This is a genomic window from Nocardia sp. CC227C, assembly GCF_030767025.1.
Lineage (GTDB): Bacteria > Actinomycetota > Actinomycetes > Mycobacteriales > Mycobacteriaceae > Nocardia.
Map to the genome: position 1 here is coordinate 1 of NZ_JASITE010000018.1, position 57,671 is coordinate 57,671.

Annotated in this window: 51 protein-coding genes and 2 pseudogenes (1 of these 53 running past the window's edge); 34 read left to right on the forward strand and 19 right to left on the reverse strand. The window is 69.9% G+C overall.

The window, feature by feature from the left end:
* On the reverse strand, positions 1-2,462 hold a 2,462-nt coding region (locus QMO76_RS29130; RefSeq protein WP_306364558.1), incomplete at its 3' end, for an ATP-binding protein.
* A 319-nt stretch (positions 2,463-2,781) separates the two neighbouring features.
* On the opposite strand from QMO76_RS29130, the gene QMO76_RS29135 reads away from it, so the two are divergent.
* The 6 genes from QMO76_RS29135 to QMO76_RS29160 all read left to right on the forward strand — a co-directional run bounded on the left by QMO76_RS29135 (position 2,782) and on the right by QMO76_RS29160 (position 9,164).
* A complete protein-coding gene (locus QMO76_RS29135) occupies positions 2,782-4,878 on the forward strand; it encodes an AMP-binding protein (protein ID WP_306364559.1) in 2,097 nt (698 codons plus the stop codon).
* Between the two features lie 73 nt (positions 4,879-4,951).
* Positions 4,952-5,347, forward strand: coding sequence for a hemophore-related protein (locus QMO76_RS29140; RefSeq protein WP_306364560.1), 396 nt, complete (start codon positions 4,952-4,954; stop codon positions 5,345-5,347).
* A 25-nt stretch (positions 5,348-5,372) separates the two neighbouring features.
* Positions 5,373-6,080, forward strand: a complete 708-nt coding sequence (locus QMO76_RS29145) for a response regulator transcription factor (protein WP_306364561.1) — start codon at positions 5,373-5,375, stop codon at positions 6,078-6,080.
* A gap of 149 nt (positions 6,081-6,229) precedes the next feature.
* Positions 6,230-7,531, forward strand: a complete 1,302-nt coding sequence (locus tag QMO76_RS29150) for a sensor histidine kinase KdpD (protein WP_306364670.1) — start codon at positions 6,230-6,232, stop codon at positions 7,529-7,531.
* Between the two features lie 30 nt (positions 7,532-7,561).
* Complete coding sequence (locus QMO76_RS29155) at positions 7,562-8,770, forward strand: YhgE/Pip domain-containing protein (RefSeq protein ID WP_306364562.1); 1,209 nt, start codon at positions 7,562-7,564, stop codon at positions 8,768-8,770.
* Positions 8,771-8,867: 97 nt separating this feature from the next.
* Positions 8,868-9,164, forward strand: a complete 297-nt coding sequence (locus tag QMO76_RS29160; protein ID WP_029930944.1) for a hypothetical protein — start codon at positions 8,868-8,870, stop codon at positions 9,162-9,164.
* Between the two features lie 145 nt (positions 9,165-9,309).
* Here the strand turns inward: QMO76_RS29160 and QMO76_RS29165 are convergent, their stop codons facing one another.
* Positions 9,310-9,672, reverse strand: a complete 363-nt coding sequence (locus tag QMO76_RS29165) for an FKBP-type peptidyl-prolyl cis-trans isomerase (RefSeq protein ID WP_306364563.1) — start codon at positions 9,670-9,672, stop codon at positions 9,310-9,312.
* A 111-nt stretch (positions 9,673-9,783) separates the two neighbouring features.
* Here QMO76_RS29165 and QMO76_RS29170 point away from each other — a divergent pair, with 111 nt between their 5' ends.
* Entirely contained in the window at positions 9,784-10,587 is an 804-nt protein-coding gene (locus QMO76_RS29170) for an RNA methyltransferase (RefSeq protein ID WP_306364564.1), read from the forward strand.
* The gene (locus QMO76_RS29175) at positions 10,584-10,880 is read left to right on the forward strand and encodes a DUF2537 domain-containing protein (RefSeq protein ID WP_306364565.1); all 297 of its coding nucleotides are present in this window, start codon (positions 10,584-10,586) and stop codon (positions 10,878-10,880) included. Before QMO76_RS29170 ends, QMO76_RS29175 begins: the two co-directional genes overlap by 4 nt.
* A gap of 66 nt (positions 10,881-10,946) precedes the next feature.
* Here QMO76_RS29175 and QMO76_RS29180 read toward each other — a convergent pair whose 3' ends face one another.
* The 3 genes from QMO76_RS29180 to serC form a co-directional block, all read right to left on the reverse strand.
* Positions 10,947-11,723 (reverse strand): hypothetical protein, encoded by a 777-nt coding sequence (locus QMO76_RS29180; protein WP_306364566.1) that lies wholly within the window; start codon positions 11,721-11,723, stop codon positions 10,947-10,949.
* A gap of 610 nt (positions 11,724-12,333) precedes the next feature.
* On the reverse strand, positions 12,334-13,404 hold the full coding sequence (gene sepH / locus QMO76_RS29185) for a septation protein SepH (RefSeq protein ID WP_306364567.1): 1,071 nt from the start codon (positions 13,402-13,404) through the stop codon (positions 12,334-12,336).
* 250 nt (positions 13,405-13,654) lie between these two features.
* Positions 13,655-14,776, reverse strand: a complete 1,122-nt coding sequence (gene serC / locus QMO76_RS29190; protein WP_306364568.1) for a phosphoserine transaminase — start codon at positions 14,774-14,776, stop codon at positions 13,655-13,657.
* Between the two features lie 134 nt (positions 14,777-14,910).
* Here serC and QMO76_RS29195 point away from each other — a divergent pair, with 134 nt between their 5' ends.
* A complete protein-coding gene (locus QMO76_RS29195; RefSeq protein WP_306364569.1) occupies positions 14,911-15,609 on the forward strand; it encodes a hypothetical protein in 699 nt (232 codons plus the stop codon).
* Positions 15,610-15,688: 79 nt separating this feature from the next.
* Here QMO76_RS29195 and QMO76_RS29200 read toward each other — a convergent pair whose 3' ends face one another.
* Positions 15,689-16,033: a DoxX family protein gene (locus QMO76_RS29200; RefSeq protein ID WP_306364570.1), complete on the reverse strand. Its 345-nt coding sequence runs from the start codon at positions 16,031-16,033 to the stop codon at positions 15,689-15,691.
* 124 nt (positions 16,034-16,157) lie between these two features.
* Positions 16,158-16,238 (reverse strand): annotated as a pseudogene (locus QMO76_RS35445) (DUF1272 domain-containing protein); the annotation flags it as partial.
* A gap of 230 nt (positions 16,239-16,468) precedes the next feature.
* On the opposite strand from QMO76_RS35445, the gene QMO76_RS29205 reads away from it, so the two are divergent.
* Positions 16,469-17,218: an RDD family protein gene (locus QMO76_RS29205; RefSeq protein ID WP_306364571.1), complete on the forward strand. Its 750-nt coding sequence runs from the start codon at positions 16,469-16,471 to the stop codon at positions 17,216-17,218.
* Positions 17,219-17,335: 117 nt separating this feature from the next.
* Here QMO76_RS29205 and QMO76_RS29210 read toward each other — a convergent pair whose 3' ends face one another.
* The gene (locus QMO76_RS29210) at positions 17,336-18,478 is read right to left on the reverse strand and encodes a citrate synthase 2 (RefSeq protein WP_306364572.1); all 1,143 of its coding nucleotides are present in this window, start codon (positions 18,476-18,478) and stop codon (positions 17,336-17,338) included.
* A gap of 100 nt (positions 18,479-18,578) precedes the next feature.
* On the opposite strand from QMO76_RS29210, the gene pdxH reads away from it, so the two are divergent.
* The 5 genes from pdxH to QMO76_RS29235 all read left to right on the forward strand — a co-directional run bounded on the left by pdxH (position 18,579) and on the right by QMO76_RS29235 (position 24,326).
* A complete protein-coding gene (gene pdxH / locus QMO76_RS29215) occupies positions 18,579-19,304 on the forward strand; it encodes a pyridoxamine 5'-phosphate oxidase (RefSeq protein WP_306364573.1) in 726 nt (241 codons plus the stop codon).
* A gap of 108 nt (positions 19,305-19,412) precedes the next feature.
* Positions 19,413-20,699 (forward strand): MFS transporter, encoded by a 1,287-nt coding sequence (locus QMO76_RS29220; RefSeq protein WP_306364574.1) that lies wholly within the window; start codon positions 19,413-19,415, stop codon positions 20,697-20,699.
* A 198-nt stretch (positions 20,700-20,897) separates the two neighbouring features.
* Positions 20,898-22,211 carry a citrate synthase gene (locus QMO76_RS29225; protein ID WP_282781200.1) on the forward strand — a complete coding sequence of 438 codons (1,314 nt, stop codon included), beginning with the start codon at positions 20,898-20,900 and terminating at the stop codon, positions 22,209-22,211.
* 349 nt (positions 22,212-22,560) lie between these two features.
* Positions 22,561-23,769: a GNAT family N-acetyltransferase gene (locus tag QMO76_RS29230; RefSeq protein ID WP_306364575.1), complete on the forward strand. Its 1,209-nt coding sequence runs from the start codon at positions 22,561-22,563 to the stop codon at positions 23,767-23,769.
* 143 nt (positions 23,770-23,912) lie between these two features.
* Positions 23,913-24,326, forward strand: a complete 414-nt coding sequence (locus tag QMO76_RS29235) for a YccF domain-containing protein (RefSeq protein ID WP_306364576.1) — start codon at positions 23,913-23,915, stop codon at positions 24,324-24,326.
* Between the two features lie 6 nt (positions 24,327-24,332).
* Here the strand turns inward: QMO76_RS29235 and QMO76_RS29240 are convergent, their stop codons facing one another.
* Entirely contained in the window at positions 24,333-24,770 is a 438-nt protein-coding gene (locus QMO76_RS29240; RefSeq protein WP_306364577.1) for a MarR family winged helix-turn-helix transcriptional regulator, read from the reverse strand.
* Positions 24,771-25,488: 718 nt separating this feature from the next.
* Here QMO76_RS29240 and QMO76_RS29245 point away from each other — a divergent pair.
* Positions 25,489-25,728 carry a DUF2530 domain-containing protein gene (locus QMO76_RS29245; RefSeq protein WP_306364578.1) on the forward strand — a complete coding sequence of 80 codons (240 nt, stop codon included), beginning with the start codon at positions 25,489-25,491 and terminating at the stop codon, positions 25,726-25,728.
* Between the two features lie 360 nt (positions 25,729-26,088).
* On the opposite strand, the gene QMO76_RS29250 is transcribed toward QMO76_RS29245, so the two are convergent.
* Entirely contained in the window at positions 26,089-28,128 is a 2,040-nt protein-coding gene (locus QMO76_RS29250; protein WP_306364579.1) for a neutral/alkaline ceramidase, read from the reverse strand.
* Between the two features lie 128 nt (positions 28,129-28,256).
* Between QMO76_RS29250 and QMO76_RS29255 the strand changes: the two genes are divergently transcribed.
* A complete protein-coding gene (locus QMO76_RS29255; protein WP_306364580.1) occupies positions 28,257-28,871 on the forward strand; it encodes a TetR/AcrR family transcriptional regulator in 615 nt (204 codons plus the stop codon).
* Between the two features lie 93 nt (positions 28,872-28,964).
* Here QMO76_RS29255 and QMO76_RS29260 read toward each other — a convergent pair whose 3' ends face one another.
* Positions 28,965-32,033, reverse strand: coding sequence for a sacsin N-terminal ATP-binding-like domain-containing protein (locus tag QMO76_RS29260; protein WP_306364581.1), 3,069 nt, complete (start codon positions 32,031-32,033; stop codon positions 28,965-28,967).
* Positions 32,034-32,984: 951 nt separating this feature from the next.
* Positions 32,985-33,692: pseudogene (locus QMO76_RS29265) on the reverse strand (DUF3027 domain-containing protein); the annotation flags it as partial.
* Between the two features lie 47 nt (positions 33,693-33,739).
* On the opposite strand from QMO76_RS29265, the gene QMO76_RS29270 reads away from it, so the two are divergent.
* The 3 genes from QMO76_RS29270 (at position 33,740) to QMO76_RS29280 (ending at position 37,059) form a co-directional block, all read left to right on the forward strand.
* Positions 33,740-34,555 (forward strand): glutaminyl-peptide cyclotransferase, encoded by an 816-nt coding sequence (locus tag QMO76_RS29270; RefSeq protein ID WP_306364582.1) that lies wholly within the window; start codon positions 33,740-33,742, stop codon positions 34,553-34,555.
* Between the two features lie 88 nt (positions 34,556-34,643).
* Complete coding sequence (locus QMO76_RS29275) at positions 34,644-36,467, forward strand: MFS transporter (RefSeq protein WP_306364583.1); 1,824 nt, start codon at positions 34,644-34,646, stop codon at positions 36,465-36,467.
* A gap of 16 nt (positions 36,468-36,483) precedes the next feature.
* Positions 36,484-37,059 (forward strand): DUF2771 domain-containing protein, encoded by a 576-nt coding sequence (locus tag QMO76_RS29280; RefSeq protein WP_306364584.1) that lies wholly within the window; start codon positions 36,484-36,486, stop codon positions 37,057-37,059.
* Positions 37,060-37,135: 76 nt separating this feature from the next.
* On the opposite strand, the gene QMO76_RS29285 is transcribed toward QMO76_RS29280, so the two are convergent.
* Positions 37,136-37,555, reverse strand: coding sequence for a cold-shock protein (locus QMO76_RS29285; protein WP_029930919.1), 420 nt, complete (start codon positions 37,553-37,555; stop codon positions 37,136-37,138).
* A gap of 179 nt (positions 37,556-37,734) precedes the next feature.
* On the opposite strand from QMO76_RS29285, the gene QMO76_RS29290 reads away from it, so the two are divergent.
* From QMO76_RS29290 to QMO76_RS29305, 4 genes are all read left to right on the forward strand, one after another.
* The gene (locus tag QMO76_RS29290; RefSeq protein WP_306364585.1) at positions 37,735-37,965 is read left to right on the forward strand and encodes a hypothetical protein; all 231 of its coding nucleotides are present in this window, start codon (positions 37,735-37,737) and stop codon (positions 37,963-37,965) included.
* Between the two features lie 422 nt (positions 37,966-38,387).
* Positions 38,388-39,011, forward strand: coding sequence for a transglycosylase family protein (locus QMO76_RS29295; protein WP_306364586.1), 624 nt, complete (start codon positions 38,388-38,390; stop codon positions 39,009-39,011).
* A 206-nt stretch (positions 39,012-39,217) separates the two neighbouring features.
* A complete protein-coding gene (locus tag QMO76_RS29300; RefSeq protein ID WP_306364587.1) occupies positions 39,218-39,406 on the forward strand; it encodes a hypothetical protein in 189 nt (62 codons plus the stop codon).
* A 564-nt stretch (positions 39,407-39,970) separates the two neighbouring features.
* Positions 39,971-42,244 carry a helicase-associated domain-containing protein gene (locus QMO76_RS29305; protein WP_306364671.1) on the forward strand — a complete coding sequence of 758 codons (2,274 nt, stop codon included), beginning with the start codon at positions 39,971-39,973 and terminating at the stop codon, positions 42,242-42,244.
* An 86-nt stretch (positions 42,245-42,330) separates the two neighbouring features.
* Here the strand turns inward: QMO76_RS29305 and QMO76_RS29310 are convergent, their stop codons facing one another.
* Positions 42,331-42,810: a hypothetical protein gene (locus tag QMO76_RS29310; protein ID WP_306364588.1), complete on the reverse strand. Its 480-nt coding sequence runs from the start codon at positions 42,808-42,810 to the stop codon at positions 42,331-42,333.
* A 358-nt stretch (positions 42,811-43,168) separates the two neighbouring features.
* Positions 43,169-44,773: a cellulase family glycosylhydrolase gene (locus QMO76_RS29315; RefSeq protein WP_306364589.1), complete on the reverse strand. Its 1,605-nt coding sequence runs from the start codon at positions 44,771-44,773 to the stop codon at positions 43,169-43,171.
* Between the two features lie 245 nt (positions 44,774-45,018).
* Between QMO76_RS29315 and QMO76_RS29320 the strand changes: the two genes are divergently transcribed.
* From QMO76_RS29320 to QMO76_RS29340, 5 genes are all read left to right on the forward strand, one after another.
* Positions 45,019-46,677: a DNA repair helicase XPB gene (locus tag QMO76_RS29320; protein ID WP_306364590.1), complete on the forward strand. Its 1,659-nt coding sequence runs from the start codon at positions 45,019-45,021 to the stop codon at positions 46,675-46,677.
* Between the two features lie 43 nt (positions 46,678-46,720).
* Complete coding sequence (locus QMO76_RS29325) at positions 46,721-47,395, forward strand: DUF3239 domain-containing protein (protein WP_306364591.1); 675 nt, start codon at positions 46,721-46,723, stop codon at positions 47,393-47,395.
* A gap of 44 nt (positions 47,396-47,439) precedes the next feature.
* Complete coding sequence (locus tag QMO76_RS29330) at positions 47,440-48,078, forward strand: LysE family translocator (RefSeq protein WP_306364592.1); 639 nt, start codon at positions 47,440-47,442, stop codon at positions 48,076-48,078.
* Positions 48,079-48,134: 56 nt separating this feature from the next.
* Positions 48,135-49,541: a M1 family metallopeptidase gene (locus tag QMO76_RS29335; RefSeq protein ID WP_306364593.1), complete on the forward strand. Its 1,407-nt coding sequence runs from the start codon at positions 48,135-48,137 to the stop codon at positions 49,539-49,541.
* Between the two features lie 67 nt (positions 49,542-49,608).
* A complete protein-coding gene (locus tag QMO76_RS29340; RefSeq protein WP_306364594.1) occupies positions 49,609-50,253 on the forward strand; it encodes a LysE family translocator in 645 nt (214 codons plus the stop codon).
* Between the two features lie 26 nt (positions 50,254-50,279).
* Here the strand turns inward: QMO76_RS29340 and QMO76_RS29345 are convergent, their stop codons facing one another.
* The gene (locus tag QMO76_RS29345) at positions 50,280-51,455 is read right to left on the reverse strand and encodes a pyridoxal phosphate-dependent aminotransferase (RefSeq protein WP_306364595.1); all 1,176 of its coding nucleotides are present in this window, start codon (positions 51,453-51,455) and stop codon (positions 50,280-50,282) included.
* A gap of 174 nt (positions 51,456-51,629) precedes the next feature.
* Between QMO76_RS29345 and QMO76_RS29350 the strand changes: the two genes are divergently transcribed.
* Positions 51,630-51,896 carry a hypothetical protein gene (locus QMO76_RS29350; RefSeq protein WP_306364596.1) on the forward strand — a complete coding sequence of 89 codons (267 nt, stop codon included), beginning with the start codon at positions 51,630-51,632 and terminating at the stop codon, positions 51,894-51,896.
* A gap of 114 nt (positions 51,897-52,010) precedes the next feature.
* Here QMO76_RS29350 and sigJ read toward each other — a convergent pair whose 3' ends face one another.
* On the reverse strand, positions 52,011-52,937 hold the full coding sequence (gene sigJ, locus QMO76_RS29355; protein WP_306364597.1) for an RNA polymerase sigma factor SigJ: 927 nt from the start codon (positions 52,935-52,937) through the stop codon (positions 52,011-52,013).
* A gap of 28 nt (positions 52,938-52,965) precedes the next feature.
* Here sigJ and QMO76_RS29360 point away from each other — a divergent pair, with 28 nt between their 5' ends.
* The 4 genes from QMO76_RS29360 (at position 52,966) to QMO76_RS29375 (ending at position 55,549) form a co-directional block, all read left to right on the forward strand.
* A complete protein-coding gene (locus QMO76_RS29360) occupies positions 52,966-53,553 on the forward strand; it encodes a GNAT family N-acetyltransferase (RefSeq protein WP_306364598.1) in 588 nt (195 codons plus the stop codon).
* Between the two features lie 75 nt (positions 53,554-53,628).
* Entirely contained in the window at positions 53,629-54,555 is a 927-nt protein-coding gene (locus tag QMO76_RS29365; protein ID WP_306364599.1) for a hypothetical protein, read from the forward strand.
* The gene (locus QMO76_RS29370; protein ID WP_306364600.1) at positions 54,555-54,962 is read left to right on the forward strand and encodes a VapC toxin family PIN domain ribonuclease; all 408 of its coding nucleotides are present in this window, start codon (positions 54,555-54,557) and stop codon (positions 54,960-54,962) included. The genes QMO76_RS29365 and QMO76_RS29370 overlap by 1 nt, the downstream gene beginning before the upstream one ends.
* A 53-nt stretch (positions 54,963-55,015) precedes the next feature.
* The gene (locus tag QMO76_RS29375) at positions 55,016-55,549 is read left to right on the forward strand and encodes a trans-aconitate 2-methyltransferase (protein WP_306364601.1); all 534 of its coding nucleotides are present in this window, start codon (positions 55,016-55,018) and stop codon (positions 55,547-55,549) included.
* Positions 55,550-55,626: 77 nt separating this feature from the next.
* On the opposite strand, the gene QMO76_RS29380 is transcribed toward QMO76_RS29375, so the two are convergent.
* Together QMO76_RS29380 and QMO76_RS29385 are read right to left on the reverse strand one after the other, a co-directional pair.
* On the reverse strand, positions 55,627-56,715 hold the full coding sequence (locus QMO76_RS29380; protein WP_306364602.1) for a 3-deoxy-7-phosphoheptulonate synthase: 1,089 nt from the start codon (positions 56,713-56,715) through the stop codon (positions 55,627-55,629).
* Between the two features lie 353 nt (positions 56,716-57,068).
* Positions 57,069-57,671 carry the final stretch of an FAD-binding oxidoreductase gene (locus QMO76_RS29385; RefSeq protein WP_306364603.1) on the reverse strand. The gene runs 726 nt beyond the window's last position, so 603 of the gene's 1,329 nt are visible here — the last part of the coding sequence; its start codon lies beyond the right edge, outside the window; it ends in the stop codon at positions 57,069-57,071.

Here is a 57,671-nt window from a genome sequence, read left to right on the forward strand (position 1 = left end):
GGCGGCGCACCCGGCCCCGGCCGCGGCGGCAGACCGCCGGGCGCACCCGGCGCACCGGCCTGGCGGCGCATCATATTGGCGGCGAGCCCGCCGCCCGGACGCGCCGGACCCTCGCCGGGCTGACGCGGCTGCAGATTGGTATTCGGCTGCCCGGACGGGGGCACCGGATTGTTCGCGCCCGGCTCACGCTGCGGTAGCCCGCCCGGTCCGGGCGGCGCGACGGTGTGGCGGACGGTCGGACCGCTGGTACCCGGCTGCCGCTGCGGCAGCCCACCCGGCCCGGCGGGCGCGGCGCCACCCGGCGCACGCTGCGGCAGTCCCACCGCGGCACCCGCCGACCCCGGCGACCGCTGGGGCAGTCCACCGGACGCACTCGCGGCGGTGGGCGCGGGGGCACCGGCACCCGAACCGGAACCGGCCGGAATCGGCCCGCTCCCGCCCGGATCCACGGTCACCATCACATTGCCGGTGGCGGTGCGGGTGACCGCCCGCATCTGCATGGAGGACGGGGCCGACGGCTGCGGGCCGCCCGGCTGCGGGGCGGGCTGCTGACCACCCGGCTGCGGCGGCACCGAAATCGATCCGCCCGGGGCCAGGATGAGCGCCTTGGGCACATGCACGGTCACGGTCACACCCGGATCGCGCGCGGTGTCGAAGGTGGGCCGCAGCCGCACGGTCAGACCGTGCCGCTCGGCCAGTCGGCCGACCACGAACAGGCCCATGTGGCGGGCGGTGTCGGGACCGACCTCGGCGGTGGTCTCCAGTCGACGGTTGATCTCGGCCATCTCGGCGGGCGGCATACCGATGCCGCGGTCGGCGACCTCGATGAGCAGACCGGTGTCGTGCGCCTGAGCGAAGGTGAACTTCACGTCCGTCTCCGGCGGCGAGGCGCGCAGCGCGTTGTCGAGCAGCTCGGCGAACAGGTGCGCGAGGTCGGAGGCGGCCGGTTCGACCAGTGAACCGCGCGGCGTGGCACCCAGTTTCACGCGCTCGTAGTCCTCCACCTCGGAGATGGCCGCGCGCAGCACGTCGGCGATCTCGACCGGGGCGGACTTGGACCGGCGCTGCTTGGTGCCGGCGAGAATCAGCAGGTTGTCGCCGTTGCGTCGCATACGCGCGGCGAGGTGGTCGAGGCGGAACAGGTTCTCGAGTAGGCGCGGGTCCTTCTCGTCGTACTCCATCGCCTCGATGAGGGTGAGCTGGTGGTCGACCAGCGATTTGGAGCGGCGGGCCAGGGTTTCGAACATGTCGTTGACCTGGGTACGCATGGCGGCCTGGTCGGCGGCCAGGCGCAGCGCCTGCCCGTGGATGTCGTCGACGGCGCGGGCCAGCTGGCCGATCTCCTCGTCGGTGTCCACCGGCATGGGCTCGAGCGGAACGTCTTCCGGGTCCGCGCCGTCGCGCAGCGCGGAGACTTCTTGGGCCAGATCGTGTTCGGCGACGCGCAGCGCGGCCAGACGCAGCCGGCGCAGCGGCACGATCATCGAGCGGGCCATCAGCACGGCCAGGGCGAGCGCGCCGAGGATGGTGGCGATGACGACGACCGCGTAGCGGATGGCGTCGGTGCGCGCGGTGGCGGCCAGGGCGTCCACGCGGGACACGATGGACTTGGTCGATTCGGTCGCGATGGTCTGGTAGTTGTCGACGCTGACGACCAGCGAATCCTTCAGATCCGTCACCGGCAGCTGACCGGCGCTTGCCTCCGGGCCGCCGACGAGTTGCAGCCGGATGTTCACCTGGTTCTGCAGCTCGGAGATGAGCGGATCGCCATCCGGGAACCGGTGCGCGAGCACGGCGAGCAACTGGCGTTCGGTGCTGATGCCGATCTGGATGTCGCGCACGCCATCCTTGGGGTTGTTGCGTAGCGCCTCGGCGAATCCGGCGACCTCGCCGACCAGTACGGCACGGGAGTTCAGCGAGTCGACCAGCTGCAGCTTGGCCTGGTCGACGGACTTGTCGGCGACGGTGGCCACGATGGACTCCACCGTGTTGACGCTGTTGCCGCGGATCCGCTCGATCTGCGCGACCGTGTCGGGAACCGACTCCGAGGGGGCGAGACCCTGTGCCCGAATGGCCTTGGCGGCCACGATCATGTCGTCCAGCGCGGTGCGCGCGTTGGGCATGTCGCTCAGCTTCGGAGCGGCCTTCTCGGCGAACTGGATCGCGGTGTCCAGCTGGGCGAGTTCGGGATCGGTCGTGAACGAGTTCCCGCCGATCTTCACCATCTGACCACCGGCGACCTGCGACGCGGTCGCGCTGAGGCCGGTGATGGCCGGAATCACGCTGACGTGTTCCACCGCCGCGGACAGCCGTGTCGACTCTCGGAACTCCGCCGAGATCCTGGAGGCGCCGAGCACCACCGCGACCAGCAGTGGGACGGCCAGCACAGCCGTCACCTTCCAGCGCAGGTCCCAGTTGCTCAGCGCCCAGCGCTTGCTGCCGGAACTAGCGGCGTCGCGCATCTCCCACTCACTTTCCAAACTGGCCCTGGCCACGCGCTATCAGCGAGCCTCCACGATCGCACGCTGGGCTCGACAGGCAGAGCTGGCCGAGAACTGCGGCTGGCCGAGAAATTGCGTCCATGACGGCCGAAATATGTGACATGCGATTCTAACGGATCAATAACTTCTTGTGTGACCTCTTGGCAACCACCGGTCGCTGACCTGCCTGTTCCAGACAAAATCAAAGGTCGCGGCGTCCGCCCGGACGTCGCGTGAAGTCTGCCACAATCAGGCAGATCTATCGAGGCGGGCATCGACGGGGAGCTAGGGAGTCACGGGGTTGAACGCGAAGCAGGAGTACCGGCCGGCGTACCAGACGAGCCTGGTCGATCCTTCGGAGTTCTGGCTCGCCGCGGCCGAATTCATCAGCTGGGAGGTGCCTCCCAGCCAGATCATGGACCCGACAACCCGCCCGACGGCCCGGTGGTTTCCCGATGCTCGCCTCAACACCTCCTACAACGCACTCGACCGCCATGTGCGCGACATCACATCGGATGATGACCGGTCCAACGGTCACACCGGGGGTCGCGCCGATCAGCCCGCCCTAATATACGACTCCGCTATGACGGGCGCCAGGCTCATCTATACATATAGGGAGCTACTCGACGAAGTCGCCCGATTTGCCGGATCCCTTCTGCGCCTCGGTGTCCGAACCGGCGACCGAGTCGTCATATATATGCCGATGATCCCGGAAGCCGTGGTCGCGATGCTCGCGTGCGCGCGCATCGGCGCGGTCCACTCCGTGGTCTTCGGCGGGTTTGCCGCCCCCGAACTCGCCGCCCGCATCGACGACGCCGAACCTGTGCTCATCATCACGGCATCCGGTGGACTCGAACCCGGCCGCCACATCGAGTACCCGCCCATCGTGCTGCAGGCCCTCGACATCGCCGAGACCACCGCGCCCCGGCTCGTCCTGGTGAAGCAGCGCGACGGCTTCCCCACCATCCGCTTCCCCACCCCGCAGGCCGCCACCGAGAACCTGCCCGATTCCGCCGAAACGGTGGCCGCGCGCTGGCTGGACTGGGAAGACGCCGTCCGCGACGCCGAACCGGCCGAACCGGTATCCCTGGCCGCCACCGATCCGCTCTATATCCTCTACACCTCCGGAACCACCGGGAAGCCCAAGGGCGTGGTGCGCGACAACGGCGGCCACGCGGTGGCGCTGGCCTGGTCCATGCGCAATATCTACGACGTCGCCCCCGGGCAGGTCATGCTGACCACCTCCGATATCGGCTGGGTGGTCGGACACTCCTACATCGTCTACGCGCCGCTGCTGATGGGCGCGACCACCGTGCTGTACGAGGGCAAGCCCACCGGCACACCCGACGCGGGCACCTTCTGGCGGCTGATCGAGGACTACGGCGTCGATGTGATGTTCACCGCGCCGACCGCGCTGCGTGCCATCCGGCGCGCCGATCCGCAGGCGGCGGCCGCCAAACGCCACGACCTGTCCCGGCTGCGCGCGCTGTTCTGCGCCGGGGAGCGGCTCGATCCGGCCACCTACGAGTGGGCGACCACCATTCTGCTGGCCGACCACCCGGACTGCCCCGTCGTGGACCACTGGTGGCAGACCGAGACCGGCTGGCCGATCTGCGCCAATCCGCTGGGACTGCAACAGCTCCCGGTCAAGCCCGGCTCGGCCGCGGTGCCGGTGCCCGGGTACCGGCTGCGGGTGCTGGACTCCAACGGCAACGCGGTGCCCGCCAACACCGAGGGCAATATCGTGATCGGGCTGCCGCTGCCGCCCGGCACACTCACGACACTGTGGCGCGATGACACCCGCTTCGAGCGCAGCTATCTCTCCGCGTATCCCGGCCACTATCTGACCGGCGACTCGGGATACTTCGACGAGGACGGCTACCTGTTCGTGCTCGGCCGCACCGACGACGTGATCAATATGGCCGGGCACCGGCTCTCCGCGGGCGGAATCGAGGCCGCCATCTCGGGACATCCGGCCGTCGCCGAGACCGCGGTGATCGGCATACCCGACGAGCTCAAGGGGCAGCGGCCGATCGGGTACGTGGTGCTCAAACAGGGCGTGGACATCGACCACGAACAGCTGCGCGGTGAGGTGACCGAGCGGGTGCGCGACCGGGTCGGGGCCATCGCCACCCTCCACGACGTGGTCGTGGTGAGCGCGCTGCCCAAGACCCGCTCGGGCAAGATCCTGCGCCGCACCATCCGCCAGATCGCCTCCGGCGAGGAGTACGAGGTGCCGCCCACCATCGAGGACGCGAGCATGCTCGACGTGCTCGAACGGCAGGTCGGCGATGCCGCCGAACTCATGCGCAGCGGTGAACGCACCCCGCCGCTGCCCCTCGACCAGGACGCCGCCGACAGCGGCGACACCCCGGTCGACCCGGCCGTCACCAACTGAACGGGTTTCATCTTCAAGAACTTCTCAGAAACCGTTCATCGGGCCCTCGAGCGATTGGCCTAGCGTCGGGCGCATGTCATCTCTGCACAGCCGTCCGCGCCGCGCCGTCGCCGCCGCGGGAGCCTTCGGCGCTCTCACCGCGGTATCCGTCTGGCTCTACCCCGCGACGGCCGCCGCCGCGCCCGCCGATCTGGTCGCGCCGCTGCTCACCTCCACCTGCACCTTCGACCAGGTCGATGCCGCACTGCACGACAAGGCCCCCGCCCTGGCCCAGTTCCTGGACCAGAATCCCGACACCAAGGCCGAACTGCGGGCCAAGTTCGACCAGCCCATCGAACAGCGCCAGGCCGAGTTCGACGCCTATGTCCGCGCGAATCCGGAGGCCGCCGCCCAGGCCGAGAACGATCCGAGGGCCGGTGGAATCGCCGCCGCCATCCAGGCCGTAGCGGAGTCCTGCCACAACTACTGACCTCGACTGCGCCAAAATGGACACCGTGGCCGAACGCGGAGAGACCCCGACCGTGCTGGTAGTCGACGACGACGAGGATGTGCTCGCCTCCGTCGAACGCGGGCTGCGGCTCTCCGGGTTCCGGGTGGTGATCGCCCGGGACGGCGCCGCGGCCCTGCGCGCCGTGACCGAGGAGTCGCCGGACGCGGTGGTGCTCGATATGAATATGCCGGTCCTGGACGGGGCCGGGGTCGTGACGGCGCTGCGTGCCATGGGCAACGAGGTGCCCATCTGCGTGCTCTCGGCGCGCAGCTCCGTCGACGACCGCATCGCCGGACTCGAATCGGGTGCCGACGACTATCTGGTCAAACCCTTCGTACTGGCCGAGCTGGTGGCGCGGATCCGCGCGCTGCTGCGCCGCAGCAGCGACGCCGCCGCGCCCACCACCCCGGGCGGCATCACCGTCGGACCGCTCGAGGTGGACGTGGCCGGATACCGGGCGCTGCTGCACGGCAAGGAGATCGAACTCACCAAGCGGGAATTCGAGCTGCTGTCCACCCTGGCCCGCAGCGCCGGGGTGGTGCTGAGCCGGGAACGGCTGCTGGAACTGGTGTGGGGCTACGACTTCGCCGCCGACACCAATGTGGTGGACGTCTTCGTCGGCTACCTGCGTCGCAAGCTGGAATCCGACGGAACGCCGCGACTGCTGCACACCATCCGCGGGGTCGGATTCGTGCTGCGGGCACCGAAGTGAACACCCCCCGTTCGGTTCGCGGCGCGTCCCGGTTCCGGACCGACCGGAGCGGAGGAGCGAAGCGAGGGAGCGGAGGGCCAATCAAACACAGACGGTCGTATTCGCTGCGCACCCGCGTCGCCGCCGCGGCGGCGCTCGGCGCGACCGTCATCGTGGCCGCGCTGTCCTGGGTGACCATCTACGCCATCGAGCGCAACAATCTCGCCCAGGCCGACCAGCAGTTGACGCTGGCCTCGCAGATCGTGCTCATCGAGCCCGTGCTGTCGGTGAATGTGCTCGAATTCCTCGGGGCCAACAAGGATCTGGCGATCACCGTCCGCAATCAGCAGGGTCTGGTGGACAGCACCCGGACCGAACTGCCGAAGCTGCCGCTGGGGTCGGAGACCGTCACCGTGGGTGACGTGCCCTACCGGGTGCTCACCACCGATCAGAACCAGCCGCCCGGACGCGTTGTCTCCCTGGGCATTCCGACCACACAGACCGCCGAGGCCACCGCCGAGCAGCGGCGCTGGGTCCTCGTCGCCGCCGTGGTGGCGGTGGTCGCCGCGGCCGCGCTGGGCTGGCTGTTCGGCGGACGCGCGGTACGCCCGATCGCCGATCTGACCCGGCAGGTCGATGAACGCCGCCCCTCCAATTCCGGTGGGCCGCTGCCGGTCGACGGCTCCGGCGTCCGCGAGGCCGAGAAGCTGGCCGACGCCGTCAACACCATGCTGCGGCGGGTGGACCGGGCGCAGGCCGAGACCGCCGCCGCGCTGGAGACGGCGCGCGACTTCGCGGCCGTCTCCGCACACGAACTGCGCACGCCGCTCACCGCCATGCGCACCGACCTCGAGGTGCTGCGCACCCTGGACCTGGACGAGACGCAGCGCGCGGAGATCCTGGCCGATCTGCAGCGCAGCCAGGACCGGGTGGAGGCCACCCTGGCCGCCCTGGAACGGCTGGCCGCCGGCGACCTCACCGATGAACGCGACCACGTGGAAACCGATGTGGGCGATCTCTGCGACACCGCCGCCCACGACGCCATGCGGCACTTCCCCCAGCTGAAGGTGCGCATCGACACCGATGCCGAACTGGTCACCCGGGGGCTGCCCACCGGGCTGCGGCTCGCCCTCGACAATGCCCTCGCCAACTCGGCGCGGCACGGGCGGGCGACCGAGGCGCTGCTGTCGGCGCACCGGGCCCGCAACGGGCACATCATCATTTCCGTGGACGACAATGGGCGCGGAATTCCCGAGGCGGAACGCTATTCGGTATTCGAGCGCTTCTTCCGGGGCAGTCAGGCCAGCAAGGGCGGTTCCGGACTGGGGCTGGCATTGGTCGCGCAGCAGGCGCAATTGCACGGCGGCCGTGCCTATTTCGACGACGGCACGCTGGGCGGCGTACGGTTGGTGCTGGATCTGCCCGATCGCACCGCATCCCTTACCGAACCCTCAGACAATCGCCAGAGCTGAGGACATTTCGTACCCGTACGGTCGCTAAGCGTGTCCGCCAACAGCACCTCGAAGTCGACCGCGTCGCACCGCACCGGAATCCGCGGCCGCAAACGCCTGGTCTTCGCACTGCTCGCCCTCGTCCTGACCGGAGCGCTCGCCGCCGGTGCGGTCGCTTATCTGCGCTGGTCGGATCCGCCCACCGCGGTGGCGCTCGTCAACGAGGACGAGGGTCCCCTCGGCGAGCGCATCGCCACCAGCCTGCGCGAGGGCGGCGCGCAGGAGTGGGAGGTGGTCGACGAGGCCGACACCTCCGAGTACGCGGCGATCGTCACCCTGCCCGCCGACCTGTCCACCTCCGTCGCCTCGCTGGCCACCGCCGACCCGCAGCGGGCGCGGGTGGAGGTGAGCACGAACGATCACGCCGACCCGAACCTGGTGAACGACGCGGTCACCGAGGTGACCCGGCAGATCAGCGCGGCCGGGATGGACACCGTCTTCGCGCTCATGAACTCCGCGCGCGGGCAGGTGTCGCAGGTGGCGTTCACCGCCACCCTGCTGGGTGCGGGCGTGCAGGCGGCGGCCGACGGCGCGGAGCAGTTCCAGGGCGGGGCCGACGAGATGCTTGCTTTCCTGGAGAGCGCGAAATCCGGTGCGGGACAGATCACTTCGGCCATCGCCACGCTCGAGCAGACGGTGTCGGCGGCGACCGCGCAGGCCAACTCCTTCGCCGACACCCTGGACACCACCGGCGTGACGGTCGGCCAGGTGCAGCAGTCGGCGACCACGCTGAGCAGCGGACTCGCGACGGTGCTGCCGCTGCTGCGCGCCCTGCCGTTCGCGGCGGATCCGCAGCTGGCGGACATCATCACCCAGCTCGAGGGGCTGCGGAAGGTCGCCGACGAGGCCAGCGCGCAGCTGACCGGATTCGGACAGCTGACCGGCACCCAGGTCACCCCCGACACGCGAATCGGCCAGCTGCTACGCGACGCCGCCGTGCGCCTCGGCGACGCCAGCGCCCAGCTGGGCCAGGGCGCGCAACTCGCCGAACAGATCCCGCAGCTCGCCGATCAGGGCGCGGCACAGTTGCTCGCGGCCATGCAGGCGCTCACGGGTGGGGTGGACCAGCTCCAGAATGTCACCACCACCCTGGGCAAACAGGCGAATCAGGCGCTGACGACGCTCACGAAGGGCAGCGGCGGACAGCAGTCACAGATTGCTATCAGCCTCGCCGACCCCGTCGAGATCGTTCGCAAATAACAAGATCACAGGGTTTAGAATTAGCCCGATTTGCTCTGGTCGACCGGTTTCACAAGAAGCTCCATCCCACCATCTGGTATTCGGAGAGGAACTGATCGTGAGCAGTATTCTCGTCGCCGCGCACGACCTGTACGGAACCGTTGTGGCACAGCAGTACACGAATCCCACGTCGGAAACCCCTCCGGCCGCCGACAAGCTCATGAAGATGTTCCGCTATTTCACCTGGTTCGCCCAGATGTCCGGAATTGCCGCCATCACCTACGGCGGCGGCCGCTTCGCCTGGGAGAAATGGGGCGGCGGCGGACTCCAGTCCCCGAAGATGGTCGCCAACGCCATGCTCGGCGGTGCGACGGCCACCAGTGCGGGCACCATCATGAACGCGGTCGTCGGCTAGGGCGGGCTCGTCCGCCTCTCCGGGACTTCGGCGGGCGGCAGAGTGCCGTGGCACTCGCCGCACCCGTGCCGGCGGTTCCGGAGCGAACCTATTCTGGACGTGCCCACTGTGCTGATGCGCGGCGGGCACGGCCACGTCCGTCCGCTCAGCTCACGCCGAGCAGGTCGATGATGAAGACGAGGGTCTTGCCGGAGAGCTGGTGCCCGGCGCCGGCGGGACCGTAGGCGAGCTCCGGGGGGATGGTGAGCTGGCGGCGGCCGCCGACCTTCATTCCCGGGATGCCCTCCTGCCAGCCCCGGATGAGGTTGTTCAGCGGGAAGTCGATGGACTCGCCGCGGTTCCAGGACGAATCGAACTCCTCGCCGGTGTCGTACTCGACGCCCACGTAATGCACATCGACCTTGTCGCCGGGCTTCGCCTCGGCGCCGGTGCCCACCTCCAGGTCCTTGATCACCAGCTCGGCGGGGGCGGGGCCTTCCTGGAATTCGACTACCGGCTTGTTGCTCATACGCTGTCCTCTTCGCGATCGGGGATCCTGCGGTCGTGCTTCACCTTATGACGACGTGCGGCGCCGGTCCGGAGCCGGGCCGCGCATGTCGCCAGGGCAGGATGGTTGCCCGTGGCCGAAGTGATCGATATCGACGACCCCGCCGACCCGCGCGTCGCCGACTTCCGCGACCTCAGCAATGCCGACCGCCGACCGGACCTGCCGGGTGGAAAAGGGCTGGTCATCGCGGAGGGCGTGGTGGTCGTGCAGCGCATGCTGACCTCCCGGTTCGCCCCCTTCGCACTGTTGGGCACGGCACGGCGGCACGAGCAGCTGGCCGACGACCTGGCCGGGGTCGACGTGCCGTACTACCGCGCCTCGGCCGAGGTGATGGCGCGGGTGGTGGGGTTCCATCTCAACCGGGGTGTGCTGGCCGCCGCCCGGCGGCCGCCGGAGCTGTCGGCCGAGCGGGTGCTGGCCACCGCGCGCACGGTCGCGGTGCTGGAGGGGGTGAACGATCACGAGAACATCGGATCCATCTTCCGCAATGCCGCCGGTCTCGGCGCGGACGCGGTGCTGTTCGGCGACCGCTGTTCGGACCCGCTGTACCGGCGCTCGGTGCGGGTGTCCATGGGACATGTGCTGCGGGTGCCGTTCGCGCCGCTGCCGGAGCTGCCGGGCGGATTGGAGCCGCTGCGCGCCAACGGCTTCCAGACCATCGCCCTGACCCCCGATCCCGCCGCCCCCGCCCTGGCCGCGGCCATGACCGGAACGAAGGTGGCGCTGCTGCTCGGCGCCGAGGGCCCCGGTCTGACCGAGGACACCATGCGGGCCTGCGACATCCGGGCCCGGATCCCCATGACACCGGGAACCGATTCGCTTAATGTGGCCACCGCGGCCGCCATGGCCTTCTACGAGAGAGTCAGGACACAGTGACCTATCCGCCGGACGGACCCTACGGGTACGGGTACTCCGAGCCGACCCCGTGGGCGGCCGGACTCACCGTCGTGGTCATGGTCGCGCTGCTCACCGCCTGCGGCGTGTACGCCTTCGGCGCGGCACTGGCGCAGGTGCATCCGCTGCTGGCCATCGCGGTGAACCTGGTCGCGGTGGGCGGCGTGCTCCCCACGGCGTGGCGCTGGCGGTTCGCGCCGGTCACGCGGTGGGTGATCGCGGGGCTGGGCGCGGGCGTGCTGCTGGGCTGGATCGCGCTGCTGATCGGCGTGTAGCGGCAGATCGGCGTGCGGGACGGGCCGAGGCATTGTCCGGCCGTGCCCCGGCAGCGGTGTCGCGGTTCAGCTCACTCGGTCGCGGCCGCGCAGCCAGTGGAGGAGTCCGCGTTTGCCGTTGTGGTCGTGGGCTGGTTCGGCGGGGGCTTCGGGCTTGGGGGCCTGTCCCTTCGGGAACAGGGAGAAGCCGCAGACCTCGATCTCCTCCGGCATCAGCGGCATATCCGCGAGGGTGGGGATGTCCTCCGGCGCGACGCCGGGGGCGCTGGTCGCGCCGTTTCGGTAGCGGAAGCCGAGCCATTCGGCATTGGCGGCGTCGGCGAAATCCGGTGGGTCGAAAGGCAGGAACTGCGGGTCGGGCAGTTCTCCGGCGCGCAGTTGGATCGGATGCTCCCCTGCCCAGTACGGGCGCTCCCAGACCCGGGGCAGGCCCTCGTCCTCGAGGATGTTCACCCGGGTGGCGCTGAAGGCGCGGCGGAATTCCCCGCGCTCCCAGTACGCGAACGCACCCCAGCCCATGGCGAGGTCGTAGGAGACGAGAAAGGTGTGCTCGGATGCCAAGGGGCGCACCAGTAGTTCCGGCAGCCGGGTCGGGCGCGCCAGCGCGGCCTGGGTCGAGCACACCACCGTGACGCCGGGATAGCAGCCGATGTAGACGGATTCGGGATCGGGTCCGGCCCAGACCTTCATGGTTCCGGAGGCGGCGGGGACCACGTCGCGATCCGGATTGAGCTGCTTGGCCAGGGCGAAGGCGGCATCGGGATCGGGGCCGGGGTGTGCGCGCAGGACGGCTACCGGATCGGGGGCGTCGACATACCAGAGCGAGGAGACTGTGGACGGCACAGGCGCGACACCTCCCGAGATCTTTACATCCCAAGTGTAGCTATTATCGAGCTACATTAAATGGTCGAATGCCCAGCCAGCGTGTGATCGACTCGGCAATCACTGCCATCATGAAGAAATCTACCCCTGTCAGGCCCGAAATGGCGTGGTTGCGCAAGGACTTTCCGGGCGCGGCGGACACCCGGGCGATCCGATCGCACTCGGCCTTACCGAACGAATCGGTCGGTACGCACCAACACAGTGAATCAGCAGGTAGTCACACCGCTCCGTACTCTCGACGCGCAACACGCCCACCGCACCCCTACTCGCACACGGATATCCGTCCCGCGCCGATAGCTAATTCCCAGCGCATACTGTGATCCGTGCACCGCTTGCCGCGCACACCCGGCCCGGGCGGGCAGGCGGGCAGGCGGGCAGGCGGAAAACAGTAGACCAAACGGCGGCGGGCCGTACGGCAGCGTTCAGCGGGGCGCGACAGCGGCGATTCTCGAGGATTGCGCGCGACCCTGCGACCGCAGAGGTGCCGGGGCGCTGGGCGACAGTGTCCGGCGGGTGGTTCCCGCGCCACGACGGCGCGGGTCCACGGGGGCGAAGGTGTCGCGGCGCGGGCTCAGTGGCCCGAGCTGCGCACGCCTAGGAGCACGTCCTCCCACGACGGCATGGGAGCCTTGCCGCCACGCTTGGCGCGGTTCGGCTTCTGCTTGGGCGCGGGCTGTGCCGCCGGTTCGGCGGGCTTGCTCTCGGCGGGCTTGGTCTCGGCGGCCGGGGCCGAAGGCGTCACCGCGGCCGGGGCCGAAGGCGTCACGGCGGCCGGTTCTTTCGGCGCGGCGGGCGCGGCCGGTGCCGGGGCGGGCGCGGCGGGCACAGCGGGCGCGGTGGGCACAGCGGGTACCGCGGGCGCGGCGGCCGGTACGGTGCCGTCCCCCACGGCCGGCCGCTGCTCGTAGAAACCGTCCAGGCTCTGCTGGTCGGAGACGCGGGTGGTGGCGGGCGCCTCGAACTCCGCGCGTTCGCGCGCCGGCGGGGCCGGGGCGGGTGCGGGCTCGGCGACCGGCTCGTTCTGATCCGGCAGGATGGTGGCCAGACCGCGCAGCGCACGGCCGAAATCCGGATCGATCAGATCGGAGGCCGGATCATCCAGCGGCACCACCGAACCGCCGTGCGCGTCGGGCTGGTAGCGCCAATGCGCGGCGATGACCGAACGCCCCGCCTGCCACTGCAATTGCGCGACCCAGTAGCCCTTCTCGTCCTTCCAGGCATCCCATTCGGCGACCTCGATATTGTGGCCGCGCTCGGCGAACGCCGCCGACACGATCTCGATGAGAGTCTCCACCGACGGCCCGTCATTGCGCACCGGATGCGCCTTCTGCGCCAGCTCGGCGGCCCGCTGCCGCTCCAACAGGACCGGGTAGGCGAAACGCTCCACCCGGCTGGCGGGCATGCCGGACTCCTCGGTGACCTGGTCGACCGAAGCACCCGCTCGGATACGGGCCTGGATATCGCGAGGACGCATCGTGGCTTCCGTTTCGATCTCGATCTGGCCGAATCGGGCAAGGTCTCCGCGCGCCGCGGCACGCAGTTTGTCGTCGGCGGCGAGCCGGTACTTCTGACCGGTTTCGGTATCGATGCACACGATGTGCGTGGAATCGGGCGTCAATCCGATCACTCGAAGTTCACGCACCGTTACCTCCTTATCGCTGCTTCGATCACAGCCAGGCTCGCGACACCGCCCATATACTGGAACAGTAGTGCACTTCTGAGATTAGTGGGTCAAGACACGCAGGCGCGGAAATCTGCTCACAGACTCCCGCGCCCGATTACTGTGAACGATTTTACTGCGTTCGATTGCCCCCCGCTGCGCTCCGGGCAGGTTTCCAGAACCGGGACGCGCCGCGAAACCATGAGATGACGCGTCCCGGAACCGGTGGAGTTCAGAGCTTTTCCACGACCCAGTCGATGGCCCGCGTCAGCTGTGAGACGTCCTCGGGGTCGATGGCCGGGAACATGCCGACGCGCAACTGGTTACGCCCCAGCTTGCGGTACGGCTCGGTGTCGACGATGCCATTGGCCCGCAGAATCTTCGCGACCTGCGCGGCGTCCACCGAATCGGCGAAGTCGATGGTGCCGACGACCTGCGAACGCAGCGCCGGATCCTGGACGAACGGGGTGGCGTACGAGCTCGATTCGGCCCACGAGTACAGGCGCGAGGAGGAATCGGCGGTACGCTTCACGGCCCAATCGAGACCACCGTTGCCGTTGAGCCATTCGAGCTGGTTGGCGAACAGCAGCAGGGTGGCCAGCGCCGGGGTGTTGTAGGTCTGGTCCTTGGTGCTGTTGTCGATGGCGATGGGCAGCGACAGGAAATCCGGGGTCCAGCGACCCGAGTTCTTGATCTCCTCCACCCGCTCGAGCGCCTTCGGGCTCATGAGCGCGACCCACAGGCCGCCGTCGGCGGCGAAGCACTTCTGCGGCGCGAAGTAGTACACGTCGGCATCGGTGATGTTCACCGGCAGACCGCCCGCGCCGGAGGTGGCGTCGATGGCGATCAGGGCGTTCTCCGAGCCCGCGGGGCGCGACACCGGGATGGCAACGCCGGTGGAGGTCTCGTTGTGCGCCCAGCCGATGAGGTCGACCGACGGATCGGAGGTCGGCTCGGGAGCGCTGCCCGGCTCGGACTTGATCACGATCGGATCGCCGATGAAGGGGTTGCCCTTGGCGACGGCGGCGAACTTGGAGGAGAACTCGCCATTGCTCAGGTGCAGCGACTTCTCCCGGATCAGGCCGAAGGCGGCGGCATCCCAGAAGGCGGTGGTGCCGCCGTTGCCGAGCACGACCTCGTAACCCTCGGGCAGGGAGAACAATTCGCGCAGACCGGTGCGCACGCGCGCCACCACGTCCTTCACCGGCTTCTGCCGGTGGGAGGTGCCGAATACCGAGGCTCCGGTGTCCACCAGGGACCGCAGCTGCTCGGGACGGACCTTGGAGGGGCCACAGCCGAACCGACCGTCGGCCGGCTGGAGTTCGTCGGGGATGGTCGGGAACGCAGAGGTCATGGCGACAAGGGTAGAGCGTGGCGAAGGCCGCATCCGCGAGTGGGTGGGCGCTGCAACACCATCGACTCCGACACCGTCGGCAACCGGCGGGTATCGCTGTGGCCCCGAACACACTGCGGTTATGGTTCACGGCTATGAACACGGCCGCACACGACAGCTCGGAGACCGCCGCCCCGGCCGATTCCGGCCGCCCCGGGCGGCGACCGGGCCTGTTCACCCGGCTGTCCTCGCAGTTCGGTTCGGGCGGGCTACCCCGGCGGGATGCGGGCATGTCCGACGCCGCCCGCCGGGAACTGCTGCTGCGCGGCGTCGCCGGTACCGCGACCGTGCTGGGCGTGCGGGCGCGGCGTTCGGGGCCGGAGCACGAATTCTGGATCCGCGTGCAGCTCGCCGATCGGCATCCGTACGAGACGCGGGTGCGGCAGCGGGTCGCCGGGGCGGATCTGGAGTGGATGCAGCCGGGTGACGTGGTGTGCTGCCGGGTCGATCCGGGCGACCGCGACCGGGTGGTCCTGTACGCCCCGCCACCGGAGGAGGCCACCCGCACGAATATCGCCAAGATCCTGAGCGACGGCCGCCGGGCGCGGGCCACCGTCCTGGCCGCCAGCCCGGTCGCCGCGGACTATTCCGGACGCGACGATCCGGTGCTGCGCCTCGATCTGGAGCTGCACGCCTGGGACGAGGCGTCGCCGTGGCCGGTGCGGGTGGTGGCCGCGGTGCCGCTGTCGGCCATCGAACTCGTCGATCTGGGACGGCAGCTGGAGGTCGCCTTCTTCACCGTCGATCGCGGCGAATCGGTGGCGGTCGACTGGACCGCCTCGCGCGCGCTCTGAACGCACCCCGAACACACCGGAACCCGGCCGCTTCGACGTCGTCGCGGCGGCCGGGCCGAGAATTTACGTTCCGTTGAGTTCAGGCGATGCCCAGCCCGAGGGCGACCGCGACGGGCACCAGATACAGCACCGGGAAGACGACGGTGCCGTACGACCCGGCCCGCAGCACGGTCACGATCGCACCCAGGAAGTACAGGATCAGCCCGATGGCCGCCAGTATTCCGATGACCGGCACGAACAGCCCCGCCAGCAGTCCGGCCGCGCCCGCCGCCTTGATCAGCCCCAGCGGCGTCCACCAGGTCCGCGGCACCCCGTAGCGCACCAGCGGGTCCGCCACCCACGAAACGCGCCGTAGCAGTGCGAAGGCCGAGAATCCGACCCACAGCGCGGCGGCGACGGTGACGACGATGTAGCCGGTTTCCATTGGAATACACTCTCCCTCAACAGCTTTCACATCGCTCGCCGGTTTCGCGGCGAGCTGGTTCGTCAGGTCGACGACGCGGGGTCGCGAAGTGTGACACGGACGCGAAAGCCGGGAGCCGACGCCGTCAGCCGCGGCGGCGCGGCCGAACCACCAACTCGCCGCCGCAGTTCGGACAGGTCCGGCTCATGGCCGCGGCGCAGTCCGCGCAGAAGGTGCGATCCTCCTACGCGCATCGCACTGCCCATCTCCGGTCGCGGCGACCCCGCGACAGAGAAACTCGGCCGCTCGCGGCGAATCTCGTCAACTCGACGCGCCGTGCGAGCCGAAGTGCACCAGACTGGAGCGAGCCCGGACCCCGAACGGCCCGCCCGGCACACAGCGGGCACCGGATCGGCTACCGTCCGTGCCGAAATATCCAACCCTGCAAGGAAAAGAATGAGTTACCCGAACAATCCGTACCCTCAGCAGCCCGGCTACGGCCAGCAGCCCTACCCGCAGCCCACTCCGGGCTACCCGCAGCAGCAGCCGTACGGGCAATCGAATCCCGGCTACCAGCAACAGCCGTACGGGCAATCCAACCCCGGCTACCCGCAGCAGCCGTACGGGCAGTCCGCTCCGGGCTACCCGCAGCAGCCCGCCTACGGCGCTCCCCAACCGGGTTACGGCGCACCGCAACCCGGCTACCCGGCACCGGGTGCGCCCGGCGGCTATGCGCCGCACGGCCCACAGGCCCCGCTCGCCGACTGGGGTTCCCGTGCGGGCGCCTACCTCGTCGACGGCCTGATCTTCGGCCTTCCGGCCTCGCTGCTGTACATCATCGCGAGCGTCGCCGGTACCGAGGACATCACCTGTTCCACGACCACCGGTCGGTGCACCGGCGGTGGCATGAGTGGCGTCGGCGTCGTGTTCATGCTGCTGGCCTTCGTGATCGGCTTCGCCGGTCTGCTGTTCCTGGTTTACAAGGAGGGCACCACGGGCCAGACACCCGGCAAGAAGATGCTCGGCATCCGGCTGGTCGGGGAGGCCACCGGCCAGCCGATCGGCTTCGGCATGGCATTCGTGCGAAAGATCTGCCACGCGGCGGATTCCTTCGCCTGCTACATCGGCTGGCTGTGGCCGCTGTGGGACGAGAAGCGCCAGACCTTCGCTGACAAGATCATGAAAACGGTCGTGGTGAAGGGTTGATCCCCTTGCCGATCCGGTAGGCCGGGGGATCCGCCCGGAAACGACCGCGGCTCGCAACCTCTCGGTTGCGAGCCGCTTCCCGTCTTCGGCGAACCGACGGGGTGTGAGACCTGCGTGCTACTTGCGGACCACGTTCTCCCAGCCCGCCACGGTCTCCGGCTTGCGCGGCGCGGGACCGGTGTAGATGGCGGCGGGGCGCACCAGCTTGCCCAGCTTCTTCTGCTCCATGATGTGCGCGCACCAGCCCGCGGTGCGGCCGCAGGTGAACATGGCGGGCATCATGTGCGCGGGCACCTCGGCGAAGTCCAGGATGACCGCGGCCCAGAACTCCACATTGGTCTCGATGGCGCGGTCGGGGCGGCGCTCGCGCAGTTCGGCCAGGGCGGCCTGCTCCAGCGCGGCGGCCACCTCGTAGCGCGGGGCGGCCAGGCGCTGGGCGGTGGCGCGCAGCACGCGGGCGCGCGGGTCCTCGGCGCGGTACACGCGATGCCCGAAGCCCATGAGCTTCTCCTTGCGGTCGAGGATGCCCTTGACCAGAGCCCTGGCGTCGCCGGTCTTCTCGACCTCCTCGATCATGGGCAGCACGCGGGCGGGCGCGCCGCCGTGCAGCGGGCCGGACATGGCCCCGATCGCACCGGACAGCGAGGCCGCGACGTCGGCGCCGGTGGAGGCGATGACCCGGGCGGTGAAGGTGGAGGCGTTCATGCCGTGCTCGGCGGCGGAGACCCAGTAGGCGTCGATGGCCTCGGTGTGCTTGGGGTCCGGGTCGCCCTTCCAGCGGGTCATGAACCGCTCGGTGACCGTGGTGCACTCGTCGATCTTCCGCTGCGGCACCGCGGGCTGGTAGATGCCGCGCGCCGACTGCGCCACATAGGACAGCGCCATCACCGAGGCGCGGGCGAGGTTCTCGCGGGCTTCCTCGTTGTCGATGTCGAGCAGCGGCTGGTAGCCCCAGATGGGAGCCAGCATGGCGAGTCCGGCCTGCACGTCCACTCGCACGTCACCGGTGTGCACGGGCAGCGGGAAGGGTTCGGCGGGCGGCAGGCCGCGGCCGAATTCGCCGTCCACGAGCAGCGCCCAGACGTCGCCGAAGGTGACCCGGTTGGTGACCAGGTCCTCGATGTCGACGCCGCGGTACCGCAGCGCACCCCCGTCCTTGTCGGGCTCGGCGATATCGGTGGTGAACGCCACCACGCCCTCGAGACCGCTCACGAAGTCGGACGGAACTGCTGGACTGGGAACCGCAGCGCTGGCAGTCATGGTGTGACTCTCCTTGCAAACCGGGCCGTCCGATCGATGGGCGGCCTCGCCGATCAGTTAGACCTTAACGCCACCATTACCGCGGAGTAACCTCTGGCCCATGACCGACCTGGAGAAATCCGTCACGTCCGCGCTGGATATCGCGGCCATGCGTGTGGAGTACGGCGTGGACGCCGGGGACAACCATCCGGGCCGGGACACCGATCTGGACGAGAGCTGGCTGGCCGACGGCTGGGAGCCGTTGCTGCGCACCTGGATCGAGGAGGCCACCCATGCCGGGCTGATCGATCCGAACGCCATGGTGCTGGCGACCGTGGAGCTGACGCCGAGCGGCCCCAAGCCCGCGACCCGCACCGTGCTCTGCAAGGGGCTGTCGCCGGAGGGTGTGACCTTCTACACGAATTTCGAGTCGTTCAAGGGGCGGGCGCTGGCCGCGACGCCGTATGCCTCGGCCACCCTGGTGTGGCCCGCCCTGAGCCGGCAGGTGACGGTGCGCGGACCGGTGCACCGGGTGTCGCCGGAGGTCACCGAGATCTACTGGCGGTCGCGCCCGCGCGGGTCGCGATTGGGGGCGTGGGCGTCGGAGCAGTCCCGGTCCATCGGTTCGCGGTCGGAGCTGGACCGGCGGATGGCCGAGACGACCGAGCGATTCGCCGGGGTCGACGACATTCCGGTGCCGCCGTTCTGGGGCGGGTTCCAGATTCGACCGGAGACGGTGGAGTTCTGGCAGGGGCGGCGCAGCCGCATGCACAACCGGATCCGGGTCACGCTGGAGCCGGGAACCACCGATGTCGCGGCCATGAAGGTGGAACGGCTCCAGCCCTGAGCCGCACGGCGGATACCCGTATCCGAGCGGTCTCGAGCGGCGAAATGGTGGGATGAATCACCGGAAATCCGGTGCCGCCGATCAATTCATCCCATTAATCTCCTGTCGGTGCAGCTGCTCGCCGACGTCACCCCGCTGCGGAATCCGGATTTCCGACGACTCTGGACCACCGGCATCGTCACGGTCATCGGCGCGCAGCTGTCCGTCGTGGCGGTACCCAAACAGCTCTACGACATCACCCAGAACTCCTCGTACGTCGGCCTCGCCGGTCTGTTCGGCCTCGTCCCCCTGATCGGTTTCGGCCTGTGGGGCGGCGCACTCGCCGACGCCATGGACCGCCGCAAGCTGCTGCTCATCACCAGCACCGGCACCGGTCTGACCGCCCTGGCGTTCTGGGCGCAGGCCGCCGCCGGGAACACCAACCCGTGGCTGATCCTCGGGCTGTTCGCCGCGCAGCAGGCGTTCTTCGCGGTGAACCAGCCCGCCCGCGCCGCCATCTACCCGCGGCTGCTGCCCAATGAGCAACTGCCCGCGGCGAATTCGCTGTCCATGACGGTCATGCAGTTCGGCGCCATCGCCGGACCGGTGTCGGCGGGCATGCTCATTCCGATCACCGGCCTGGCCATGCTGTATCTCCTGGACGCCATCGCGCTGCTCGCCACCGTCTGGGCGGTGTGGAAGCTCCCGTCCATCCATCCCATCGGCGAGACCCGCCGCGCCGGAATCCGGGAGGTGCTGGACGGTTTCGGCTATCTCGCCACGCAGAAGGTGCTGCTGGCCTCCTTCGCCGTCGATATCGTCGCCATGGTCTTCGGCATGCCGCGCGCGCTGTTCCCGGAGATCGCACAGCACAGCTTCGGCGACTCCCCCTCGGGCGGAACGGCATTGGGCCTGCTCTTCGCGGCCATGTCGGTCGGCGCGGTGCTCGGCGGCGTGTTCTCCGGCTGGCTGACCCGCATCCGCCGCCAGGGGCTGGCGGTGATCTGGCTGATCGTGCTGTGGGGGCTGGCCATGGTCGGCTTCGGAGCCGCGGTGGGCGCGACCGGGCACGGCCTCGGCCTGGCGGCGGGCCTCTGGATCGCCCTGACCTGCCTGGCCCTCGGCGGCGCGGTCGACATGTTCTCCGCCGCCCTGCGCACCACCATGCTCCAGCAGGTCGCCACCGACGAGATGCGCGGACGCCTGCAAGGGGTGTTCATCGTGGTGGTGGCGGGCGGACCCCGTATCGGTGATGTTGCCCATGGTTTCGCGGCGGCCGCGGTGGGTACCGCTGTAGCTGCGGCGGGCGGCGGCCTGCTCGTGGTGATCGGCATGGCGATCTCGGCGATCGCCTTCCCGATCTTCGTGCGCTACCGCGTCACCCGCACACATGCGGAGGTACCGGCCGGAAGCTGATGATCTCGGCCGTCGGATCGGTTCATGCCGATACCACATGACCGCACCGGACCTCACCTCGCGGCGAAGTGACTGTGAGGTAGTCAAGGGTGACCCTCATTAGTCGGGCCTACCGGACAGCGACTAGCGTTGAGGGTAAGCGCACCGTGTGCCGACCGCACCGATGCCGACGGTTACAAGCCTGAGAGGGATCCTTCCGTGCCCGCTGAGAACATCATCAACGTCGACGACGACGCCAAGCCGGTGCTGTCCTACCCCGGTGGCGAGTACCCGATGACCGTCGCCAGTGCGACCGAGGGCAATGACGGGATCGACCTGGGCAAGCTGCTCGCCAGCACCGGGTACACCACCTTCGACCCCGGCTTCATGAACACCGCGTCGACCAAGTCGGCGATCACCTACATCGACGGTGAGGCGGGCATCCTCCGCTACCGCGGCTATCCGATCGAGCAGCTCGCGGGGAAGTCCACCTTCATCGAGGTGAGCTACCTGCTCATCTACGGCGAGCTGCCGACCCGGTCGCAGCTGGACGACTTCACCGACCGCATCCGCCGCCACACCCTGCTGCACGAGGACCTGAAGCGGTTCTTCGACGGCTTCCCGCGCAATGCGCACCCCATGCCGGTGCTCTCCTCCGCGGTCAACGCGCTGTCGGCGTACTACCAGGACTCCCTGGACCCGCGCGATCCCGAGCAGGTCGAGCTGTCCACCATCCGCCTGCTGGCCAAGCTGCCCACCATCGCGGCCTACGCCTACAAGAAGTCGGTCGGCCAGCCGTTCCTGTACCCGGACAACTCGCTGTCGCTGGTCGAGAATTTCCTGCGGATGACCTTCGGCTTCCCGGCCGAGCCGTACGAGGTGGACCCCGAGGTCGCCGCGGCCCTGGACATGCTGCTCATTCTGCACGCGGACCACGAGCAGAACTGCTCCACCTCCACCGTGCGCCTGGTCGGCTCCTCCGACGCGAACCTGTTCACCTCCGTCTCCGGCGGCATCAACGCGCTCTGGGGCCCGCTGCACGGCGGCGCCAACCAGGCGGTGCTGGAGATGCTGGACGACATCAAGGCCCAGGGCGGTGACGTCAAGGAGTTCGTCCGCAAGGTCAAGAACAAGGAAGACGGCGTGAAGCTCATGGGCTTCGGACACCGCGTCTACCGCAATTACGACCCGCGCGCGACCCTGGTCAAGAAGGCCGCCGACTCGATCCTGGCCAAGATCGGCGGCGACGACCAGCTGCTCGACATCGCCAAGGCGCTCGAGGAAGCCGCGCTCACCGACGACTACTTCATCGAGCGCCGCCTGTACCCGAACGTCGACTTCTACACCGGCGTCATCTACCGGGCCATGGGCTTCCCCACCCGCATGTTCACCGTGCTCTTCGCCATGGGCCGCCTGCCCGGCTGGATCGCCCACTGGCGCGAGATGCACAGCGAGCCGCTGAAGATCGGCCGCCCCCGCCAGATCTACACCGGCTACGGCGAACGCGACTACCAGGACATCACCGGTCGCTGACCCCGGCACCCCCGAAACCCGCCCCCGTACTCGGAGGCGGGTTTCGCGCATTCCGCCCCCGGTTCCCGGTCGGCTGGCGGGAGACCACCCCTTCCCGGTTGGCTGGCGGGAGACCCCGCCGATGCGGCAGTAGGAAGACCGCAGCGCTTGCCCCACCGGCAACTGCCTCCCGCGCCCCGTCGGCCGACCCGAACGCAAGCGGATCATTAGCACCCGACTAGCGCGAGCGCCCATGCTCTCTCGTAGAGCGGAGCCGCACCTGCCGCGGCGGGGGCGGCAGGTGGGGCTCCGTTCGCACATCCGGGAAATTCAGGTGCGCACCCCCACGCCCGCGTGCGATCGTCCGGTAATGGCATCGACGAATGGCATCACCATCCGCTCGTCCACCCGCGACGACTGGCCCGCGGTCGTGAACCTGCTGGAGACCGGCTTCGGCCAGCGCTACGACCCGGCCGAGCTCGACATCATCCCCGATCTGTTCACCCCCGAGCGCGCCCTGCTCGCCATGGACGGCGGCCGCATCGTCGGCCACACCGTGGACCGGCGGATGACCGTCACCGTGCCCGGGGAGCGGACCGTGGCGGCCTCCGGCATCTCCGCGGTGGCGGTGGCTCCGACGCACCGGCGGCGCGGCATCCTGCGGGCGCTCTACACCGAGCAGCACGCGCGCACCGAGGCGGAGGGACTGCCGCTCACCATCTTCACCGCGAGTGAGGGCACCATCTACGGCCGGTTCGGCTACGGCACCGCCATCGAGCGCGATTTCGTGAGCATCGATCGGCATCGGGCCGAATTCCGGCCCACCACACCGGATCACGGCGGGGTCGAGATCGCCCCCGTGGACGAGTCGACCCAGGCCCGCATCCGCGACGTGTACGACCGCTGGCGGCGGCTGGTGCCCGGAGCGCAGGAACGCCCCGACGCCGGTTGGCGGCTCTGTTTCGCCGACCCGCCGCGCTACCGCGGCGGCGCGTCGACGCTGTTCGCGCTGCTGCATCCGGACGGCTACGTGCTCTACCGCCGGGAATGGGGTGAGAGGGAGTCGGTCGCGACCGTCTGGGAGTTCCGCGCCGTCACCACCGAGGCGCACGCGGCGCTGTGGCGGGTGCTGCTCGGCCTGGATCTGGTGGACCGGGTGGTGTGCGATCTGGCCGACAACGATCCGCTCCCCTACCTGCTCACCGATCCCCGCCTGGTGCGGGTCACCGGTCGGCGTGATCATCTGTGGGTCCGGATCATGGACGTGCCTGCCGCGCTGACCGCGCGCACCTACCGGAGCGACCTGGATGTGGTTGTGGCCGTGCACGATCCGTTCCGCGATGCGGGCGGCACCTTCGCTCTCCGCGTGCGCGACGGCATTGCCGAATGCGAGCCGACCACCCGCTCCGCCGACCTGGAACTCGGCACCGCGGAACTGTCCAGCCTCTACCTCGGCGGCCACCGCGCCCGAGTGCTGGCCGCCGCCAACCGAATCCAGGTCAAGGACCCGGCCACCCTGCGCGCGTTCGACGAAGCCTTCACCACCGAGCGCGACGCCGAACTCGGCTGGTTCTTCTGAGCCGTACGACGGCCCGCGCATCCTGATCCGGCTCCCCGGCGATCAGCCCGGCCGAGCAGGCGCTGCCCGACGACGAGTACCGCCGATCACACGCCGGTTACGGGCGGTGGCAGTGATTCCGGGGCGCTGGCATGCTGGGGAGGGTGAGCGTGCTCAGACTGCTGTTGAACGTACTGTGGCTGGTGTTGGTCGGGTTCTGGATGGCGGTCGGCTATATCGTCGCCGGGCTGATCTGCTGCGTCCTGATCATCACCATTCCGTGGGGTATCGCGGCGTTCCGGCTCGCCTCGTTCGTGCTGTGGCCGTTCGGGCGGGAGGCCGTGGAGAAGCCGGGGGCGGGCGTGCCGTCCATGCTCGGCAACGTGGTGTGGTTCATCGTCGCGGGCTGGTGGTTGGCGTTGGGCCACATCTTCACCAGCATCGCGCTGGCGGTCACCATCATCGGCATCCCGTTCGCGTGGGCGAATCTGAAGCTCGTTCCGGTCTCGCTGTTCCCGCTGGGGCGCGAAATCGTCTCCAGTGACCAGCCTTTCGGATATCAGCCGGCGCGGGCCTGACCCGCGCTACTCCGATTCGTCGACGATCTGCTTCATGATCGCGACGGCCTCTTCGAGCACCTTCAGCTGATCCGGGGCCAGACCGCTGAGCTGCTCGGTCATCCACGCCTCGCGCGCGCTGGTCTCATCGGCGATCAGCGCCCGCCCGGCGTCCGACAGCGACACGATGATCTGCCGCCCGTCGGTCGGATGCGGATTGCGCTCCACCAGGTCCATTTCGGTGAGCGATGCGATCACCCGGGTCATGGACGGCGGCTGCACCCGCTCCTTGGCGGCCAGCGTGCCGGGGGTCATGGCGCCTTCCCGGTTCAGGGTGGCGAGCGCCGAGAGCTGGGTCAGCGAAATCTGGGCATCGGCTCGCCTACCCCGCAGATGTCGCGTCAAGCGCACCACCGCCAGTGAGAGGTCACCAGCGAGCGCTCGAATATCGGAAGGCGTTGTCACAGAGGCAAACGATACGGGACCGGCCGCATCGGGGGCGGCTGTTCGGCCCCGGACCGCGCACGTTCTCACCGCACGCCGGACTCGGCCACCGCCGCACCGCCCGGCAGCCCACCTACCGATCATGCCTCACGTCAGCAGGCGAACACCCCGACAACGGCCGAAACCCGCCAGCCCAGCCCGCGCCCCCACCCGATCCCGAACCCGCGGCGAACAGACATTCGCCGCAGCCCGCACCACCCCTGTCCCATCCGGGCCACACCGCCGTTCTCGAGGCGAGAAAGTGACAGGTTCCGGGCGCCGCACCCACCCACACTCCGAACGGCGGCGACGGGCCGCACGCTGAGCACGATCGTCCGCGCCGAGTACGGTCCTCCGCGCCGAGCCTGGCTTTCCGGTCCAGCGGACGATAGCCCGGATCGGGCGTCCTCAACGGTCCGGTGGCGTCGTCGAATGTCGTGGGCCGTCCGTGGTGTACGTAGTCGACTTCGTCATGGACGCGCAGCCGAGCCACCTACGTGGGCAGGATGCGTACGTCGACCCGATGTGTGCGTCGGCAGGATGCGTGCCTCGGCAGGAAGCGTACGTCGACGCGATACTCACGTCGTGCGTCGGCAGGATGCGCACGTCGGCGGCATACGCGCGTCGGCGGCATACGCACGTCGGCGGGAAGCGTGCCTCGGCGGGATACGCGTGGGCTGGTGGGCTCTAGGCTGGTGGGGTGACTCGACCCGTACCGGAGATTCCGCCGCGCTTCACCGATCCGCGGCCGGTGCTGGCGATCGGCAGCATCGCCTGGCTGATCGCCACGATCGTGGTGTTCGCCAGTGGTGACCGCTGGCACGAGGCGCGCCCGGTCTGCCTCATGGGGCTGGCGGTGGGGCTGCTGGGGTACACGATCTTCGCCATCCAGCGGCGCGGGGCGCGACGGGGCGACAAGGGGGCGCAGGTCGGGCTCTGAGGCGGGCGGCGCACCCGCCGGTCACCACCCCACAAGCCCCGGCACGACGCCACCCGCCGCATCACGACTTCGACTGGCTCAGCATCGTATTCGCGCCGATCCACCCGGTCAGCGGCCCTGCACCCGGGCAAGTGGGCTGTCCAGGCTCGATCAGCGGGCCGACCGGTGGTGCGGCGCGGCGGCCACGGACGTGCGGAGGCGCGGGGTCACGGCGGCGCGGCGGCCACGGCAGTCACGGCGGCGCGGCGGCCACGGTAGTCACGCGACACAGCGGCCACGGAGGCGCGGCGGTCACGGAGGCGCGCGCGGGTCGGGCTCGCGCACCCGACTCGGCACGGCATAGTCGGCCTGGCGCAGCCGTCAGCCGACGTCGAACTCAGCGCTGAGGCCGGTGAAGGGGCGCAGGGTGCCGTCGGGGGTCAGCTGGTCGGCGAAGTGCTGGAAGCGATAGCGGCCGGGGGTGGCGTCGGTGGGAATGTCCCAGGTGAAGCGGGCTACCGAGATATCCGGGCCGCGGCGGGACCAGTGGAATTTCACCGCCCACTCGCCCTCGTTGGCGACGCGGGTCCACGTGCCGCCGGTGTTGCGCTGCACCTCCAGGAAGGTGCCATTGCGGCGGGGGTTGTGTTTCGGGTGGGCCGAGACGAATTCGACCGCGACCTGCGCACCGCGGGGGTAGGCGGCGGCCGGTTGGAGCAGTGCCGCACCGAAATCCAGGCCGGGCGGGGTGGCGTCGGGGCCGGGAACGGGCACGAAGTTCGGCTGCAAGGCCGAGACGTCGCGCGGCGCGGGACCGCGCGGCACCCGCCCCCTGGCCGCGAAAGCCGTTGCCAGCCGGTGGAATTCCTGCTGGTAGGCGGGCAGGGTGTAACGACCGTAGAGCGTCGAGCCGCCCTCGTACTGCTGTGCGTCGTACTCCTCGGGCGTGGACACGTACTGGTGGTAGGCGTTGGCGTATCCCTGCATGAGGACCTGCTCCAGCGGCACGCCCAGCGCGGCGGCGACGGTGCGGCGGATGCGCAGGCCCGACACGATGGTGAATTCCGCTCCGCCGCAGGCGAGATACAGCTCGCCGATGCGCACGATCTGGATCGGCACCACGCTCGGCACCCACGGCACCGGCGGCAGCAGGCCCAGCGGCGCGACGATCGCCTTCGGGGCCTGCGCGTCGGTGAGCCAGTCCGGCACCGGCATATTCGCACCGCCGAGCGCGTCCACGAACGGATTGCGCACGCCTTCGGGGATCGGCACGCCCGGCAGTCCGGGCCCGTCCTCGATGCTGCCCGCGATGAGCGAGACGCCCGCGCAGGCGGCCGCGGTGTGCCGGGGCTGCCCGTTGGGAGTGAAACGACCGTCCACCGCTATGTCGGACAGGTCGATATAGCAGAGCATGGCGTCCACCGGCCCGCTCATGGCGCGCGCCGTGGCGAGTGCGGCCTTTCCGGCGCGGTATTGGCGCTCGCCGATGATTCGGGTGTTCTCGAACTCGTCCTCGGTGGGACCGGAGGTCGGGCGCAGGTTCAGATTGGGCGACATGTCGCCGGTATTGGTCTGCGGGAAAGCGGCGAGGAAATCGGCTCCGCCGTCGAGGTACCGGACGCCGCGCTCCCCGTGTTCGAACGCGAAGGAGGCGTAACCCTTGTTGTCACCGCTGATGAGCCGATTCGTGTTGCTCATGGAGGTGTTGTGGGTGGCGAACCAGGTGATGACACCGACCTGTCGACCGCCCTTGCGCAGCGACAGCACGGTGACGGCCGGATCGATGGCATTCGGAAAATACCGTTTGTCGGCTTCGGGATTGCGGTCGAAGGCGATTCGCGAGCGATTGACGCTGGCGTCGTGCAATTCCCCGCGCCCGAGTTCGAGGGTGCCGGGTCCGAGGTCGGCGTCCGCGGCCACGACGGCCTCCACGATGCCGTTCACCTCGGTGTCGTACACCTGCCGCTGGAAGCCGAGGATCGAGAGGTTGTAGGCGTAGTCGTGGCTGGCGCCGCCGCAGACCGCGTGCGAGTGCGTGGCGGTGAGCAGCACGTTCTGCTCGGTGTAGCGATCTCCGAAGCGACGGGCGAGTTCGTCGAGGACGCCGCGGTGCACGGACTGGAAGATCATCGCATTGTCGGCGACCACGTACACGATCCGCTGGTCGCCGCTGCCGATGATGTAGGCGCGGGCCCTGGGCCGCAGGTGGATTCCGGCGGTGGTCTGTTCCAGCTGGGAGTAACCCATCATGCCGCATTCGGCCGCCGGGCCCGTGATGTCGGAAATGCCCACGCCGATCAGGAAGTCGCCGCCGGGAGCCGCGTGCGCCGACCCGCCCGGCAGCGTGATCGCGGCGGCGGCCGTCAGCGCGGCGGACCCCGCCGCCGCACCGGCCAGAACAGTCCTGCGCGACACCACCATTCGGCGACTCCCTTCGTACCAACTCGCAGCGAACCACAGAACTGGACACACGTCCAGTGGAGACTTTCCCGACGCGCGAATTGACTGCGCGGCTCTTGAAGGCTTAACTCCCTGGAGTGTCCTCCCGATTGAGCGTCGAAGAACGACGGGCCCACCTTATCGAGGCGGCCATCGGCCTTGCCGAAAAAAAGGGCGTGGCAGGAGTTACCACGCGCGATGTGGCTCAGGCAGCCGGTGTTTCGCTCGGTGTGGTGCATTACTGTTTCGAAAACAAGGACGCGCTCATGACCGAGTTGGTCAAAGCGCTCTCGATGGAATTGCGCGATTCCGTCGATGCCAACGAAACGGTATGGCAGGACGTCGGAAGTGGAAAAGAATCACTTCAAAAATTGGTACGCGACGGCCTGGAACTCATGTGGCAGAACGTGGAAGCCACCCCGGAACGGCAACTACTCACCTACGAGACCACCACCTACGCCCTCCGCGAAAGCGAGCAGACACCGGCGAAACTCGCCATCGCCCGCGAACAGTACGCGTTCAACGACTCCACGGTCGCCGACATCATCGAACACGCCCGTGAGGCGACGGACACCCGCTGGTCCGTTCCCGTCGGCGTCATCAGCCGCTTCATGCTCGCCGCCATCGACGGCATCGTGCTGCGCTGGCTGGTGGACAACGACAGCGCGGCGGTGCGCGAGCAGATGGACCTGCTGGCGCGGATGGTGGCGCAGTTCAGCGAGTAGCCCGACGCCGGGCGAGGGCCGCCGATACCGCGCGGCCCTCGCCCACGCTCGTACAGCCGCCGATTCGTACCCGTTACGCTCGGTTGCCGGACTTCACCAGTGCGCCGGACGCGGCTGCGACACGACGTGGGTGTCCGCACCGTCACGCCACCACGGCACCGTGACGGTCGCCTCGTACGCGCCGGACAACCGCACCCGCAATTCGTCATGGACGACGAGATCGCCTGCGGGAGCGGGCAGTCCGCTCTGCATGCGCCACAGCACGCCGAGCGGTTCGGCCGACCAGGAGGTGCGTCGGCCGGTGCCCTCGACGCGCGCGGTGACGGCCTGCGAGGCCAGCGGCAGGTCCAGCAGCGCGGCCAGGTGTGGGGCCGAGTCGATACCGCCGACCACGAGCCGCTCCGGCGGGAGCGCCAGGCCGTACCAGGGCGCGTCCAGAACCAGGGCGTCGGCGGCGTCGACGACCGCGCCGGAGAGAGCGCGCACTCGCTCGGGGAGAACCAGGTCGTCCAGGTCGAGGCGGCCCGCGGCGGTGGCCTCGGCCAGTCGCTCGTGGGTTCGTGAAATCGCCTCCGCGGTCGGGTTTCTGGACGGGTCCGCGAGAGCGGCGAGGAGTTCGGCGGCCAGATCCGGGGTGATGATCTGCGGGTCGGCGAGCACGGCGCGCAGGGCATCGGTGTCGGCGTCGATGGACAGCACCGGGAGCAGACCCGCGAAGACCGGATCGGCCGGATGGCGGAACAGGCCCAGTGCGGTGCCGTCGACGCATGCGTGCCGCCGCAGCCACCACGCCGTGTAACCGTCGCGGTCGGCGAGCAGCGGCCGCGTGGCGGGGTCGGCGAGCAGCAGCCGCAGGGCTCGCGGCCACTGCTCCGGGTCGACCAGATCCAGGTCGCGGACGGCGAGCAGTTCCGGCGGGTCCTCGGCGAGGCTCTCCCACCAGGTTTCCTCGTCGTCGAGATGATGGTCGGGGCCGGTCGGATCCGATTCCGCCACCACGGTGAAACCCCAGCCCACGCCGACCGCGCGCAGGGCGGTCGGGCCGTAACGGCGCACCAGGTCGTCGGCCACGGTGCCGAACGGCGAATCCTCGACCAGGACGCCCGCCAACGGGGCGTCCGGGAGCAGCAGTTCGTCGGCGGGGACGAGATCGCCGGTGGCGTCCGGTATTTCGAGCAGACCCAGCCAGGTGGGCAGCAGTCCGGGGACCGGGGCGGCGGGCTCGCCGCGAGCCGGATCCGTTGCCCCGGAGCTGGTTTCCACGGCGCGCGCACCGGGATTCGCGTGCGCGGCCAGGCTCAGCACCGCCTCCACCGTGTCCGGGTCGGCGGGATCGTGCTCCAACTGGGCGTGCAGCGCCGGATCGTGCAACAGCTCTTCGGGGCCCGCCGGACGCGCGCCCAGCCGCCCGAGCAGCGGATGGGCCGCCTCCGGATGCACCAGACGCGCCCAGTGCACCGGCACCGCCGCCTCCAGGTGATCGTCGAGCACCACGGTGCGCGGCCCGGTCACCATCCGGCCGTCCGCCAGCGGCACCGCCAGCGCCCCCAGTTCCTCCACCGCCAGCGGATCGGTGACGAACGGCTCCAGCGCCTCGTACAGCGAATACCACCACTGCGGAGGACGTTCCACACTCCCCGACAGCTCCGCGATGCGCGCCAATCCGATCCGGTGCACATCCAGCACCGACAGCGCGTCGGCGGTCGACCGCCCCGACAACTCCGGAACCACCAGCGGACCAACGATTTCCGCCAGCAGCCGCGCCAATTCCGCGCTCACCCCGATGAATACGCTCGCCCGCCGAGGCCGCTCGACCGCGACCGCCCGCTCCTCGCCCGCGAATACGGCGGCGGAATCGACGGTATCCACCACGCCGGAACCGAGTGGACCGGAGTTGGAAGCGGCGGAACGCGTATCGGCGATCTCCGTCGCGGCCTGCTCCACGACGCTGCGGTCCGCCGCGTGGGGGTCCGCCGTGTGGGGGTACGCCGCATCCAGGGCGGGGTGGGTATCCGGCTCGGGGTGGAGGACCGGAAGCCAGGCATGCTCGCCCAGCTCCGCGACCAGCGCCTCGCGCAGCAGGCCGTCGGCCTCGCTGCGGGCGAAGCCGGGGGTCGGAACCAGGAGCAAGCGGTCGCGGGGCGGAAGTGCGCGCGCGAAATCGGCGTAGCCGGAGGCCAAGTCGGTGAGACGGACGCCGGGGAGCAGGCGGCGGCGGTCCGGCTGCATGGGGATGTCGGCGATGAGCAGGGCCGGGAGGGACAGTTCCTCGTCCGAACGGGTCGGGGCGCGCAGGACGTCGGGGGTGGCCGCGACCGGACGCCCGTCCCGCAGCGGCAGCAGCCAGCGGGCGCGGGCGGTGCGGAACTGCCACCAGCGGTGGATCTCCCCGTGCGGACCGGTGATCCGAACCTCTTGCAGGCCAGGGCTATCGGCATCACCGTCATGACCGAGGTGCGCGGCGGCGGTGGGGTGCGGGAGATCGATCACCGTGCCGGTGATCTCGTCGTCCGCGATTCGGATGCTGTGCAGGGCGGGCAATTCGAGCAGCAGGTCGATGGCTTCGGCGCGCATGCTCGCCAGCAGCGCGGGCACATCCACGTCGGCGCGCGGGTCGAGGATGATCTCGCTGTCGAATCCCGGTGCGGGGTCGTGCCCGGTCGGCCAGGCCAGGCGCAAGGCGGGCGGCTCGAACGGGTGCTCGGTGTCGGGGATGCGAATACCGCTCTCGCGCAATGCCTGCCGAGTCGCATCACGGGAGAACCGCACCGAGCCGCCGGTGGAGCGGAACTCGATCTCGTCGGAGATGCTCAGCACGGCGGTGAATCCGACGCCGAAGCGGCCCACCGAGGTGTCCGCGCCGGACTTGGCGGAGGCACGCAGGGCGGTCAAGGCGTGGACGCCCGAGACATCCAGCGGAACACCGGTATTCGCGATATGCAGGCGGCCGTCGGCCAGCCACACCGCGACGCGCCCCGCCACCCCGGCCTTGGCCGCGGCGTCGGCGGCGTTCTGGGCCAGCTCGGTCAGCACCCGGTCGCGGTAGCCCGCCCGCACCAGATCCGCCTCGGTGGCCGCGTCCTCCCGCAATCGGGTGGGTGAGCCGCGCCAGGCGGAGAGCACGCCCTCGCGCAATGCCGCGGTCCCGAACGGATCCGCCACCCCGCTAACCAATCCGAACACCCCTTCCACGGCGGTGCGTAGCGAAACGGGAGTCGAATCGCTCGACGACGCGGCGGGAACGACCGCGCCGCGGACTCAGTTCGACCCCGGCGCGGGGTCGCCGCCCTGCGGCTCCACATTCACCGCGGTGACGCCCCAGGCATCGTCGTAGGGCCCGGCGTCCGGGTCGTACAGGTCGAACAGAGTAGCCTCACCGGAGTCCACCACCCCCGCCCCGGACGCCGCGGCGACCGCCGGATCCGTCGAGTAGGCGACCGGCGCACCGAACTCCCCACCCGGAACGTCGACCGGCGCGACCGCCTCGGCGGCCCCGTGGAACTCGACCACGTCGGCGGCATCCGCATCGTCTTCGGCGGCGGCCATCCCGACGGGCGTCACCTCCGGAGCGTCCTCGGCCTCTTCGACCGCACCGGCGACCGCGGCCGAATTCGCGGAATCCGCAGGAGAATCTGTGGCTTCCACAGCCGTCTCGGCAGTATCCACAGCCGTCTCGGTGGACTCGCTCGGCGTTCCGGAAGCGGTGCCGATCGCTGGATCGGTTTCCGCCGCCGCCGAATCCGCGACGGCCTCGCCGGTCCCGGCCGTCTCGGCGGTCGGATCGGCCGATGCCGGGGTGGAATCCGCCGGATCCGCCGCTGTCGCGGCGGCAGTGCCGAGCGCCGCGGCGGAGTCCGTGAGATCACCGGCGCTTACCGCGCTGTCGGTGGCCGATTCCCGGAACCCGGTCGCCTCGTCGGCAGCCGCGGTGGGGCCCAAGGTGGTTTCGCCCGTTTCAGCGGCGTTGTCGATCGTCTCCGCGTCGGCCTGCGCGGCCACGATGCCGCTCGCCGTGCCGTTGTTCGCAGTGCCGTTGTTCGCCGTATCGGTCGCCTCGGCCTGCGGTGCGCCCGCGGGCGTGTTCGCGTCTTCCGGTCGGCGGAGATCCTCGGCGGGGACCACCTCGACCGCCGCGTCGTCGTACGCCTCGTACAGCGGCGAGCCGGAGCCGGTGGGCAGGACGGTGTCGGAGTGGGCCCCGCAGCCGTAGTCGACGTGCACCACGTGGCCGTCGGCTCCCATGGCGTTGGCGCAGACGCCGAAGGCGGCGCGCAGGGCACCCGCGAGGGGAACGTAGAAGCCGCAGAGGCCGCAGGTGGAGGGGGCGGCGCGGGCCATATCGGCGTCGGGGCCGAATTCGGAGTACCAGCGGTCGGCGGCTTCCTCGCGACCCTCACGGGACAGCACCTGGCTGCGGCCGAGCCCGAGTTCCAGGGCGACGTCGTCGACGACCGGATCGCCGGTGGCGAGATAGCCGGGAACGAGGCGCGGATCGTCGGCGGGCGGGGCCAGCAGATCGCCGGGGGCCAGGTCGCCGGGGCGAATGCGCTGCTCCCACGGAATGAAGTCGGGGGCCACCAGGGCATCGGGCCCGGGCAGCAGCGCGGACTCGCTCACGGTCGCGTGGTCGGCCTCCGGCGGCGCGGCCACCACGACCGCCCATTGCCAGCCGCGGTAACCGGGCAGGGTGGCCTCGAAGTGATGGGTGGCCGAGGACTCGTCCTCCGCCGACACGCCGAGATGGACACCCACACCCGTCGGTTCCAACTCCACGAGCGCGCGACGGGCCTGCTCGACCGCCTCCGCCAGGATCGGCCGCACACCGGACTCCGAAACAGGAACAGCGCTCACGTCCTACATTTTGCCGTATGAAGCGCAAACACCGTGCACCGGTGGTGACCGGCCTGTTCGGACGGCACATCGCCGTGTTGCTGGCGGCGACGACACTGTTCCCGGCCGCGGTGGCGTGCGGCGCGGCCGAACCGGACGACGCGCCGCGTCTGCGCGCCGAAGTGGTCGCCACGCGCCCGCACGATCCGTCCCTGTTCACGCAGGGCCTCGAGATCCACGACGGCGTGCTCTACGAGAGCACCGGCCTGCCCGGTGAATCCCTCGTCCGCGCCAGCGATCTGGCCACCGGGGTCGAACACGCCCGCGCCGACCTGCCCGCACCGCTGTTCGGGGAGGGCATCACGCGGGCCGGTGACGTGCTGTGGCAGGTCACCTACACCGAGGGCATCGCCATCGCCCGCGACGCCGAAACCCTCACCGAACTGCGCCGCACCGACTACGAGGGCGAGGGCTGGGGACTGTGCACGCGCGGTGACCGCATCGTCATGAGCAATGGCACCGCCACCCTGACCTTCCGCGATCCGGAGACCTTCGCGCCGACCGGCGAGGTCACCCTCGCCAGCCGCGGCGACACCCGCCTCAACGAACTCGACTGCGCGCCCGACGGTTCCGTCTACGCCAATGCCTGGCCCACCGACACCATCCTGCGCATCGACCCCGAGACCGGCACCGTGCTCGCCGTCATCGACGCGGCCGGACTGCTGCCGCGCTCGGCCCGCACTCCGGACAGCGATGTGCTCAACGGCATCGCGCACATCCCCGGCACCGACCGCTTCCTGCTCACCGGCAAGAAGTGGCCCACCTCCTTCGAGGTCCGCTTCGTCCCGGAGTGACATCCCCGGCGCGTCGCATTCGCGCTGGTGGGCATGTCGGGGTGCGGCGGCCCGCGACGCCGTCGGTGGACACTGCAAGAATTGGGGCGTGACATCTCCTCGTGACCCTGACGCCGAGTCCGGTCGGTGGAGGGACGAGGAGTACCCGCTCATCGATCGGCACCCCGGGTACGACCGCTATCCGCCGCCGAACACGCCCGCCCGCGCACCGCTGCCGGATGATCCCGACCTGCCGGAATTCCTGGCCCGCCGGACCGGACGGGCGCGGGCGCTGCCGCCGCGCGGTGTCCCCGTGCCGCCGGACGAGCCGCGCGGCGTCGGGCTGTCCCGGGACGGCCGCGAGCAGCGGGCACCGCGCACCCCGCGGCCGCTCGACGCCGAGCCGGTCACACCCGATTCCGGTGACCTGCCGCCGACCGCCCGGTTCGCCGCCACCGATCCGGAACATCCGGAACGCACCCGCGAGATCACCAGCCCGGGCCTGCGGAAGCCGCCGCGCAAGCTGACCGTCACCCGCGTCGCCGCGCGGCGCGGCATCGAGCTCACCAATCGCGGCTTCGCGACCTTCCAGCGCGCGGCGAAGGCCGACGGTGCGGAGGAATCGGGGCTCACCGCGCTCGTCTACGCCACCATGGCCAACTTCGCCACCGACGCCGCCATCGCGGTGGCGCTGGCGAATACGCTGTTCTTCGCCAGCGCCACCGCCGAGTCCAAGACGAAAGTGGCGCTGTACCTGCTCATCACGATCGCACCGTTCGCGGTGATCGCCCCGCTCATCGGCCCCATGCTGGACCGGCTGCAACGGGGCCGCCGGATCGCGCTGGCGAGTTCGTTCGCGGTCCGCGTCGTGGTGGCGGTGCTGTTGATCTTCAATTACGACACCTGGGCGCTGTATCCGCTGGCGCTGTGCATGATGATCCTCAGCAAATCGTTCTCGGTGCTGAAATCGGCGGTCACGCCCAGGGTGCTGCCACCGGGCATCGACCTGGTGCGCACCAACTCCCGCCTCACCGTCTTCGGCCTGGTGGGCGGCACGCTGGTGGCGGGCGGTGTCACCGGTCTGATCGCGTCGGTGCTGCACACCCCGGGAGCCCTGGTGTTCGCGGCCGTGCTGGCGGGGGCGGGGTGCTATCTGAGCCTGCGGATTCCGTCGTGGGTGGAGGTCACCGAGGGTGAGGTGCCCGCGACCCTCGGCTATCACGGCGGCGACGCCCGCACCGAGGTGCTCGACCCGAGCCAGGCGGCGAAGATCCAGCCCAGCAAGCGGCGGCAGCCGCTGGGCCGGGCGGTGGTGACCGGGCTCTGGGGCAACGGCACCATCCGCATCCTGACCGGATTCCTGACCTTCTACGTCGCGTTCGTCGCCAAGGCGACCGAACACCGGCCGGTGCAGCAGGCCGCCATGCTCGGTGTGGTCGGCGCGGCGGCCGCGGTCGGCAATTTCACCGGCAATGCCACCGGGGCCCGCATGAAACTGGGTCGTCCGTCGCTCATCGTGCTCAGCTGCACCATCGCCTGCGTGGCGGTCGCGGTGCTGGCGGCGATCCTCGGCAGTCTGATCGGCGCGGCGGTGGCGGCGCTGGTGGCGGCGGGGGCGAGCGCGCTGGCCAAGGTGTCGCTGGACGCCTCCATCCAGGACGATCTGCCGCCGGAGTCCATCGCCTCCGGTTTCGGCCGTTCGGAGACCGTGCTGCAACTGTCGTGGGTGCTGGGCGGTGCGGCGGGGGTGCTGCTGCCGACCGACTACTGGAAGGGTTTCCTGGTGGTCACGGCGATCATGGCGCTCGGTCTGGTGCAGACCGTGGTCAGCTACCGTGGTCATTCGCTGCTGCCCGGTTTGGGCGGCAACCGACCCCAGCACGCGAAACAGGAGACTTCCCGCACGCACGGCGCGGGGGAACCCGCCACATGACGGACAGGAAGCACCGGTGAGCAAACCGAACGCCCGCACGATCCTCGCTCTCGTCGCAGCGGCGCTGCTCGTATTCGTGGCCGCCGTCGCGACGGTGGTGGCGCTCGCGGTGCGCGCCGCCGATGAGCCGAAGCCCGCCATCACCGCCTACGCGCACGGCAAGGCCGTGACGGTCGAGCCCTTCATGTACTGCTCGGTGCAGATGGATGACTGCCTGGTGCTGCCCAAGGGCAACGAGGCGCAGTTGCCCCTCGAGCTGGACTGCCCCGCGGACTCCGACTGCCGCACCGGCGAATTCGCCGACCTGGAGGTGCCGAGCGGGTACCCGCTGCAGCTGTCGCTGCCCAAGTCGATCGCGGGGAGCCCGTGGGTGGCGGTGGCCTACTACGAATTGCCGGACGGGGCGATCATGCCGCAGCGGATCTCGCACCGCGATTTCGACGAGGGTACGGTCGCCATCACCATTCCGTCCGCCGAGCGACTGCCGCTGCTCGGCGTGGAGGTGCAGCTGCCGATCCTGGCCCGCGACACCAGCACCGGCGAGGAGGGCTACATCCCGCACGCCGCCTGGTCCATCCGCACCGCGGACTGACCGCCCGGACGAACTGTCCGCCAACGCAATCGGGCCCCGGTGAGCGAATGCTCATCGGGGCCCGTCGTTTCGGCCGTCAGTGGTCGAGTTCGCGGGCGACCCCGCGCACGACCTCGGCGATGCGCTGGGCCATCTTGCGATCGGGGTAGCGGCCGCGCTGGAGGTCGGGCTGCACCTTCATCTCCAGCAGCTTGATCATGTCCTCGACGAGACCGTGCAGTTCGTCGGGAGTCTTTCGGGGAGCGGCGGGTTCGGCATTGCGGCGCTCGCCGCGCCCCTGGCCGCGCACGGACGGGGTCTCCAGCAGTTTGAGGCTGAGAGCCTGGGGGCCGCGCCGGCCCGCCGCCATGCCGAATTCCACCCGCTGGCCGGGCTTGAGGGCCTCCACGCCCTCCGGCAGTGCGGACGACCGGACATAGACGTCCTCACCCTCATCCTGGGAAAGGAAGCCGAAGCCCTTTTCGACGTCGTACCACTTCACCTTGCCGGTCGGCACTGCGCTCACCCGTTCGTTGATCGGATGCCCGGCCTCCCGGGCACAACTCGTTGTCGGACCAAACGTCCGCAACCTATCCACTTGCGAAAGAACGCGCCCCACACAGGTATGAGGGACGCGAATGCTTCGAGTCTACCCCGGTGTGAATAGCCCGAGCACATCAGTTTTAAGGTCTCGAGGTGTCCGACACCTCCTCGAACCCGACCCCGCGCAGGTCCGGGACCTGGCTGCTGCGCACCGCGATCGTCCTGTTCGCCATTGGATTGCTGGCGATCGTGGGCATCTTCGGCTGGGCGATTCTCGCCGATTCGGAGCCGGGTCTCTGGCTCTATCTCCTCGCCATGTGCGCACCACTCGGATTTCTGTTCGGCGTGGTGTTCGCGCTGTGGTCGGGTCGGCGCGCGCGGTGACCCGTCGGGGGTATCCGCGGACACGCGGGTTGCCCATTCCGTTACCCGGCTACACATGTGATCTTAGTCACATAACAGGCCGATAACGACCCGGTGACAGGACCCTATCGGGCCAGACACGCCGTGACCACCAGCACATACGGGTGTGCGGAAGCCCTTGTGCCGGATCGCCACTCGATCAGACCCGCCGGTTACCAAATAGTGATTTTTCGCGGCGGTAGTCGTAGTGTCTGTCGCTAGCCGGGTCAGCCCGGCGCCACCGGCCCGCCGCACCGAACCTCACCCCGCGGGTACGGACCCCCACACGGAACCAGGGGTGAGGGCGAGGAACAGCGCGCACCAGCGCGCCGGGACGGACGACCTCTCAGTTCGCCCCCCGGTAGTCGGCCTCGCAGGAGCGTACGAGAGGAAACGACCCGAACATGAGTGGACGCCATCGCAAGCCGACCAACACCGGCCGCACCGTCGCCAAGGTCGCCGTCACCGGCGCCATGATCAGCGGCGCCGGAGTGGCCCTGGCGGGCAACGCCAGCGCGGCTCCCGACTCCGATTGGGATCGCCTCGCACAGTGTGAAGCAGGCGGCAACTGGTCGATCAACACCGGCAACGGGTACCACGGCGGCCTGCAGTTCTCGCCCAGCACGTGGCGCGCCCACGGCGGCGGCGAATTCGCCCCCAACGCCTACCAGGCCAGCCGCGAAGAGCAGATCGTCGTCGCCGAGCGCGTGCTCGCGAGCCAGGGCTGGGGCGCTTGGCCCTCCTGCTCCTCCAGCCTCGGGCTGAGCAGCGCTCCGACGCCGCGCAGCGCTCCGGCCGAGGAGACCCCGCGCTGGAACCCCGGCGTCGCGCCGCAGACCCAGGCCGCCGACAGCAGCCAGCAGGTCTTCCATGCCGTCGACCGCGCCTTCGAGGTCGCCCAGCAGAACGGCATCAACATCCCGCAGGAGGCGCGTGCCTTCGTCGACGCGGCCAAGAACGGCGGCGTCGAGCTCGACCCCGCGGTGGTGGACTTCTTCGAGGCGAACAAGAACCTGCTCCCGCAGTAATCCGTTCGCGCACGGCCGAGCCCCGCATCCACGGCGATGCGGGGCTTCGCCGTGCCGAGCGCACGCCCGATATCCCGGGAGCCGGGAGCCGCCGCGGTGGGCGACTCGCGCCACCGCACCCCTGTTTGCCGGAAGAGCGCCGTCCCCGCCGGAATATCCGGGTGCCGGGGCAGGCGGCCCCACCCTCCCCATGCCAGAATGAGCCCGTGGTGAACAAATCGAAGAAACCGTACGTCGACAATGGCTGGCCGGAAGTGGCGAGCGGTGAGCACGCCGTGACCGAACTGTCGTCGACGCGTTCCGGCAACCTCTCCCCTTACGGCGAGGACATCGAGTTTCCGCTTCCGGTCGATCAGCTGCCGTACGTGCACCCGCACACGGTCATCAACCGCTGACGACGCTTCACCCCATGCGGTTCGTGGCGCGGCACATCGCGCGGTGGCCGTCGCACCCCCGATTCGGCGCGACGGCCATCGAAACGTGCCCCACGACGCATACCGGTCAGCCGTCCCGCCACCGCGCCCCGCTGGTTCGCCGTGACCGATAGCGGCCCCGGCCACGCCGAGTTCGCCAACGGTGCACCGGCTTCCGAACCGTCCGGCGGCACCGCGCCGGACGCGGTCGGTGATGCCCCCGCAGCGCCATCGGCGGACGACAGCACGGCGACCGCGGCGACTGCGGCGAGCGGGACGACCGCGACCACCGCGACGAGCGGGGCGACCACGGCGAGCGGGACCACCGCGACGAGCGGGGCGACCACGGCGAGCGGAACGACCGCGACGAGCGGGACGACCACGGCGACCGCGACGGCCGAGACGAGCGGGTCGAGCAGCTCGGCGGCTGGAGGTGCGGGAGACGCCGACAGCCGGTCCGGAGCCACCGTCTCGGGGGCGAAAGGGGCCGCGCGCCGCGCGGCTACCGGCGCGAAGGGCCGCAAGGCCGCCGCCGAGGCCGCCTCGTTGACGGAGTGGCTGGCGGCTCGGGGGGACGACGAGTTGGTGGGGCTGTTGCAGCTGCGACCGGATCTGGCCGTGCCGCTGCCCGGTTCGATGGCCGTGCTGGCCGCGCGGACCGAACAGCGGGCCTCCGTACTGCGCGCCACCGACGAATTGGACACCCTCGATTTCGCGGTGATCGAGACTTTGGCGGTGCACGGAGCGGCCGACCCCCGCACACCCGTCGCCATGCCCAGAACACGCCTGCACGAGCTGTTGGGCGATCGGGTGGGCAAGAAGCTGATCAACGCCGCCGTGGACCGGCTGCGGGCGCGCGCCCTGGTCTGGGGCTCGGACAAGGCGCTGCGGCTCACCCCCGCCGCCCAGGAGGCGCTACCGTGGCCGCTGGGCAGCACCACGGAGATTCCCGACGCCCTCACCGCGACCGAGATCGCCGCCGCGCTGGGCGAACTCACCACCCAGGAACGGGCGCTGCTCGACAAGCTCGCCACCACCGGCCCCCGCGGGCGCACCCGCGACGCCGCGCCGGGCACGCCCGCCGACCGCCCGGTACAGCGACTGCTGGCGCGCCGACTGCTGAACTGGATCGACGCCGAGACCGTCGAACTGCCACCCATGGTCGGCCAGGTGCTGCGGCGCGAACCCACCACCGATCCGCACGCACTCACCCCGCCACAGCCCGCGACCACCAAACTCACCGCCGCCGATGTGAACGCGGCCGCCGCCGGCGAGGTCGGTGAATTGCTGCGCCACAGTGCCGAACTGCTGGAATCACTCGGGCGCACACCGGCTCCCGTGTTGCGCTCGGGTGGGCTGGGGGTGCGCGAGACGCGGCGCATCGCCAAGCAGACCGGTATCGACGACTCGCGCCTCGGCCTGCTCGCCGAGGTGCTCACGGCGGCCCGCCTGGTGGATCGCGGCAGTCCCGAGCCCGCGCCGGACAGCGACCTCGAGGACCACTGGGCCCCCACCACCACCGCCGACGCCTGGACCGCCGCCGCCCCCGCGAAACGCTGGGTGGTGCTCGCCCGCGCCTGGCTGGAGCTGGACCGCTTCCCGTGGATGATCGGCCTGCGCGACGCCAATGACAAACCGCTGGTCGCGCTTTCGGCGGACCTGCGCATCCTGCACGCGGTGCGCGACCGTCGCGCCATTCTCGACCTGCTCGGCGAGTTCCCCTCCGGCACCGCGGTACCGGCGGCCGAATTGGGCCGGGTGCTGGCCTGGCGGCAACCGCGCTGGCGGCGGCACTTCCGTACCGACGCGGTGGCGAACACCCTGGCCGAGGCGCAGGCGCTGGGCTTGGTCGCCCACGGCGCGCTCACCTCCGCCGGGCGGGCCCTGTTGCACGGCAACGAATCCGGTCCCGCCGATGCCGAGGCGGCCATGGCGGCGGCGCTGCCGAAACCGGTGGACCACATCCTGGTGCAGGCGGATCTGACGGTCATCGCCCCCGGGCCGCTCGTCCCGGAGTTGCAGGACCGCGTCTCGCTGGTCGCCGATGTCGAATCCGCCGGTGCCGCAACGGTGTACCGCATCAGCGACACCTCCGTGCGGCGCGCCCTGGACGCCGGGGCCACCGCCGCGGAACTGCACAATCTGTTCACCACGCACTCGCGCACCCCGGTCCCGCAGTCGCTGACCTATCTCATCGACGACGTGGCGCGCCGCCACGGCCGCCTGCGGGTCGGGATGGCGCAATCCTTCGTGCGCAGCGAGGATCCGGCGCTGCTGGCCGAGGTGCTGGCCGCCCCGGTGGCCGGGCAGCTGGCGCTGCGGGCCGTCGCGCCCACGGTGGCGATCTCCCAGGCGCCGCTGGGCGAGGTGCTGGAGCAATTGCGCGCGGCGGGTTTCAGCCCGGCCGGTGAGGATTCCTCCGGGGCCGTGGTCGATCTACGCCCGCGCGGCATCCGCATCGCCCCGCGGCCGAACGCGCGGCCGGTCTACCGCCCCAACCCGCCGAGCCTGGAGCAACTGCGCTCCCTGGTGGGCGAACTGCGCGCGGGAGAGCTCGCGGCACAGGCACGTTCGGGTCAGACGGTGCGTTCGGACGGCACCCGCACCAGCACCGCCGCCACCCTCGCCCTGCTGCAACTGGCCGCCCGGGTCCACCGCCCGGTGCACATCGGCTACGTGGACGCGCAGGGGGTGGCCACCCAGCGGGTGGTGGAGCCGGTCAAGGTGGGCGGCGGCCAACTCGACGCCCTGGACACGGTGACCGGCACCGTGCGCACCTTCACGCTGCACCGCATCGCCTCGGTCTCCCTGGTCGACTGAGCCTCGATGACCCTGGTCGACTGAGCGCCTGATACGCGATCGGCCCGTCGCTCCCGGAGATGCGACGGGCCGATCCGCTTCCCCGGTCAGCTCTGCGGGCTGCCCAGGCAGAAGGTCATCTTGGGATCCGGCACGATGCGGTAGCCGATGGCCGCGGTATCACAGAGGAACTCGTCGGTCTCTCCGTCGATGCGCTTGGTCACCTTGAACGACGCCTCCGGCGCGGAGCAGTCCACGCTCTTGTACCCGGTGGTGGGGCTCTCGTTGTAGCAGGCGCCCTCCTTGAAGTTGGGGGCCAGGCACAGGAATGCGGTGGTGCCGCCGTTCAGGGTCTCCTCGTAGGAGGTGTACTCCTCCTTGCACTCCGTCTTGGTGTCGTGGACGTCCATGACCTTGTAGACGGCCTTCTCGGAGGAGCAGTCGACCGGCTCCGTCTCGGAGTCGGCCGCGGACCCGGAGATGACATTGATGCAGTCACCGACCTGCGCTTTCGCGGTGTCGGACTTGCTGGCCTCTTCGAACATCGAGCATCCGGCCAGCGCGGCGACTGCCACGAGAGCCAACACGAGGCGCGCGATAAGCCTCGTTGGTGCGAACTTCACCTGCGAAAACCTTTCTCACCGAACCGTTCACGGCCGCCGTGAACGGCCTGAGGCTACCCGCAGGGGACCGGCGGCCGCATCAGTCCCGCGTTGGAGCGGCGGATCAGTAGTAGTACATCCCGCCGCCACGCATGCCCAGCAACGACAGGTTGAGGACCATGGGTAGGAAGTTGTTGAGCAATTGCAGGCTGAAGTAGTTCACAAGTGTTCCCTCTCAATTATCTGGGCACATGACCAGCTATGGGTCTCGCGCCCTTGTGTCGTGTCGAATCGCCGTCCTGTTACAGACCCGCCCGACCCGGGTTTCCGGGGCGGCGCAGTCTCAGCTCGACCCCGCGGAGCCGGTGGCCGCCGAGCCCGGGTCCGCCGACCCCGCATCACCCGAACCCGTTCCGGCGGAACCGGACTCGGACGAGCCGCCGCCCGCGGATCCGGTGCCGACGGGACCCTCCGGCACGGGCACGCCCGGCGAATCGGGCCGGTTGACGTACACCGAGACCGGCGTGCTCGCGGCGGCGCGCACCGTCACCACCCGCGCTCCCGGAGCCGAGGTGACCGTGCCGCCCTCCACCCGCACCCGGTACCCGTCCGGGTAATGCAGGTCCGACACGTAGATCTCGGTCGTCGCGGCGGCGGGGCCCGGGGTGTAGCGGTAGGCGAAGTCGCCGTCGGCGGGATCGAAGACCATCCGGCCGGGCACGCCCGCGGTGGCGCGGGGGTAGGTACGCACCAGCTCCCGGCCGAGATCGCCGTCGAAGGGGTCGGGGCGCGGGCCACCCGCCCCGAAGCGGGAGGAGTAGTGCCAGTACATCCAGCCGATGAAGCGATCGTCGGCGCGCACCAGCGTATTGCGCAGCACCGTGGCGTCACCGTCGCCGAACTCGGTCACCAGCGTGGGAATCCCGGTGCGGCGGGTGAAGGCGTCGATATTGCCCCAGGTCTTGTCCTGCTGCACCCCGCACAGCGCCCGCAGCCCCTCGGGCAGCCCCAGGTAGATGGCCAGCTGGCTGGGAATGCAGTAGTCGTGCGGCGCGAAGCCGATATCGGGCGCGGTGATGGGCGGATTCCTGCCCAGGTTGGTGGGCATGGTCTCGTTCCAGGTCACATTGGGTTCCCAGAAGACCATCAGATCGGCGGCGCGGGCGCGCACCGCATCGGTCAGCCGCTGCATGGCCGCCTGGTAGACGGCATCGAAGCCGGGACAGCCGTTGGGGAAGCAGGACAGGAACGCCGACCCGGGCCACGGCTCGTTCATGAGCTCGATCCCGAGCATGCCCGGCCGCCCCTCCAGCCGCGCGGCCAGCGCGCCGAGGGCGACGCCGAGCTGGTCCAGCACCCCATTGCTGTTGTGCCACACCTCATCCCAGCCGCGATTCATGCTCGGCATCAGGTAGTAGAGCGGGAAGCCCGGATTCGGCTCCAGCGCGCCGGGCCGAGACCGCAGCGACCATTCCGGAAAGCCGTTGCCGCCCCAGATCTTCGACAGTCCGTCCTGGTGATGGTCGATCAGGGTGTAGATGCCGTGCGCCGCGAGCGTGTCCACCACCGCGGCGACCCGGTCCAGGTAGGCGGTGTCGACGACGCCCCGGGTGGGCATGAGGCCGTCGAAGGCGACGCCGAGGCGGACCACGTTGAAGCCGTGCCGTGCGAGCAGTTCCGCGTCCTCGGCGGTGAGGGTGAAGCCGTCGCCGGGTTCGACGTAGGGGGGCTCCTTGTCCACATTGTTCACGCCGTGCAGCAGCACGGTGCGACCCGCGTCATCGACGAACCGGCCGTCCTCGACGTGGACGTCCGGCAGTACGGGCGGTGCGGCCGCCCCCGGAGCCGCCGCCGGCAGCCCCGCCCAGACCACCGCCGCGGCGAGGCCCGCCGCCCAGCGCCCGCGCCGTCGTCCGCGTGCGTTCTCCCCTGCTCCGACCCCGCGCATCGAATCACCCGCTGTCCGTCGATTCCGATTAGCTGGACGTATGTCCAAATGAGGTGTGATCTTAGCCATCGGAACTGGGGTCTTGCGGGCTTTCCGGCGAACGAACATCACCCGGTCACACCACGATTACCGGCGCGCCACCCGGCCGCGCGCGGGGAACACGCGCGCGGGGCCCGGCGCGGTGTCGGTGGCTTCGGGAAGAATGGTCGACGGCCCGGGTGGGCGGGCCCGATCCAGGAGGTGGCATGACCGACGGTCCATTGATCGTGCAGAGCGACAAGACGCTGCTGCTGGAGGTCGACCACGAGTCGGCCGACGCGGCGCGGCAGGCGATCGCGCCGTTCGCCGAACTCGAACGCGCGCCGGAGCATGTGCACACCTATCGGATCACGCCGCTGGCGCTGTGGAATGCGCGGGCGGCCGGACACGACGCCGAGCAGGTGGTGGACGCCCTCGTCAGCTATTCGCGCTACGCGGTGCCGCAGCCGCTGCTGGTGGACATCGTCGACACCATGGCCCGCTACGGGCGGCTGCAACTGGTGAAGCATCCGGCACACGGGCTCACACTGGTGTCGCTGGATCGCGCGGTGCTGGAAGAAGTGCTGCGGCACAAGAAGATCGCACCCATGCTCGGTGACCGCCTCGACGACGACACCGTGATCGTGCACCCCTCCGAACGCGGTCACATCAAGCAGGCGCTGCTGAAGATCGGCTGGCCCGCCGAGGACCTGGCCGGGTACGTCGACGGTGAGGCGCACGCCATCGACCTGGACTTCGAAACCGGCGGCTGGCACCTGCGCGACTACCAGGAGATGGCCGCCGACTCCTTCTGGGCGGGCGGTTCCGGCGTGGTGGTGCTGCCCTGCGGCGCGGGCAAGACCATGGTGGGCGCGGCGGCCATGGCCAAGGCCAAGGCGACCACCCTGATCCTGGTCACCAATACCGTGGCCGGACGGCAGTGGCGGCGCGAACTGCTGGCCCGCACCTCGCTCACCGAGGACGAGATCGGCGAGTACTCCGGCGAGCGCAAGGAGATCCGCCCGGTCACCATCGCCACGTACCAGGTGATCACCCGCAAGACCAAGGGCGAGTACCGCCACCTGGAACTCTTCGACAGCCGGGACTGGGGCCTGGTCATCTACGACGAGGTGCACCTACTGCCCGCGCCCGTCTTCCGCATGACCGCCGATCTGCAATCGCGGCGGCGACTGGGCCTGACCGCCACCCTGGTGCGCGAGGACGGCCGCGAAGGCGACGTCTTCTCCCTCATCGGCCCCAAGCGCTACGACGCGCCGTGGAAGGACATCGAGGCGCAGGGCTGGATCGCGCCCGCCGACTGCGTCGAGGTGCGGGTGACGCTCACCGATGCCGAGCGCATGGCCTACGCCACCGCCGAACCCGAGGAGCGCTACAAGCTGTGCTCCACCGCGCGCACCAAACTCGCCGTGGTGGAATCGATTCTGGCGCAGCACCACGACGCGCCGAGCCTGGTCATCGGGGCCTATCTGGATCAGCTCGAGGAACTGGGTGAGCATCTGAACGCACCCGTGATCCAGGGCTCCACCCGCACCAAGGAGCGGGAGGCGCTGTTCGAGTCGTTCCGGCAGGGCGAGATTCCGGTGCTGGTGGTCTCGAAGGTCGCCAATTTCTCCATCGATCTCCCGGAAGCGTCGGTGGCGGTGCAGGTTTCGGGCACCTTCGGATCGCGGCAGGAGGAGGCGCAACGGCTGGGCCGCCTGCTGCGGCCGAAACAGGACGGCGGGCAGGCGCACTTCTACTCGGTGGTCGCCCGGGACACCCTCGACGCCGAATACGCGGCGCACCGACAGCGTTTCCTCGCCGAGCAGGGGTATGCCTACCGCATCACGGATGCGGACGACCTGCTCGGTCCGGCGATAGGATAAAAATGGAGCGGCAGCCTCCATAAAAGGGCGGGAGGGAACCGACGTGCGACGGCGATTCGAATTCACGGTCGATCGTGAGCATGCCCGAACGGTCAACGAGGTCGCCGCCTACCTGCGGCGGATCCGGGTACTCGCCATCGCCGCGTCGATCGTGCTCGGCGTGGGAACCGGGTACCTCGTCTGGCTCGACCACCCGTGGTCGTACCTGCTCGCCGTCGCCTTCGCCCTGGGCGCGGCCACCGCGCTGTTCGTGGGGCTGTGGACCCCGCACCGCGCCCGCATCGACAAGCTCTACGCCACCGGCACCCTGGTCCCCGCGGTCGTCTCGGAGAGCACCGCCAAGGGCACCACCCTGCTGGCCCTGGTGGACCTGGCGAAGCCCACCGCCGACGGCCCGCGCTACGCGCTGGTCACCCGCACGGTACGCAGCCTGCCCGGCCACCGGGTCCGCGCCGGGGAGCGGGTGCCCTCGGTGACGGTGCGCATCGACCGCGCCCCCGCCTCCGTCGGCGAGCTGTGGCATGCGGTGACCATGATGCCCATCGCCTGGGGCACCCGGGATCTCGATATCATCGAGCGCGCCCGCACCACCATCCGCGAGGTGGAATGGCAGCTGCTCACCGACAATCTGGACTTGGCCGCCAAGGTGCGCCGGGTCGACGCCAAACGGCTGCTCATCGATCCACAGCAATTGCCGGACGAACTGCGCGGGACCTGATATTCCGTGGACCGGAGGTAGGTGCACGCGCATAGACTGGGCCGATGATCCCCGCTGCGAATCTGCTGGCCTTTCTCGTCGCGGCCACCGTTCTGATCGTAATCCCCGGTCCCGGTGTACTTTTCGTCATCGGACGCGCCCTCGTCGACGGTCGGCGGGCAGCCCTGCTCTCGGTGCTCGGCCATTCGGTCGGGGTGTTGCTCGTCCTGGTCTGCGTCGCCGCCGGGCTGGGCGCACTCGTCGCCGCGTCCGCGGTAGCGCTGACCGTCGTGAAGGTCGTCGGCGCGCTCTATCTGATGTACCTCGGCATTCAGGCCATCCGCGACCGCAAATCGCTGCGGGCGGCGCTGCGGGCCGACGTCGAACCCGCGCAGCGGAACAAGATGCTGCGACAGGCGTTCGTCGTCGGGGTGAGCAATCCCAAGGCCATCATCTTCTTCTCGGCGGTGTTGCCGCAGTTCGTCGATCCGGCGAGCGGGGCCATACCGCTGCAAATGCTGATTCTGGGCCTGGCCTTCCTGCTCATCGCCCTGGTCTCGGACAGCGCGTGGGCGTTGCTCGCCGGCACCGCGCGCAACTGGTTCGCGCGCTCGCCCAAGCGGCTGGAGGCGGTCGGCGGCGCGGGCGGCGTCATGATCTTCGGGCTGGGCGCGAGCGTGGCGGTGTCGGGCACCGGCCACTGATGCAGCGACGGCTAGCATCGGCTGATCGGCAAGGGATGCCGGAAAGGGGCGGCTCGGTGACCTCTCGCAGCTGGTGGCGGTACGCGGTGGCGGGTGTCGCGCTGGCGGCGGCCGCCGCCGCACCCGTGCAGGCGCAGTCGACCGATCCGCTGGTCGGCGCGCCCGGGCTCGGTGACCCCTACTATCCGATGGACGGCAATGGCGGCTACGACGCCGTCCATTACGACGTCGCGATCGACTACGACCCGCCCACCCGGCACCTGAACGGTTCGGCCCGGGTGAGCGCCCGCGCCACCCAGGCGCTGCGCACCTTCAATCTGGACTACGCCGGTCCGGAGGTGGCGAAGGTGTCGGTGAACGATCTGCCCGCCTGGTTCGAGCGCACCGACGAACACGAACTCGTCGTCACGCCGCTGCTGCCGCTGCTGCCCGGCCTGCCGTTCACGGTCGAGGTCGACTACGCGGGGCCGGTGGGCGAGGACGAGGGCTCCGGCTGGTACGTCTCCCCCAGCGGCGGCGCTTTCGTCGCGGGCGAACCGCATTCGGCCACCAGCTGGTATCCGCTCAACGACACCCCTACGGACAAGGCGACTTTCACGCTCACGGCCACGGTGCCGCAGGAGTGGGAGGTGATGTCCAACGGGGCCAAGACCATCGACACGGTGACCGACGGCCGCCGGACCACACGGTGGGAGTCGCGGCATCCGGTGATCGGCTACCTCACCACCGTCGCCATCGACCGCTTCGAATTCCTGGAGCAGCGCCGCGCCGACGGCACCCCGCTGCTGAGCGCCTTCGCACCGGATGCGTTGGACGCCAAGGAGAACGAGCTGCGGCTGCCGGAGATCCTGGACTTCGCCGAGGAGCTGTACGGGCCGTACCCCTTCGACGTGGCGGGCGGCATCTACGTCGACACCGAACTGGAATTCTCGCTCGAAACCCAGACCCGGCCCGTCTACGCGCCGTGGACGGATCTGCGGACCGTGGTGCACGAGATCGCCCACCAGTGGTGGGGCGATTCCATGTCGGTGCGGCAGTGGTCGGATATCTGCCTGAACGAATGCTTCGCCAGCTACACCGCCGACTATCTGTGGCCGGAGCGCAAGGAGGGCAAGGACGTCGACGCGGAGTACCGCGAGACCGTGGCCGAGTTCTACGACAATCCCAAGTTCTGGCGGATCACGCTCCAGGATCCGGGCGTCGGAAACGAGTTCACCTCCGTCTACTACCGCGGCCCGCTGTTCCTGCACGCACTGCGCCGCACCCTCGGTGATGACGTGTTCTTCCCCGCCCTCCGGGATTTCGTGACCGGGCACGCCTACGGCAACGCGTCCATGCCGGAGTTCCGCGCATTCGTGCAGTCCCGCGCCCCCGGCGACCTGACCGAGTTCTTCGCCGCCTGGCTGGACCGCGAGGGGCCGCCCGCGGACGAGTATCTGTATCCGGGCACGCTGCGCTCGTGATCGGCAGGGCCAGTGCTTGCCGACTGGCCCGCGACAGCATGCTCCCGGTAGCGGAAATATCGACCGCATGATCGAGGCGACGGCGATACTGGGCGTAGCGGCCGCGGCACTGGGGTTGGTGCTCACTCCGGGGCCGAACATGATGTATCTGGTTTCCCGCACGGTGTCGCAGGGGCGGCGGGCCGGATTCGTCTCACTGGCGGGCGTCGCGGTGGGCTTCGCGTTCTACCTGGGTGCGGCGACGGCCGGAATCACGGCGGTGTTCGCGGTGGTGCCCGGCCTGTACCTGACGATCAAGTTCGCCGGGGCCGCCTATCTGGCCTGGCTGGCCTGGAAGATCCTGCGCCCCGGCGGTGTCTCGGCCTTCACCCCCGATGCGCTGCCCGCCGATCCGACGCGGCGGCTGTTCGCCATGGGGTTGGTGACCAATCTGCTCAATCCCAAGATCGCGATCATGTACATGGCGCTGATCCCGCAGTTCGTGACGCCCGAGCACGGTCAGGTGTGGTTGCAGAGCCTGTGCCTGGGGGCGGTGCAGATCGCTATCGCTTTGACCGTCAACGGCCTCATCGTGCTGGGCGCGGGCGCGGTCGCGAGCTTCCTGAGCGGGCGGCCGCTGTGGCAGCGGGCGCAGCGGTGGGTGACCGGGACGATGCTGGGTGCGATGGCGGCGCTGCTCGCCGCCGATCGGGCGCGGCCGGTACCGGCCTGACCGAGCCGGCCACACCCGCCACCGGATCAGCCCACCTGGATCCCGGCGCGCAGCCGCCGCACCCCCTCCGCCAGGGTCTCGTCCCGCTTGCAGAAGGCGAAGCGCACCAGATGGTTCCAGGCGGCGCGATCGTCGGCGAACACGCTCACCGGAACGGCGACCACCCCGAGGCGCTCGGGCAGCTCGCGGCAGAAGGCCAGGGCGTCGCTCGCGCCCAGCGGGGTGATGTCGGCACAGACGAAATATGTTCCGTCACTGCGCTTCACCTCGAACCCGGCCTCGGCCAGCGCCGATGCGAGCCGAAGCCGCTTGTCCGCCAGGGATTCCCGCAGGTCGGCCACCCAGCGCTGTTCGTGCTCGATGGCGTGCGCGACGGCGGGCTGGAAGGGACCGCCGCCGACGAAGGTGAGGAACTGCTTGGCGGCCAGCACGCCGTCCAGCAGCGGGGCGGGGGCGCAGGCCCAGCCGATCTTCCAGCCGGTGACACTGAAAGTCTTGGCGGCGCTGGAGATCACGACCGTGCGCTCGAACATTCCGGGCAGGGTGGACAGGCTGATGTGCTCGTGCCCGTCGAAGGCCAGATGCTCGTACGCCTCGTCCGCCATGACGATGAGGTCGTGTTCGATGGCGAGTTCGGCGATGGCGGTGAGATCCTCGTGGCCGAGCACCGTCCCGGTCGGATTGTGCGGCGAATTCACCAGCAGCATACGAGTTTCGGGAGTGATGGCGGCGCGCAGACTGTCCAGGTCCAGGGCGAAGCCGTCGCCGTCGGGAACCAGCCGGGCGGTGCGGCGCTCGGCACCGGCCAGCGCGACGGCGGCGGCGTAGGAGTCGTAGTAGGGCTCGATGAGCACCACCTCGCGGCCCGGCTCCACCAGGCCGAGGATGGTGGCGGCAATGGCCTCGGTGGCGCCGACGGTGACCAGCACCTGGCTGTCGGGATCGTAGGAGGTGCCGTAGCGGCGGGCGCGGTCGGCGGCGATGGCCCGGCGCAGCACGGGCATGCCCCGGCCCGGCGGGTACTGGTTGAGTCCGTCGGCGATGCACTGCCGCGCCACCTCGAGCATGCCGACGGGACCGTCGCTGTCCGGGAACCCCTGGCCGAGATTGATCGCGCCGTGGCGAGCGGCGAGTTCGGTCATCTCGGCGAAGATGGTGGCCCCGAAGGGGCGGAGGCGTTCGACGGTGGGCACGTAGGGCATGTCCGGAGAGTAGCCCACCGGGCCAAACAGTTGCGAAGCAATAGCGAATGCCTATGTTTCACTGTTGAAATATCTTGCCTACCAGTGTGATTGTGCATTGACCCAATGGCGGCTAGCCTCCCCGTGTTCCATCTCACACCCACCCTCACCGGTGGATCAACGAAAGGGGCGCACATGGCCTCCTTCATCGACCTGCTGTTACACCCCGTCGCGGTCGTCGATCATGCCCACCACATCGCCAACCAGCTCATCGGCTGGGCCACCGGGTCGACCACCCCGGACTGGAGCACCGGATCGAGCTTCCCACCCTCGGGCTCCGGAGGGGACTCGGGCTCCGGCACCGGTTCCGGGATCGGCAACTGCACGCCCACCGGATCGGTGAGCCTGTCCGGCGGCGTCGAATGCGAGAGCGGTTCCGCGGTGCGGACACCGCCGAACTGATCGAATCCGGTGTGCGGCAAGACCGTCGGGGGTGTGCCGCCCACCCGGATGTGGACGGCGCGGTCGCGGGCATTCGCGACCGCGCCGTCGCGCTCGCCCGGCTCGGCGCCCGCCTCAGCGCGACAGGCGAATGCCGGACAGCTTGGCCGGATTCGCGAGATCGTAGATGCCCCAGATCTTTCCGTCCGCCACCGTGAAGCCGTACACCCGGCGCGGATTGCCCGGATGGTTCTCCCCCGGCTCCCGCTCGTGCACCAGCACACCCAGCTGGCCGTTGACGAGCACCGGCTCGAACAGGCCCGCGGCGAGGTTGGCGGGGTCGTCGAATCCCAGTTTGCGGCGCAGTCCCAGGAACAGGCGGGCGACCCTGTCCGCACCGGTGACCACGTTGATGGCGGTGGCGGTGGTGCCGCCCGCGTCGCCGATGGTGCGGGCCTCCGGATGCAGCACCGCCACCACCCGGTCCAGGTCCCCGGAGTACATGGCCTCGATGAGCCGCTGCACGGCGGCCTCGTGCTCGGGATCGGGAACCGGCTCCGGGCCGCGCGCCGCCGCCTTGCGCGCCCGGGCGGCGAGCTGCCGGGCGGCGTCGGTGGAAATGTCCAGGATATCGGCGATTTCGTCGAACGGCACCGAGAAAGCATCGTGCAGAACGAAAGCCACGCGCTGCGGCGGAGTGAGATTGTCCAGCACGATCATCGCCGCGAGGCGGGCATCCTGCTTGCGGACCACCGCGGCCAGCGGATCGGGGGTGCTGGAGGGGCTCGGCGCGGTCACGACCGGCTCCGGCAGCCATTGGCCCACATAGGTTTCCCGGCGCACGGCGGCACTGCGCAGGCGGTCCAGGCAGATGCGGCTCACCACGGTGGTGAGCCAGGCACGTAGATCCTCGATCTCGTACTGGGGTGTGGTGGCCAGGCGCAGCCAGCTCTCCTGCACCGCATCCTCGGCGTCGGTGACACTGCCGGTCAGCCGATAGGCCACCGCGAGCAGGTGCGATCGATGGGATTCGAACAAATCGGCGAGCAGTGCGGCAACCACCGTGGTGATCCTATGCCAGCATGAGGCGATGGACCCGAGCACCCTGTCGAACGGAACGGTCTGGCTCACGCCGCCCACGGTGTACGACATCGACGCCATCACCGCCTGCTGCCAGGAGCCGTCCATCGGGGAATGGACCACCATGCCGGTGCCCTACCTGCGCGAGCACGCCGAGGGCTTCGTGACCGACATCGTGATTCCCGGATGGGCCGCGCGCAGCCCCACCTGGGCGGTGCGGACGGCGGCGGACGGGCCGGTGGTGGGCATGATCGGCCTGCACCCCACCATCCGCGCGCAGGACGAGACCGCCGAGATCGGCTACTGGCTCTGCCCCGCCGCCCGCGGTCGCGGACTCATGACCCAGGCCGTCGACCTGGTCTGCACCGCCGCCTTCGCCCCGGGGCCGTTCGGCTACGGCCGCCTCGAATGGCGGGCGATGGTCGGCAATCACCCGTCCGCCGCCGTGGTCCGCCGCACCGGCTTCCGCTACGAGGGCATCCTGCGCGGCGGCATGGTCCAGCGCGGCGTGCGGCGCGATATCTGGATCGCGGGCCGCCTCGCCACCGACCCACCCGGCCCGGCCCCGGCCTGGCCCGCCGAATTCGACCGGGGCTGAACCGGGCGCACCTCCGGAGAACGGACCGGTTGGATGTGGCCGCGATCTCGGGAAGCCGCTCTTAGGCTGGGGGTTATGACGCTCGAGGAGGTAGCGGGCGAGCTGTACGGCGTCGCCCCGGCAGGGTTCATCGCGGCGCGGGACGAGTGGGTGCGGCGGGCCCGCGAAGGCGGGGACCGCGAGCTGGCCGCGGCCATCGGCAAGCTGCGGCGGCCGACGGTGGCGGCCTGGGCGGTGAATGTGCTGGCTCGGGAGGCTGCCGACGAGGTGGCGGCGCTGTTGGCCGTCGGGGATTCGCTGCGGGAGGCGCAGCGGAAACTGTCGGGCGATGCGCTGCGGTCACTCACCACCGAGCGCCAGCGGGTGGTGAACGCGCTGACCAAGAAGTCCGGCGAACTGGCGGCCGCCCACGACCAGAAGTTGAGCGAGGCGACCCTCCGCGAGATCGGCCAGACCCTGCACGCCGCCCTCGCCGACCCCGACGTGGCGGAAGCGGTCCGCACCGGCACCCTCGCCACCGCCGCCAGCTACGCAGGCTTCGGCCCCGCCACCCTCGCCGCCGTCCCCACACCTGAATCCCCCTCCGCAACGGCCACCGTCCCCGGCACTGGCACCGGCACCGGCACCGGCACGGATTCGACCCGTACTCACGCCGATGACGGCGCTGCGCACCCGATGACGGGCGGAGCGGCGCAACGCGACCGGGCGGGCACGGCCGGAGAACTCGCGAGCACGGCCGCCGACGCCCTCGCCGCACTCGAATCCGCCCGCGCCGCCCGCGATACCGCGCAGGCGGAGCGCGACCGCGTCGCCGCCGACCTGACCGCCGTCGAGGACCGCATCGCCGCCCTGCGCGCCGACCTCTCGCACGCCGAATCCGAACGCCGCGTCACCGTGGCCGCCAACCGCACCGCCCAGGAAGCCCTCAACAAGGCCCAACGCCACCTCGACCACGTCGAACGCTGGGCCGAGAAGGCCCGGGCACGCCTGTCGTCCCATTGATGGCCGATCAAGATGATCATCGATCAGCAGCTTCGGTCATGGAGAGCGAAACGCTGGTGATCTCACCGCTCGTACTGACCGAGTTGGATCACCTCGTGCATCGAGATCTCGGCTTCCCGGCCGCGATGCAAGTAGTCGATGCTCTCATGGGCCGCATGCTCGACGGCCGCTATCGACTTGCCGAATTGAAGCATGTCGATCTGGCTGCGGCACAGGAGATTCGAGGCAAGTACGTTCGAGGCAAGTACGAGGGGCTTCACCTCGACTTGGCGGACGCCGTCGGTGTCGTCCTCGCCGATCGTTTTCGAACCGACGCTATCTTCACACTGGACCAGCGAGGCTTTCGAGCGATCACCCCGCTCACACCCGGAATCGAACATTTTCGGATCCTTCCGGCCGATCTGTGACTGTCACGGGCGAGGTCAGCACAAACCCGGGGCCGCCCGCGTAGATTGCGGATATGGCGGGCACGGCGCGGTTCGAGTGGATTGTCGGGATCATGGGGATCCGGGCGGAGGACCGGATTCTGGAGGTGGGCGCGGGGTCCAGTCCGTCGGTCGCCTATCTGGCGGCACCGTTGACAACGGGTCGCGTCGTGGCCATCGACCGCTCCGCCACCGCCATCGCACGTTCGGCGAAAAAGCATGCGGCACTGGTCGAGTCGGGGCGGGTGCGGCTGCTTCAGGTCGCCTTGGAGGACCTGCGGCCCGAGGATGTTCGCGAGAACGGCACCGGTTTCGACAAGATCCTCGCGGTCAATGTGAACCTCTTCTGGACCAGGGATCCGACGCCGGAGCTCGCCACCATCCGCGAGCTGCTCGATCCGGGCGGCGCCCTGTACCTGATGTACGGCTACGGTGACCCCGGAGCCGATACCGCGAGCAGCCCGAAACCCTTGCCGGGCAGGCTGTCCGAGCACCTGAGGGGCGCGGGATTCGATATCCGAACCCGCGCCTCAGGCGATCTCCTCGGTATTGCCGCCACCCCGGTATAGGGGACGTGGCCGCGCTGCGGGATTCAGCCGCGCCGCGCGGCTGTACTGATTCAGCCGCGCCGCGCGGCTGTACTGATTCAGCCGCGCCGCGCGGCGACGGCCTCGGCCAGCCGGTCGAGCTGCGCGGCGGTGGTGTCCCAGTCCAGGCAGGCGTCGGTGATGGACTGTCCGTAGGCCAGCTCGTCGGCGCGGCCGAGGGTGAGGTCCTGGCGACCGGCGAGGATGAAGCTCTCCATCATGACGCCGACCGTGCTGGTCTCCCCCGCCGCGATGCGCCCGGCGATATCGGTGACCACGTCGACCTGCCGGTTGTGGTCCTTGTTGCTGTTGCCGTGGCTGGCGTCGATCACCACACGCTGCGGCAGCGACGACTTCTCCAGGCGCAGGCACGCCTCGGCCACCGAGGCCGCGTCGTAGTTGGTGCCATTGCTGCCGCCGCGCAGGATGACGTGGCAGTCCGGGTTGCCCGCGGTGCGGATGAGCGCCGAACGCCCCTCCAGATCGGTGCCGGGGAACACGTGGCTGGCGGCGGCGGCCCGCACACCGTCCACGGCCACCTGCACATCGCCGTCGGTGCCGTTCTTGATGCCGACCGGCATGGACAGCGCGCTGGAGAGCTGACGGTGCACCTGGCTGGCAGCGGTGCGCGCGCCGATCGCGCCGTAGGCGACCAGGTCCGCGATGTACTGCGGGGTAATGGGGTCGAGGAATTCGCAGGCCACCGGCAGTCCGAGCGCCGTGATGTCGACCAGCAGGCGACGGCCCAGATCCAGCCCGGTGTTGATGTCGAAGGTGCCGTCCAGGTGCGGGTCGTTGATCAGGCCCTTCCAGCCCAGGGTGGTGCGCGGCTTCTCGAAGTAGACGCGCATCACGATGTGCAGCCGATCCCCGAGCTCGGCGGCCTTGGCCGCCAACCGGCGCGCGTAGTCGAGGGCGGCGTCGGGATCGTGCACCGAACACGGGCCGACAATGACCATCAGCCGGTCGTCGTCGCCACGCAGCACGTCGACGGTGGCCTTGCGGCCCGCGCGCACGGTATCGGCGAGCGCGTCGTCGATGGGGTGGGTGCGACGGATGTCGGCGGGCGAGCGAAGGGGGCTCACGCTGAGGGTGCGCTGATCGTCCAGATCGGCATGCCTGGAGTCGATGGCGGCGGCGAGAGTCATGATTCGTGGGTTCCTTTTCTCAGGCCGACCCACGGAGATTCACGATGAGATTCCCTCGGAGCCGGTCTGTGTTCATCCGGCTCGGGGTGGGAGGAAGTCAGCGCTGGTACACGCCGCTCGGCCCACCCGGGGCCGGCTGGCTAAACCAGAAATACACGCGCTGCATGGCGGCGACAGTACCAGAAGCCACGGAAAATGCGTGTGGCCGCCGACACATTCACGATAGGCATCTCACTATCCGGGATGGCGTTCCATTGACCGAACCAGCCTATCGAGCGTCCGCGAACGCCGCGCGAACGCGGAACGGCCCGGCGCGGAACAGTTCCCGCACCGGGCCGCGCCGGGTCCTCGAGTCAGCCGAGCACCGGGAAGTTGGCGCGGATCACACCCTGCGGATCACGATCCCGCTTGACCGCCCGCAGCCGTGCCAGGGTGGCGTCGTCGAAGGCCGCCGCCGCGGTGTCGGCCGCACCGAGGAAGGTGTAGGGCTTGTGTCCGGGCGCGTGCTCGCCGAGGGCGTCCACCACCGCCCGCAGCTTCGCCGACACGGCCGCACGCAGTTGCGGCAGACCCAGCCCCAGCAGGTAGAGCAGGTACGGCTCCGCGACGGGCCCCCGCGCCGCGCCCGCCGGATTCGCGGTCGCCAGCGCCCCGCCGAGGTGGCGGACCTGAATGTTCAGCAGTGGCGTGACCGGTTCGCGCACCAGGATCTTGGTGACCTCGTGCCCGAGATCGGTGAGCAGTTCGGCGTGCGAGAGCGCCGGACTGGGGTCGGTGGGCTCGGCGGTGATCTCACCGACGCGGTCCACCGGGAGCAGGCCGCGATTGTCGGATACGGCGCCGCCCAGCCGGTCGACGACGGCCACCAGTTCCCGCCCCTCCTCGACCGCACCCAGGTAGGCGAGATCCAGGCCGACCAGCTCCGGTGAGCCGGGGATCTGCACCCGCTGGAACCA

Bases quoted from the DNA above. Each gene is read 5' to 3' on its own strand.
- QMO76_RS29140 (WP_306364560.1), top strand. From the start codon at position 4,952: ATGTCATCTCTGCACAGCCGTCCGCGCCGCGCCGTCGCCGCCGCGGGA.
- QMO76_RS29165 (WP_306364563.1), bottom strand. From the start codon at position 9,672: ATGAGCAACAAGCCGGTAGTCGAATTCCAGGAAGGCCCCGCCCCCGCC.
- serC (WP_306364568.1), bottom strand. From the start codon at position 14,776: ATGACCTCTGCGTTCCCGACCATCCCCGACGAACTCCAGCCGGCCGAC.
- QMO76_RS29195 (WP_306364569.1), top strand. From the start codon at position 14,911: ATGAACACGGCCGCACACGACAGCTCGGAGACCGCCGCCCCGGCCGAT.
- QMO76_RS29200 (WP_306364570.1), bottom strand. From the start codon at position 16,033: ATGGAAACCGGCTACATCGTCGTCACCGTCGCCGCCGCGCTGTGGGTC.
- QMO76_RS29205 (WP_306364571.1), top strand. From the start codon at position 16,469: ATGAGTTACCCGAACAATCCGTACCCTCAGCAGCCCGGCTACGGCCAG.
- QMO76_RS29210 (WP_306364572.1), bottom strand. From the start codon at position 18,478: ATGACTGCCAGCGCTGCGGTTCCCAGTCCAGCAGTTCCGTCCGACTTC.
- pdxH (WP_306364573.1), top strand. From the start codon at position 18,579: ATGACCGACCTGGAGAAATCCGTCACGTCCGCGCTGGATATCGCGGCC.
- QMO76_RS29230 (WP_306364575.1), top strand. From the start codon at position 22,561: ATGGCATCGACGAATGGCATCACCATCCGCTCGTCCACCCGCGACGAC.
- QMO76_RS29250 (WP_306364579.1), bottom strand. From the start codon at position 28,128: ATGGTGGTGTCGCGCAGGACTGTTCTGGCCGGTGCGGCGGCGGGGTCC.
- QMO76_RS29270 (WP_306364582.1), top strand. From the start codon at position 33,740: ATGAAGCGCAAACACCGTGCACCGGTGGTGACCGGCCTGTTCGGACGG.
- QMO76_RS29295 (WP_306364586.1), top strand. From the start codon at position 38,388: ATGAGTGGACGCCATCGCAAGCCGACCAACACCGGCCGCACCGTCGCC.
- QMO76_RS29315 (WP_306364589.1), bottom strand. From the start codon at position 44,773: ATGCGCGGGGTCGGAGCAGGGGAGAACGCACGCGGACGACGGCGCGGG.
- QMO76_RS29320 (WP_306364590.1), top strand. From the start codon at position 45,019: ATGACCGACGGTCCATTGATCGTGCAGAGCGACAAGACGCTGCTGCTG.
- QMO76_RS29330 (WP_306364592.1), top strand. From the start codon at position 47,440: ATGATCCCCGCTGCGAATCTGCTGGCCTTTCTCGTCGCGGCCACCGTT.
- QMO76_RS29340 (WP_306364594.1), top strand. From the start codon at position 49,609: ATGATCGAGGCGACGGCGATACTGGGCGTAGCGGCCGCGGCACTGGGG.
- QMO76_RS29345 (WP_306364595.1), bottom strand. From the start codon at position 51,455: ATGCCCTACGTGCCCACCGTCGAACGCCTCCGCCCCTTCGGGGCCACC.
- QMO76_RS29350 (WP_306364596.1), top strand. From the start codon at position 51,630: ATGGCCTCCTTCATCGACCTGCTGTTACACCCCGTCGCGGTCGTCGAT.
- QMO76_RS29360 (WP_306364598.1), top strand. From the start codon at position 52,966: ATGGACCCGAGCACCCTGTCGAACGGAACGGTCTGGCTCACGCCGCCC.
- QMO76_RS29365 (WP_306364599.1), top strand. From the start codon at position 53,629: ATGACGCTCGAGGAGGTAGCGGGCGAGCTGTACGGCGTCGCCCCGGCA.
- QMO76_RS29370 (WP_306364600.1), top strand. From the start codon at position 54,555: ATGGCCGATCAAGATGATCATCGATCAGCAGCTTCGGTCATGGAGAGC.
- QMO76_RS29375 (WP_306364601.1), top strand. From the start codon at position 55,016: ATGGCGGGCACGGCGCGGTTCGAGTGGATTGTCGGGATCATGGGGATC.
- QMO76_RS29380 (WP_306364602.1), bottom strand. From the start codon at position 56,715: ATGACTCTCGCCGCCGCCATCGACTCCAGGCATGCCGATCTGGACGAT.